At 43.8% G+C, this 57,671-nt stretch carries 55 protein-coding genes, 3 pseudogenes and 1 riboswitch (1 of these 59 only partly in view); of the genes and pseudogenes, 47 read left to right on the top strand and 11 right to left on the bottom strand.

Annotation, left to right across the window (positions count from 1 at the left end; genetic code table 11):
* The 3 genes from B4113_RS05545 to B4113_RS05535 form a co-directional block, all read left to right on the top strand.
* On the top strand, positions 1-47 hold the 3' end of the coding sequence (locus B4113_RS05545) for a transposase (RefSeq protein WP_011230080.1). The gene continues 535 nt to the left of window position 1, outside the view; 47 of the gene's 582 nt are visible here — the last part of the coding sequence; its start codon lies beyond the left edge, outside the window; the stop codon is at positions 45-47.
* Between the two features lie 317 nt (positions 48-364).
* Complete coding sequence (locus B4113_RS05540; protein WP_061912296.1) at positions 365-838, top strand: PCYCGC domain-containing protein; 474 nt, start codon at positions 365-367, stop codon at positions 836-838.
* Between the two features lie 136 nt (positions 839-974).
* Entirely contained in the window at positions 975-1,697 is a 723-nt protein-coding gene (locus B4113_RS05535; RefSeq protein WP_020754472.1) for a ZIP family metal transporter, read from the top strand.
* A gap of 163 nt (positions 1,698-1,860) precedes the next feature.
* Here B4113_RS05535 and B4113_RS05530 read toward each other — a convergent pair whose 3' ends face one another.
* Positions 1,861-3,225 (bottom strand): MATE family efflux transporter, encoded by a 1,365-nt coding sequence (locus B4113_RS05530; protein WP_061912295.1) that lies wholly within the window; start codon positions 3,223-3,225, stop codon positions 1,861-1,863.
* A 12-nt stretch (positions 3,226-3,237) separates the two neighbouring features.
* On the bottom strand, positions 3,238-3,543 hold the full coding sequence (locus B4113_RS05525) for a metal-sensing transcriptional repressor (RefSeq protein ID WP_020754474.1): 306 nt from the start codon (positions 3,541-3,543) through the stop codon (positions 3,238-3,240).
* A 420-nt stretch (positions 3,544-3,963) separates the two neighbouring features.
* Here B4113_RS05525 and B4113_RS20920 point away from each other — a divergent pair, with 420 nt between their 5' ends.
* A complete protein-coding gene (locus B4113_RS20920; RefSeq protein ID WP_020279753.1) occupies positions 3,964-4,089 on the top strand; it encodes a hypothetical protein in 126 nt (41 codons plus the stop codon).
* 23 nt (positions 4,090-4,112) lie between these two features.
* Here B4113_RS20920 and B4113_RS05520 read toward each other — a convergent pair whose 3' ends face one another.
* Positions 4,113-5,066, bottom strand: a complete 954-nt coding sequence (locus B4113_RS05520; RefSeq protein ID WP_020279752.1) for a cation diffusion facilitator family transporter — start codon at positions 5,064-5,066, stop codon at positions 4,113-4,115.
* Between the two features lie 148 nt (positions 5,067-5,214).
* Between B4113_RS05520 and B4113_RS18560 the strand changes: the two genes are divergently transcribed.
* The 14 genes and pseudogenes from B4113_RS18560 to B4113_RS05455 all read left to right on the top strand — a co-directional run bounded on the left by B4113_RS18560 (position 5,215) and on the right by B4113_RS05455 (position 18,229).
* Entirely contained in the window at positions 5,215-5,466 is a 252-nt protein-coding gene (locus B4113_RS18560; RefSeq protein WP_223810962.1) for a metalloregulator ArsR/SmtB family transcription factor, read from the top strand.
* Positions 5,467-5,478: 12 nt separating this feature from the next.
* Positions 5,479-6,429, top strand: coding sequence for a cation diffusion facilitator family transporter (locus B4113_RS05515; protein WP_025039323.1), 951 nt, complete (start codon positions 5,479-5,481; stop codon positions 6,427-6,429).
* A 25-nt stretch (positions 6,430-6,454) separates the two neighbouring features.
* Positions 6,455-7,501 (top strand): NAD(P)/FAD-dependent oxidoreductase, encoded by a 1,047-nt coding sequence (locus B4113_RS05510; protein WP_011230086.1) that lies wholly within the window; start codon positions 6,455-6,457, stop codon positions 7,499-7,501.
* A 325-nt stretch (positions 7,502-7,826) separates the two neighbouring features.
* Entirely contained in the window at positions 7,827-9,179 is a 1,353-nt protein-coding gene (locus B4113_RS05505) for an Nramp family divalent metal transporter (protein WP_082799299.1), read from the top strand.
* A gap of 223 nt (positions 9,180-9,402) precedes the next feature.
* Positions 9,403-9,771: a metalloregulator ArsR/SmtB family transcription factor gene (locus tag B4113_RS05500; protein ID WP_015863926.1), complete on the top strand. Its 369-nt coding sequence runs from the start codon at positions 9,403-9,405 to the stop codon at positions 9,769-9,771.
* Complete coding sequence (locus B4113_RS05495; protein WP_061912294.1) at positions 9,764-11,902, top strand: heavy metal translocating P-type ATPase; 2,139 nt, start codon at positions 9,764-9,766, stop codon at positions 11,900-11,902. The genes B4113_RS05500 and B4113_RS05495 overlap by 8 nt, the downstream gene beginning before the upstream one ends.
* A gap of 290 nt (positions 11,903-12,192) precedes the next feature.
* Positions 12,193-13,065, top strand: coding sequence for a DNA-binding protein (locus tag B4113_RS05490; protein WP_011230090.1), 873 nt, complete (start codon positions 12,193-12,195; stop codon positions 13,063-13,065).
* 420 nt (positions 13,066-13,485) lie between these two features.
* Complete coding sequence (locus B4113_RS05485) at positions 13,486-13,833, top strand: metalloregulator ArsR/SmtB family transcription factor (protein ID WP_011230091.1); 348 nt, start codon at positions 13,486-13,488, stop codon at positions 13,831-13,833.
* Between the two features lie 39 nt (positions 13,834-13,872).
* On the top strand, positions 13,873-14,934 hold the full coding sequence (gene arsB, locus B4113_RS05480) for an ACR3 family arsenite efflux transporter (protein ID WP_061912293.1): 1,062 nt from the start codon (positions 13,873-13,875) through the stop codon (positions 14,932-14,934).
* 20 nt (positions 14,935-14,954) lie between these two features.
* A complete protein-coding gene (gene arsC, locus B4113_RS05475) occupies positions 14,955-15,377 on the top strand; it encodes an arsenate reductase (thioredoxin) (protein ID WP_011230093.1) in 423 nt (140 codons plus the stop codon).
* A gap of 148 nt (positions 15,378-15,525) precedes the next feature.
* Entirely contained in the window at positions 15,526-15,972 is a 447-nt protein-coding gene (locus B4113_RS05470) for a MarR family winged helix-turn-helix transcriptional regulator (protein WP_061912292.1), read from the top strand.
* A 109-nt stretch (positions 15,973-16,081) separates the two neighbouring features.
* A pseudogene (locus B4113_RS05465) lies at positions 16,082-16,802 on the top strand (permease).
* Positions 16,803-16,815: 13 nt separating this feature from the next.
* A complete protein-coding gene (locus B4113_RS05460; RefSeq protein ID WP_011230096.1) occupies positions 16,816-17,610 on the top strand; it encodes an arsenite methyltransferase in 795 nt (264 codons plus the stop codon).
* 127 nt (positions 17,611-17,737) lie between these two features.
* Positions 17,738-18,229 (top strand): GNAT family N-acetyltransferase, encoded by a 492-nt coding sequence (locus B4113_RS05455; protein WP_061912291.1) that lies wholly within the window; start codon positions 17,738-17,740, stop codon positions 18,227-18,229.
* 229 nt (positions 18,230-18,458) lie between these two features.
* Here the strand turns inward: B4113_RS05455 and recJ are convergent, their stop codons facing one another.
* Genes recJ through B4113_RS05440 form a run of 3 tightly spaced genes read right to left on the bottom strand, consistent with a single transcriptional unit; the run spans position 18,459 to position 21,971 of the window.
* The gene (gene recJ, locus B4113_RS05450) at positions 18,459-20,120 is read right to left on the bottom strand and encodes a single-stranded-DNA-specific exonuclease RecJ (protein ID WP_011230098.1); all 1,662 of its coding nucleotides are present in this window, start codon (positions 20,118-20,120) and stop codon (positions 18,459-18,461) included.
* The gene (locus B4113_RS05445) at positions 20,101-20,502 is read right to left on the bottom strand and encodes a hypothetical protein (protein WP_021322496.1); all 402 of its coding nucleotides are present in this window, start codon (positions 20,500-20,502) and stop codon (positions 20,101-20,103) included. Before B4113_RS05445 ends, recJ begins: the two co-directional genes overlap by 20 nt.
* Before the next feature lie 14 nt (positions 20,503-20,516).
* Entirely contained in the window at positions 20,517-21,971 is a 1,455-nt protein-coding gene (locus B4113_RS05440; RefSeq protein WP_061912290.1) for a recombinase family protein, read from the bottom strand.
* 131 nt (positions 21,972-22,102) lie between these two features.
* On the opposite strand from B4113_RS05440, the gene B4113_RS05435 reads away from it, so the two are divergent.
* Positions 22,103-22,345 (top strand): hypothetical protein, encoded by a 243-nt coding sequence (locus tag B4113_RS05435; RefSeq protein ID WP_025038995.1) that lies wholly within the window; start codon positions 22,103-22,105, stop codon positions 22,343-22,345.
* A gap of 87 nt (positions 22,346-22,432) precedes the next feature.
* On the opposite strand, the gene B4113_RS05430 is transcribed toward B4113_RS05435, so the two are convergent.
* On the bottom strand, positions 22,433-22,780 hold the full coding sequence (locus B4113_RS05430) for a helix-turn-helix domain-containing protein (RefSeq protein WP_020753785.1): 348 nt from the start codon (positions 22,778-22,780) through the stop codon (positions 22,433-22,435).
* 164 nt (positions 22,781-22,944) lie between these two features.
* On the opposite strand from B4113_RS05430, the gene B4113_RS20065 reads away from it, so the two are divergent.
* The 6 genes from B4113_RS20065 to B4113_RS05405 all read left to right on the top strand — a co-directional run bounded on the left by B4113_RS20065 (position 22,945) and on the right by B4113_RS05405 (position 32,144).
* The gene (locus tag B4113_RS20065) at positions 22,945-23,109 is read left to right on the top strand and encodes a hypothetical protein (RefSeq protein WP_162924024.1); all 165 of its coding nucleotides are present in this window, start codon (positions 22,945-22,947) and stop codon (positions 23,107-23,109) included.
* Positions 23,106-24,617, top strand: coding sequence for a recombinase family protein (locus B4113_RS05425; RefSeq protein WP_061912289.1), 1,512 nt, complete (start codon positions 23,106-23,108; stop codon positions 24,615-24,617). The genes B4113_RS20065 and B4113_RS05425 overlap by 4 nt, the downstream gene beginning before the upstream one ends.
* The gene (locus B4113_RS05420; RefSeq protein WP_061912288.1) at positions 24,604-26,124 is read left to right on the top strand and encodes a recombinase family protein; all 1,521 of its coding nucleotides are present in this window, start codon (positions 24,604-24,606) and stop codon (positions 26,122-26,124) included. Before B4113_RS05425 ends, B4113_RS05420 begins: the two co-directional genes overlap by 14 nt.
* Before the next feature lie 937 nt (positions 26,125-27,061).
* Positions 27,062-29,035 carry an AAA family ATPase gene (locus B4113_RS05415; protein WP_061912287.1) on the top strand — a complete coding sequence of 658 codons (1,974 nt, stop codon included), beginning with the start codon at positions 27,062-27,064 and terminating at the stop codon, positions 29,033-29,035.
* Between the two features lie 2 nt (positions 29,036-29,037).
* A complete protein-coding gene (locus tag B4113_RS05410; protein WP_061912286.1) occupies positions 29,038-30,852 on the top strand; it encodes an ATP-dependent helicase in 1,815 nt (604 codons plus the stop codon).
* Between the two features lie 251 nt (positions 30,853-31,103).
* Positions 31,104-32,144, top strand: coding sequence for a type II toxin-antitoxin system PemK/MazF family toxin (locus tag B4113_RS05405; protein WP_061912285.1), 1,041 nt, complete (start codon positions 31,104-31,106; stop codon positions 32,142-32,144).
* Positions 32,145-32,285: 141 nt separating this feature from the next.
* Here the strand turns inward: B4113_RS05405 and B4113_RS05400 are convergent, their stop codons facing one another.
* Complete coding sequence (locus B4113_RS05400) at positions 32,286-32,510, bottom strand: hypothetical protein (protein ID WP_061912284.1); 225 nt, start codon at positions 32,508-32,510, stop codon at positions 32,286-32,288.
* A gap of 223 nt (positions 32,511-32,733) precedes the next feature.
* Here B4113_RS05400 and B4113_RS05395 point away from each other — a divergent pair.
* From B4113_RS05395 to B4113_RS05375, 5 genes and pseudogenes are all read left to right on the top strand, one after another.
* Positions 32,734-33,372, top strand: a pseudogene (locus B4113_RS05395) (SpoVR family protein); the annotation flags it as partial.
* Positions 33,373-33,659: 287 nt separating this feature from the next.
* On the top strand, positions 33,660-35,006 hold the full coding sequence (locus tag B4113_RS05390; RefSeq protein WP_061912283.1) for a cytochrome ubiquinol oxidase subunit I: 1,347 nt from the start codon (positions 33,660-33,662) through the stop codon (positions 35,004-35,006).
* Entirely contained in the window at positions 35,003-36,031 is a 1,029-nt protein-coding gene (locus B4113_RS05385) for a cytochrome d ubiquinol oxidase subunit II (protein WP_033018683.1), read from the top strand. Before B4113_RS05390 ends, B4113_RS05385 begins: the two co-directional genes overlap by 4 nt.
* 638 nt (positions 36,032-36,669) lie before the next feature.
* The gene (locus B4113_RS05380) at positions 36,670-36,942 is read left to right on the top strand and encodes a YkvA family protein (RefSeq protein WP_033018767.1); all 273 of its coding nucleotides are present in this window, start codon (positions 36,670-36,672) and stop codon (positions 36,940-36,942) included.
* Between the two features lie 16 nt (positions 36,943-36,958).
* Positions 36,959-37,651: a TerC family protein gene (locus tag B4113_RS05375; protein WP_033018681.1), complete on the top strand. Its 693-nt coding sequence runs from the start codon at positions 36,959-36,961 to the stop codon at positions 37,649-37,651.
* Positions 37,652-37,675: 24 nt separating this feature from the next.
* Here the strand turns inward: B4113_RS05375 and B4113_RS05370 are convergent, their stop codons facing one another.
* Complete coding sequence (locus tag B4113_RS05370) at positions 37,676-38,140, bottom strand: hypothetical protein (RefSeq protein WP_061912282.1); 465 nt, start codon at positions 38,138-38,140, stop codon at positions 37,676-37,678.
* A 288-nt stretch (positions 38,141-38,428) separates the two neighbouring features.
* On the opposite strand from B4113_RS05370, the gene B4113_RS05365 reads away from it, so the two are divergent.
* From B4113_RS05365 to B4113_RS05340, 6 genes and pseudogenes are all read left to right on the top strand, one after another.
* Positions 38,429-40,504, top strand: coding sequence for a carbon starvation CstA family protein (locus B4113_RS05365; RefSeq protein WP_061912281.1), 2,076 nt, complete (start codon positions 38,429-38,431; stop codon positions 40,502-40,504).
* A complete protein-coding gene (locus B4113_RS05360) occupies positions 40,497-40,700 on the top strand; it encodes a YbdD/YjiX family protein (RefSeq protein WP_033018677.1) in 204 nt (67 codons plus the stop codon). The genes B4113_RS05365 and B4113_RS05360 overlap by 8 nt, the downstream gene beginning before the upstream one ends.
* 125 nt (positions 40,701-40,825) lie before the next feature.
* Positions 40,826-41,203, top strand: a pseudogene (locus B4113_RS05355) (2-dehydropantoate 2-reductase N-terminal domain-containing protein); the annotation flags it as partial.
* Positions 41,204-41,368: 165 nt separating this feature from the next.
* The gene (locus B4113_RS05350) at positions 41,369-43,036 is read left to right on the top strand and encodes an alpha-glucosidase (RefSeq protein WP_033018675.1); all 1,668 of its coding nucleotides are present in this window, start codon (positions 41,369-41,371) and stop codon (positions 43,034-43,036) included.
* A 188-nt stretch (positions 43,037-43,224) separates the two neighbouring features.
* The gene (locus tag B4113_RS05345; protein ID WP_033018674.1) at positions 43,225-43,761 is read left to right on the top strand and encodes a YfiT family bacillithiol transferase; all 537 of its coding nucleotides are present in this window, start codon (positions 43,225-43,227) and stop codon (positions 43,759-43,761) included.
* Between the two features lie 602 nt (positions 43,762-44,363).
* Positions 44,364-45,569: an MFS transporter gene (locus B4113_RS05340; protein ID WP_033018672.1), complete on the top strand. Its 1,206-nt coding sequence runs from the start codon at positions 44,364-44,366 to the stop codon at positions 45,567-45,569.
* 493 nt (positions 45,570-46,062) lie between these two features.
* On the opposite strand, the gene B4113_RS05335 is transcribed toward B4113_RS05340, so the two are convergent.
* A complete protein-coding gene (locus B4113_RS05335) occupies positions 46,063-47,247 on the bottom strand; it encodes a class I SAM-dependent rRNA methyltransferase (RefSeq protein ID WP_033018671.1) in 1,185 nt (394 codons plus the stop codon).
* A gap of 142 nt (positions 47,248-47,389) precedes the next feature.
* Positions 47,390-47,497, top strand: a riboswitch (TPP riboswitch).
* Between the two features lie 112 nt (positions 47,498-47,609).
* Between B4113_RS05335 and tenA the strand changes: the two genes are divergently transcribed.
* The 10 genes from tenA (at position 47,610) to B4113_RS05285 (ending at position 56,412) form a co-directional block, all read left to right on the top strand.
* Positions 47,610-48,293, top strand: a complete 684-nt coding sequence (tenA, locus tag B4113_RS05330; RefSeq protein WP_033018670.1) for a thiaminase II — start codon at positions 47,610-47,612, stop codon at positions 48,291-48,293.
* A 33-nt stretch (positions 48,294-48,326) separates the two neighbouring features.
* A complete protein-coding gene (locus B4113_RS05325) occupies positions 48,327-48,917 on the top strand; it encodes an ECF transporter S component (RefSeq protein ID WP_033018668.1) in 591 nt (196 codons plus the stop codon).
* Positions 48,918-48,931: 14 nt separating this feature from the next.
* Entirely contained in the window at positions 48,932-50,386 is a 1,455-nt protein-coding gene (locus tag B4113_RS05320) for an ABC transporter ATP-binding protein (RefSeq protein WP_033018667.1), read from the top strand.
* Positions 50,383-51,165, top strand: coding sequence for an energy-coupling factor transporter transmembrane protein EcfT (locus tag B4113_RS05315; protein ID WP_033018665.1), 783 nt, complete (start codon positions 50,383-50,385; stop codon positions 51,163-51,165). Before B4113_RS05320 ends, B4113_RS05315 begins: the two co-directional genes overlap by 4 nt.
* Positions 51,166-51,181: 16 nt before the next feature.
* Positions 51,182-51,793 (top strand): thiazole tautomerase TenI, encoded by a 612-nt coding sequence (gene tenI, locus B4113_RS05310; protein WP_033018664.1) that lies wholly within the window; start codon positions 51,182-51,184, stop codon positions 51,791-51,793.
* Positions 51,790-52,929 carry a glycine oxidase ThiO gene (gene thiO / locus B4113_RS05305; RefSeq protein ID WP_033018663.1) on the top strand — a complete coding sequence of 380 codons (1,140 nt, stop codon included), beginning with the start codon at positions 51,790-51,792 and terminating at the stop codon, positions 52,927-52,929. Before tenI ends, thiO begins: the two co-directional genes overlap by 4 nt.
* The gene (gene thiS, locus B4113_RS05300; protein WP_033018662.1) at positions 52,926-53,129 is read left to right on the top strand and encodes a sulfur carrier protein ThiS; all 204 of its coding nucleotides are present in this window, start codon (positions 52,926-52,928) and stop codon (positions 53,127-53,129) included. Before thiO ends, thiS begins: the two co-directional genes overlap by 4 nt.
* A 1-nt stretch (position 53,130) precedes the next feature.
* Positions 53,131-53,898: a thiazole synthase gene (locus B4113_RS05295; RefSeq protein ID WP_033018661.1), complete on the top strand. Its 768-nt coding sequence runs from the start codon at positions 53,131-53,133 to the stop codon at positions 53,896-53,898.
* The gene (locus tag B4113_RS05290; RefSeq protein WP_033018659.1) at positions 53,895-54,923 is read left to right on the top strand and encodes a thiazole biosynthesis adenylyltransferase ThiF; all 1,029 of its coding nucleotides are present in this window, start codon (positions 53,895-53,897) and stop codon (positions 54,921-54,923) included. Before B4113_RS05295 ends, B4113_RS05290 begins: the two co-directional genes overlap by 4 nt.
* A 217-nt stretch (positions 54,924-55,140) precedes the next feature.
* Positions 55,141-56,412, top strand: a complete 1,272-nt coding sequence (locus B4113_RS05285) for a hemolysin family protein (RefSeq protein ID WP_033018658.1) — start codon at positions 55,141-55,143, stop codon at positions 56,410-56,412.
* Positions 56,413-56,576: 164 nt separating this feature from the next.
* On the opposite strand, the gene B4113_RS05280 is transcribed toward B4113_RS05285, so the two are convergent.
* Positions 56,577-56,789 carry an alpha/beta-type small acid-soluble spore protein gene (locus tag B4113_RS05280; protein WP_033018657.1) on the bottom strand — a complete coding sequence of 71 codons (213 nt, stop codon included), beginning with the start codon at positions 56,787-56,789 and terminating at the stop codon, positions 56,577-56,579.
* Between the two features lie 614 nt (positions 56,790-57,403).
* On the opposite strand from B4113_RS05280, the gene B4113_RS05275 reads away from it, so the two are divergent.
* The gene (locus B4113_RS05275; RefSeq protein ID WP_033018655.1) at positions 57,404-57,646 is read left to right on the top strand and encodes a hypothetical protein; all 243 of its coding nucleotides are present in this window, start codon (positions 57,404-57,406) and stop codon (positions 57,644-57,646) included.
* Positions 57,647-57,671 lie beyond the last annotated feature (25 nt).

Genomic DNA, 57,671 nt, shown 5'->3' with positions numbered 1-57,671 from the left:
AAGCACAGGAAGCCCTCGAGCGAATGTTTGAAGAACGTTACAATTAACCAAATAATGTAAATATCAAACCAATACGATAAGGGGATTCTCCCTTTCTGCGCAATAGACTGAATATTCAGTCCCTCGTGTGGAGGAAACTAGTCCCCTATCCATTCCAAATCCATTTCAGAGATACCCTATCTATCTTGCATTACACAAAATTCTTGACGGTACCTATTATAACTGATCATATTATAGTTGACTAATATAATATGTTGATTTAGCTTTATAAATTGACAATATTTTGAACAATTTATTATTACGCTGAATATGTCCGCCCCTTATGATATATTAGTCATGTCTAATGTTATAAGAGGTGACAAGGATGAAATATAAGGGAATGATTGTTTTACTTCTGCTCACTTTGATCATTTCGGCTTGCAGTTCCAATAAAGAACAATCACATCAAGAGTATTCTTCCAATGGGGATTTGCAAGAAAAAACTGCTTCTGCTGACGTTTTACCGACCTTTTTGAAAGGTCAAAGTGAAGAGGTCCGCTTGGTATATCAAGCTGCTGGCAAATCAATAGAGTTGTTACAATGGATTCCTTGTTATTGCGGTTGTGCCGAGAGTGCGGGACATAAAAGTAGTATGAATTGCTTTGTCAAAAAAATCAATAAAGATGGTTCTGTTGTCTGGGATGACCACGGTACTCGTTGTGGTGTTTGCTTACAAATCGCAGCGGAATCCATTAAAATGAAACAAGAAGGTAAGTCTATAAAGGAAATTCGCCATTACATTGATGAAAAGTACAAAGAAGGTTACGCAAAACCAACTAAAACTCCAATGCCTTTATAATAAACAAACCTCACTTTTCCGAAAACGAAGGCTTTACAATCCTCCCACGGTGGAGGATTTTTTGTTTTCTTAAGGCATATTTTATAAGTTTGGCAGATATAAAAGTAAAGACAACTTAGTACAAGGGGGATGATGGATGAACTCACTTTGGCTTTTAGGGTTTTCTGCTTCTGCTATTGGAATGTTATCTGGCGGAGTGATTGCTTGGTTGTTTAAAGGCTGGCAAAAAGGAACGCCAACCATTTTTTCAGTATGTAGTGGTATGATATTTGGACTGGTCACGATGGAAATTTTGCCTGAAAGCATAGAAATTGGAGGTTGGTTTATTGCTATTGTCGGATTGATTTTTGGTTATTTTATTTATAAGCATCTAGAAAAGGTTTCTCATCATGTGATCATTATTACCAATGACGCTAAAAAAGACTTATTTGTACATTCTGGTCTATTTTTAACATTCAGTATTGCCCTACACAATTTTCCAACAGGCATCGCACTTGGAGCCAATACTCACGATTCATTGACTAAACCAATGATGACTGCGATTATGCTTCACAATATTCCAGAAGGTATTGCTGTTTTTACTCCCTTGCTGATGGCTGGGTTTGGAATTCTCAGCATCATACTTGGGGCAACCATAGCCTCCGCCCCCGTAGGAGTTGGAGCCTTCATAGGAAGCAATTATGGAATGGGGGTCCCTTGGCTAGTAGCAATGATTATCGCGTTGGCGATGGGGGTCATGCTTTCCGTGACGGGAAAAGAGATTTTCGGAACAGCTTTACGCACATCTACAAAAATATACTGCGTTATCATAGCTATAATCGGTTTTGTATTGGTTTCATTTTACTTATTTTTTCTGTAGGCTCTGTTAAAAGCATGGTTGTTTTCCATGGAAAGACGAATGAACTCCCATCATCTGTGGTGAAGCTCGCTCTAAGGATGACTAACTGGCAATAATGTTCCATTATAGGTATAGTTTTTTTGGGGTAAAGATTTTCGATAGAACCTTTCCCCCATTTATTTGATTAGTGCTGATATTCTCCTTGATTAGATAGATAAAACATTCGCTTTTTAAACATAAAGAACAAAAAGATGGCACGAACAAATAAATCTATAGCTATCGATAACCAAACACCAACTATACCCATTCCTAATTGAATTCCCAATATATAAACACCTACAACACGAATGATCCACATTCCTATAGCTGTACTGTACATTGGACTTTTGGTATCTCCTGCCCCCTGTAAAGCACCTGCTAAAACTAAGCCAACAGCCAACGCTGGTTGAGCAAATGCATCAATTCTTAATGCCGTAGTCACCATATCGATTGCGTTTTTATCTGTGGTAAACCAAGCTGCGAACCAAGGTGAAAAGAAAAACAATATAATTCCGACGAAGGACATAAACCCTACGGCAATTCCTGTGGTTAGCATTCCGTATTTATAAGCTTCTTTTTCAAGTTTAGCCCCAATGCTTTGCCCTACCAATGTCGTAGCAGCTACAGCTAAGCCATAACCCGGCATATAAGAAAAGGTTTCAATATTTCCTGCAATTGTATGAGCGGCATAGGTTTCGGTACCGATTCGGACAATCAATCCAAAATAGAGTACCTGACCCAAACGCATAATAAGCCTTTCTGCTGCTGCCGGTCCAGATAACTTTAAAATTGGAGAAGTAAATGATTTACTTGACGTACCGCCAAAAATCGAGAAAGAAACTTTGGACTTTTTAATGTAATAATAAAGAGCGATTGCACCTAGAATACGAACAATTACCGTTGCCCAAGCTGCACCGGCAACCCCAAACCCATTAAACCATAGTCCGAATATGAGGATGTAATCTAATGCAATATGAATAAAATTAATCCACCAACTAACTTTCATTGGTGTTTTTGTATCCCCAGCAGCTCTTAAAATACTTCCAAAAATAAACATAAGGGAAATGAAAATGGATGGTCCCGCAACAATACGAAAATAAACGGTTCCATCAGCCAAAACATTGGGTTCCGCACCCATTATTCGAAGTAGTGGTTCAGCAAACAATAAAGTAATAATACCCAATAATAAGCCTGCTATAGAAGAAATCCAAGTTGATTGTTTTGCTACAGCCTTTGCCTTTTCAAAATCCCCGGCTCCTATATAACGAGCAACAAGCGAGGACGTACCTACTCCGATTGCCATAAAAACCGCGATATATACAGCTAAGACAGCATTAGCCACACCAACTGCGGTGACTTCATTTAATCCGAGTTTAGAAACAAAAAGAGTATCGACAAAACCAACCACAGTTTGGAGAATATTTTCAATCATGGCTGGAACAGCCAAGGAAATGATCATGGAAATCTTTTGTTTGGTTGTTTGCTCCTGAATAATGCGTTCTGAAAGCATACCAATCACTTCCTAACGTATGAAATTATCTAAAGCTTTTTTTAAATCGTTTAATACTTGATCTTCATTGCCTTGGTGTACGGCATCAACAAGACAACTTTCCATATGGTCTGCAAAGATCACTTTTGCCGTGCTATCCAAAGCTTTTCTAACTGCTGCAATTTGCAAAAGAATATCTGGACAATCACGCCCTTCAGCAGCCATTTCCTTAATAGCTCTAACGTGTCCTTCGATTCTTGCTAATCGGTTAATAACTTGTTTTCGGTATTTATGTTCATGATTGTGTCGATGACTATGTTCACGATTTTTTTCACTCATACTAATCCCTCCTTAAATAATAATATCCCCCCATGGGGGATATGTCATTATAAAAAATCCCACCTAAAAAAGATGAATCTTTACATCATGAAGTCACCTATTGCACTAACGGGAATCGATAGTTCAAGATGGAAAAGAAAAAAGACCGACATAAAATAACGGGTTCAGTTAAGAGGTGGAAAGATTAAAATGACAAGCAAATTGGCGTTCAAACTTAAAACAGTTTTGGAACGTCTTTTTTCTTGTCATATCACAAGACATCGCTAAAAATATGAAAGCGGATGTGACACAACTAAAATGTGGGGATGATATGGTATACAGAACGTAACAAGGAGGATGCTAAAAATGAAACCCAAAACGAACAATAAAAAGCGGTCATTTTGAATCGATCGATAAACTGCATTCATACGGAGGTTTCTAATGAACAGGGATAAAGACAAGAAAGAAACAGAAAAAAAAGAGGAACAAATACAACAAACAAGTAATGAGGATAACGTCATACGGGAACTTGAAGAAGAATTTACAAAAGATGTGCTGATATTTTAAAGGACAGCTCACTGCTGTCCTTTTTATACCCTTAAATCGGCATGTTGCAAGTCCGATTTTTCCACTTGAATGGTCGTATGCAAGATGTGAAATTCTTCTTCAATCCGTTGGATAGACTGTTTCAAAATGTCCTGACTATCCTTGGTATCATCGATGAGCAAATGGCAACTGAGCGAATCCAACCCAGAGGTGATTGTCCAGACGTGTAAATCGTGAACATCTTTTACCCCCTCAATGGACTGAAGCGTTTGCTTTACTTTCTCCATATCAATGGTAATCGGCGTTCCTTCCATCAGGATGTGGAAGGAGCTGCTTACTACACCCCAAGCGCTTTTTAGGATTAATAGCGACACGACAACACTGATGATGGGGTCAGCCACATACCAGCCGAAGAAGTACATTACAATCCCTGCCACGATTGCCCCAACTGCACCTAATGCATCAGAGATAATATGCAAATAGGCACTTCGCACATTTACATTTTCTTTGGTATCACTCTTTTTTGTTAAAATAAATGCGCTAGTCATGTTTGCCAACAATCCAATGGTAGCAATGAGCATCATTGTACCACTTGAGACTGTTGGAGGTTCAAAAAAACGTTTATAAGCTTCGTAAGAAATAAATCCCGCAATGACGAATAAGAGCAGTCCATTCAACAGAGCTGCCAGTATTTCAAATCGGTAAAAACCGTATGTTTTTCGTGGAGAAGGTGGTCTTGCGGCGAACCACATAGCGACTAAGCTCAAAGCTAGAGAGCCAATATCGCTTAACATATGCCCTGCGTCTGATAATAATGCTAGGCTATTCGTCAATAGTCCGCCAAAGAACTCCAAAACCGTTATCCCCGAAGTAATAAGAAGAGCGATCATTAATCCCTTTTTGTTATCCGGTACGTGGGAATGATTATGATTGTGTCCCATATCATCAGCCTCCTTCCATTCATTATGAGCTAAATCATACATTTTCATTAAAAACATTTCCTAAACTTGACAAAAAAATGAATGTAAAATATGATACATACATATGAACATATGCTCATATATAATAAATAAGGTGAGGGAAATCATCATGAAGACAGAAGACCATTCTTTCTTAAAATCTGAAACCATTGAAAATGTATCGTAAATATTTAAGGTATTATCTGATCCAACAAGAATCAAAATTCTTTATTTGTTATCGCAAGAAGAGTGCAATGTCAATCACATTGCAGAAGTGTTGGAAATGTCTCAATCAGCCGTTTCCCATCAGCTTAGTATGTTACGAAATCTGAGACTGGTTAAGTATCGCCGTGAAGGAAAAACACTGTTTTACTCCTGCGATGACGAACACGTTATTTCATTATTAAAACAAGCCATTGACCATGCTGAACATCATTAAGGAGGCAATTTTATCGTGCATCATCACCACCATCATTCTCACGACCACCATGGTCATCACCATCACCACGGACACCATCACCACGACCACGGCAGAGAAGGTAATAAAAAAGGGCTTACGATTGCCCTTCTCATTACCGCTGGAATTATGTTATTAGAGTTTTTTGGAGGTTTAATCACAAACAGCCTAGCCCTTCTTTCTGACTCTGGTCATATGCTTAGTGATGCCAGTTCACTTGTTCTTAGCTTAGTTGCAATTTGGTTTGCCACCAAACCAGCTTCCCCAAATAAAACGTATGGCTTTTATCGTTTTGAAATTTTAGCCGCTTTATTTAATGGAGTTACCTTGTTTGTTATCGCTGGGTTTATCGTATGGGAGGCTATTCAGCGTTTTTACAACCCACCAACCGTAGCTAGCGGCTCTATGATGCTGATTGCGTCCATTGGACTTTTTGCCAATCTTTTAAGTGCCTGGGCGTTAATGAAAAAAGGGGATGTAAAAAATAATGTCAATCTGCGTAGTGCCTATCTTCATGTGATCGGTGACGCTTTGGGTTCCGTAGGTGCTATCATCGCTGGGCTTGTCATGTGGCTCTTTAGTTGGTATGTCGCTGACCCCATTATTTCCATTTTGGTTGCCTTATTAATCTTGAAAGGCGCTTGGGGAGTGATTAAACATACGGTTCACATTTTGATGGAAGGAACGCCAATTACCATTGACCAAAATGAAGTGAAAAAAGCCTTAGAAAGTATTGAAGGAGTGATTAACGTTCACGACCTTCATATTTGGACAATTACTTCAGGGTTAGACTCATTAAGTTGCCATATTTTGATTGAAGATCATCAAGACAGCCAAAAGGTTTTACAAGAAGCGATCCATTTTATTGAGGACCACTTTAAAATTCAGCATGCAACCATTCAAATTGAAACCTCTCAAATCCATCACGGGGAAATGAAAGTTTAATCCTTTTCAGAAGAAAGGTGATAAAATGCAACACATCGTTGATGTTCTGGTTATCGGTGCTAGTCAGGCAGGACTAGCGATGGGATATTATCTGAAACAAAATAATATATTGTTTGCCATTGTTGGCAAGGAAAATCGAATCGGAGATGTTTGGAGAAACCGATATGATTCCTTAGTTCTTTTTACTCCTCGCTGGTTCAGTTCTTTGCCAGGAATGGCTTTAAAGGGTGACCCGAACGGATATCCAACCAAGGATGAAATTGCCGATTATTTAGAGGATTATGCTCAAAAATTTGAATTACCTATTCATCTGAACACAGAAGTCATTTCCCTTCAAAAAGAAGATGAGATTTTTAAAGTTACAACCAATAATGGTAATTATGTGGCAGAGAAAGTGGTTGTAGCAACGGGTCCTTTCCAAAAGCCATACATTCCACCATTTGCAGAAAGCTTATCCGATAAAGTGTATCAAGTGCATACATCCCGTTATTTGAATCCATCTCAATTACAAGAAGGCTCTGTTTTGGTAGTCGGTGCGGGAAATTCAGGGGCACAAATTGCTGTTGAATTGTCCGAAGACAGAGAAGTTTATTTATCTGTAGGTCATAAAATGAAGTTCTTTCCACTTGAAATAATGGGTAAAAGTATTTTCTGGTGGTTTAAAAAATTAGGTTTATTAAATGTCCATATCAACAGCTCGTTAGGTCAGTTTATCAGTAAGCAAAGTGACCCTATTTTCGGTAAAGAACTGAAACATTTAATACAAGAAGGCAAAATTAAAATTAAACCCAGAACAGAAAGTATTTTAGGAGATGTTATTTCTTTTGCAGATAACAGTCAAATTCAAGTTCAAAATGTCATTTGGGCAACTGGATTTTATTCTGATTACAGTTGGATTCAAATTCCGAATGTTTTAGACCATAGAGGAAAGCCCATTCACCAAAGAGGGGTAACTTCTGTGAAAGGATTGTACTTCTTGGGATTGCCGTGGCAGTATCGAAGGGGATCTGCTCTTATTGGAGGAGTGGGTGCCGATGCAGAGTATTTGATAAATGATATTTTAAACCATTGAAGGTGCTTGCAATGTTGTGGTTAGAACTTTTTATAGCCCTTCTAAGCTTAGCGTAAGTGGGAGAGTATTCATTCAAACATAAGCTTCAAATATCATTAAATGGTTTGAACAAGGTCAGTACCTTGTTCAATATTTTAGCGATCTTAAACTAACAAACGATAAAAGTTTCCATTGACTAAAAAAGTTTCTGATGTACAATTTATTTAGGCAACATTTTCTTTGCTCTTACATATATCTAATTCTAAGTTGTAGGAGCAAATTTTTTTACCCCAAAAGTTTCCTTAATGCAAAATATTTAGCGAAAACCAATCATGAGGTGATCATCATGAGTGAAAATAGAAAAAAACTGCCGTTAGTCGTTGAGGAAGGTTGGAGAAAGAAACGGACACAACCAACATTGCCCGAAGTATATAGAAGTTTGCGTATACCAAAAACGGGTTCTTGGATGAAAAAGTTTCTTGCGTTTGCTGGACCAGGATACTTAGTTGCCGTGGGGTATATGGACCCGGGAAACTGGGCGACTGATATCGCAGGAGGTTCCCAGTTCGGATACACGTTGCTTTCCGTTATTTTGCTTTCCAATTTAATGGCAATATTGCTTCAAGCATTGGCTGGCAAGTTGGGAATTGTAACGGGAAGGGATTTAGCCCAAGCTTGTCGCGACCATTACAGCAAGCCTGTAGCAATGATCTTATGGGTTTTATGCGAGTTGGCAATCGCAGCTTGTGATCTAGCCGAAGTGATCGGTTCGGCAATCGCTTTGAAATTGTTGTTTGGCATTCCGTTAATATATGGAGTGATTATTACAGCTCTGGATGTACTGGTCGTATTGCTATTACAGAATAAAGGGTTTCGTTATATTGAAACGTTGGTAATTGTTTTAATTCTAACCATTGGTGCTTGCTTTGTGACTGAAATCTTTCTTTCTAAGCCAGATGTAGGTGGCATATTGAAGGGATTTGTTCCAAGCCCAGAGATTATTAACAATCCATCCATGCTCTATATTGCAATCGGTATTTTAGGTGCAACCGTAATGCCTCATAATCTTTATCTGCATTCTTCCATTGTGCAGACACGTCAATACGAACAAACCAGCTCGGGTAAACGACAAGTGATCAAATATGCCACTTGGGATTCAACCATTGCACTCTTTTTCGCTTTATTTATTAATGCATCTATCCTTATTGTTTCTGCTGCTACATTCCATAAAGCAGGAATGAAAGATGTTGCGGAGATTGAAGATGCTTATCACTTGCTTGCTCCACTGCTTGGAACAACACTTGGAAGTATTTTATTTGGAGTTGCTTTGTTGGCTTCTGGTCAAAACTCCACATTAACAGGAACCTTAGCTGGTCAAATTGTGATGGAAGGTTTTCTAAACATTCGCCTTCCTGCTTGGTTAAGAAGGCTGATCACTCGATTGATTGCCATTGTCCCAGCCGTTGTTGTAACTGCTCTTTATGGCGAAAGCGGAACGGCTCAATTACTTATTTTGAGCCAAGTTATTCTTTCTTTACAGCTCTCTTTCGCGGTAGTGCCTCTCGTTCAATTCACTAGCGATAAAAAGAAAATGGGCGAGTTCGCAAATCCATTATGGTTGAAAGTTCTTGCTTGGATGGTAGCGATGGTGATTATCAGCTTAAACGCATATTTATTGTTCCAAACATTCTTTGGTTAAGAAATAGTAAACCTCATTATCTTTTTGCGGATAATGAGGTTTATTGTTTTTAGCTAATAGAATTTTTTGATGTAGCTAATTAAATGAAATGCCTGGTAAATATTAGGTTGATTTTTTACATCCAATTCTTTTTTGTTTTTCATTCAAATAAATGTTTGAATAATAAAAGAAATGAGGTATAATATATTCAAACGGAAATTTGAATATGAAAGGGGGATAATGAATGAGTAAGAAAGATACATGTGAAATTTATTGTTATGACGAAGAAAAAGTCAATCGAATACAAGGGGAATTGCAAAAAGAAGATATATCCAGTGTTGTCCTGTTGTTTAAAGCACTGGCAGATGAAAATAGGGCAAAAATTGCCTATTCACTTTGCCAAGATGAAGAGTTATGTGTATGTGATATTGCCAATATCATTGGGGCTTCTGTTGCAACCACTTCCCATCATTTACGGACTCTTTATAAACAAGGGATTGTAAAGTATCGAAAAGAAGGAAAGCTAGCATTTTATTCGCTGGATGATGACCATATTAAGCAGTTAATCATGATTGCGTTAGCACATGAGAAAGAGGTGAAAGTCCATGTCTGAACAACAAGCAAAATTATCTAAATCAGAAGTGAAAACCTACCGTGTTCAAGGATTTACTTGTGCAAACTGTGCAGCAAAGTTTGAAAATAACGTAAAAGCATTGCCAGGTGTTCAAGATGCTAAAGTAAACTTTGGAGCATCTAAAATTACCGTTTGGGGTACAACAACCATCGAAGAATTAGAAAAAGCAGGAGCTTTTGAAAACTTAAAGGTTCGGGAAGATAAAGAAAAATCAGTCAAGCGTGAACCTTTTTGGAAGCAAAAAGAGAACATTAAAGTGTATATTTCCGCCGTTTTGCTTGTGATCAGTTGGTTTTTAGGGAAGCAATACGGAGAAGAGCATATCTTTGCGACAATTGGATATGCTGCAGCAATTTTAATCGGTGGATATTCGTTATTTATAAAAGGTTTCAAAAACCTAGTTCGATTGAATTTTGATATGAATACGCTGATGACAGTGGCGATTTTAGGAGCTGCAGCGATTGGTGAATGGGGAGAAGGTGCAACGGTTGTTATTCTATTCGCCATTAGCGAAGCCTTAGAGCGTTATTCCATGGATAAAGCTCGTCAATCCATTGAATCGTTGATGGATATTGCTCCAAAAGAAGCATTAATTCGTCGCGGAAATGAAGAAATGATGGTCCCTGTTGACGATATTCAAGTCGGGGATATTATGATCGTAAAGCCTGGTCAGAAATTAGCGATGGATGGAATCGTCATCAAGGGTACATCTACGCTAAATCAGGCTGCCATTACGGGAGAAAGTGTTCCAGTAACCAAAACAGTCGGTGATGAAGTCTTTGCAGGAACATTGAATGAAGAAGGGTTATTGGAAGTAAAAGTGACAAAACGAGTGGAAGATACAACTCTTTCGAAAATCATCCATTTAGTGGAAGAAGCTCAAGCAGAACGAGCACCTTCTCAAGCGTTTGTAGATCGTTTTGCCAAATACTATACACCAGCCATTATCATTTTTGCTCTTTTACTAGCCGTTATTCCTCCATTATTTATGGGTGCTGATTGGAGCGAATGGATTTATCGAGGTCTAGCTGTATTAGTGGTTGGTTGTCCGTGTGCGTTGGTTATTTCCACGCCTGTTTCGATTGTAACTGCCATTGGAAATGCAGCGAAAAACGGTGTGTTAATTAAAGGTGGTATTTATTTAGAGGAAGCAGGAAACTTAAAAGTGATTGCTTTTGATAAAACAGGAACATTAACAAAAGGTATTCCTTCCGTCACCGATGTAGTCACTTATAATGGCGATGAAAATGAACTAATGACCATTACAGCAGCCATTGAAAAAGGCTCACAACATCCACTTGCTTCCGCCATTATAAGAAAAGCAGAAGAAGATGGATTGAATTTTAATGATGTATCGGTTGAAGAATTCCAATCCATTACAGGTAAAGGGGTCAAAGCCAAAGTAAATAACGCAATGTATTATGTCGGAAGTCCAGGTCTTTTTGAAGAACTTCTTCCAAATGGCATCCAATCAGAAATAAAAGAACAAATTACAACCCTTCAAATACAAGGGAAAACGGTCATGGCATTAGGAACGGAAAAAGAAATTCTGGCGTTAATTGCCGTGGCAGACGAAATAAGAGAATCATCCAAAGAGGTTATTCGAAAACTTCATCAAGTGGGTATTGAAAAAACGGTGATGCTGACGGGAGATAACCAAAGAACAGCCGAAGCCATCGGAAAACAAGTCGGTGTTTCCGATATTAAAGCCGATTTACTTCCAGAAGATAAACTGAATTTCATCAAAGAGCTTCGCGACAAGTATCGAAGTGTTGCGATGGTTGGAGATGGTGTGAACGATGCACCAGCTCTTGCAGCTTCAACCGTTGGTGTGGCAATGGGTGGTGCTGGAACCGATACAGCCCTTGAAACAGCCGATATTGCTTTAATGTCTGATGATTTAAGTAAATTGCCATATACGATTAAATTGAGCCGCAAGGCTTTAGCAATTATTAAGCAAAACATTACCTTCTCTTTGGGCATTAAGGTGCTGGCGTTATTGTTAATTGTACCTGGTTGGTTAACGTTATGGTTAGCGATATTTGCGGATATGGGAGCAACATTAATCGTAACATTAAACAGCATGCGATTGCTAAATGTGAAAGAATAATGCAATAGTTGAAGAAGACACACAAAAAGACCGAATTTATTTCGGTCTTTTTGTGTGGTTTAAAAATCAACATTGAAATTTAACAAAGCCCTGATTAAAAACAGTCAAAACTAACAAAACAAATGACCTAAATTTTAGAGATCTTAATTAATTAAATGGGATTTTAATAAAAATGCTTGGCGCTTAAAGCCAAGCATTTCTTATTTTCCTAAAATTACTTAGGTAATGTCATAGGTATAACATTACCAACATATTTTTATTTTAAATAATTTTGAGCGGGGGAGAAGGAGATGGAAGTATATAATGTTCACCAAGCACTAAAAATACTTCAGGAATATTACATTACTGACTCAATTCAAATGGTTACTCGTTGGATCAGAGAAGGAAAGATTAAAGCAGAACGTTCGGCAAATCGAAAGGAGGGTTGGCGAATTTATCACGATGATTTATTCGAGTTTATTGAAGAACAGAGACCAGGTTTGCCTGAAGTAATGGGAGTTTATGAATGGTATGTAGAAAACTCTTTTTCAATGTTGGCGAATGACCATCGTGAAAAGCATAATAAATTGGATTCTGAAGAAGTTAAAGGTGATAGCACTCACTCGGAAGAATTAATGAAACAGCTCATGGAGGAGAAGAATCAATTAGAAAATCAACTCATTAATATGCAGGATGAGTTGAACTTGGTTTACGAGCAAATCACTGAATTAACGGTTAAAGTTCAAAAACTGGAAGAAGAAAATGCTTTTTTAATCGGTTTATATGAGCAAATGGATGAGATGTATCAAGAATTAGAAAAGAAAAATCAACAAGAAAGTAGTAATGAAACACCAAAAACAATGGAACGCAAATTAAAGAAAGAGATGTCTATTGAAGATTTTAAAATGATTTTCGAAAAAGTGATCAAGGGATACAAAAGTGAAACAATAAACTACATACAGCAAGAAAATAAACTAATCAACGAAATATATACGTTGTTTTTCAATGAAGATGGAGAGTTAAAAAACGAGGTTATTGATGATGGAGAATATATTTGTCCATTGACTAAGAAGAAGTATAAAAAAAATTTAAGATCCATGCTTAAAAACGCGATCCGAACCAAATTAGAACAAATCCTGAATTCAGTTGACGAAACAGTGTTAGCTAACGACTCGAGTCGTTAGTCTTTTTTACTTATCAAATAAATAAGGATTTGAAATGGAGTTAACAAACGAACCGAAACAAATAAAAGAAATTTATGACGAGGAGGAGAATCTCTCGTTCTGAAGAATAACAACAAATGGAGACAAGATAAGGCAAGTTTACTTCCGAATTTCACACTTTCGTTTGAATTTGTAAAGATTATGTTAAAGTCGTTTTTTTCTCTTGTTTTATATAAGTATGTAGTTATATACTTATTAAAGGGAAGAGTAAGTATGGTTATACTACCATATCCATTTCGTGGATATGAAAGATGTGACATCATTATTTAGTGTGAGAGGAACAAAATTGCAAATAAAGGGATTTAGGAGTATCATATTTCATTTTCGCTCATATATATAAGTAAATAACTATATAATCATAAAAGAATAGGAGGTGTTTCCATGCAAAAGACAGTAGTGGAAATAGAAAAAGCATCACACGTTTTAAAGTTGCTTGGTGATAAAACACGTTTAACGATCATGGCAATTTTAAAACAACGTGAGTGTTGTGTATGCGAGCTTCTTGAGGTGTTTGACATGAGTCAGCCGGCTATTAGTCAGCATCTTCGCAAGTTAAAAGATGCAGGATTAGTAAAAGAAGATAAGAGGGGACAGTGGATTTATTATTCCCTCAATTCACAAAATGAGTTATATGATTTCATCCAAGATATTCTGCAACATATTCCAGATCAAACAGAGAATATTCGTAAGATTGAGGAAACCAACCCTACGCTCCGTTGCGGTTGTTAACCTACTAATCTACTAATTTAAATTATTAGGGGGGAAAAAATGAATAATACGGGGAAAAAACGTCTATCGTTTTTGGATCGATACCTCACGCTTTGGATTTTCCTTGCTATGGCAGCAGGAATTGGCTTAGGATTTGTCTTTCCAGGCTTTGTAGACGGAATGAACAGTTTGCAGGTAGGGACCACATCAATTCCAATTGCGATTGGCTTAATTTTAATGATGTATCCTCCGTTAGCAAAAGTTCGTTATGAGGAGATTGGGCGCGTCTTTAAAGATGTGAAAGTATTAGTGTTATCGCTCGTACAAAACTGGATTATTGGACCGATTCTTATGTTTTTGTTGGCGATCATATTCTTACCGGATAAACCGGAATACATGGTCGGACTCATCATGATCGGTCTGGCACGTTGTATTGCGATGGTGATTGTCTGGAATGATTTAGCGAAAGGAGACAGGGAGTACGCAGCTGGATTGGTGGCGTTTAACTCTGTATTCCAAATGCTATTTTACTCTGTTTATGCGTATGTGTTTGTGACGATCATTCCAGAATGGTTAGGACTAGAAGGTGCTGTCGTTAATATTACAATGATGGAAGTCGCTAAGTCGGTGTTCATTTACTTAGGAATTCCGTTTCTTGGCGGAATGTTGACGCGCTTTTTGTTGGTAAAAGCAAAGGGCAGACAATGGTATGAAAAAGTATTTATTCCAAAAATCAGCCCGATTACATTGATTTCTTTGTTGTTTACGATTATCGTCATGTTCTCTTTAAAAGGAGACGTCATTGTAAGCTTGCCGTTGGATGTAGTGAGAGTTGCCATTCCATTGTTGATTTACTTTGTGTTGATGTTCTTCGTTTCCTTCTTCTTAGGGAGGAAATTTGGAGCGAGCTACCCTGTAACCACAACACTTGCCTTTACAGCCGGCAGTAATAACTTTGAGTTAGCGATTGCCGTAGCTGTTGGCGTGTTTGGGATCCATTCTGGTGCAGCATTTGCAGCTGTTATTGGACCACTGGTGGAAGTGCCTGTCATGATTGCGTTAGTCAACGTGGCACTATGGTTTCAACGAAAATACTTTAAAACAGAATCAGTATCATACTAACAACAGAGGTGGAAGGAAACATGAAAAACAAAAAGATCATTTACTTCTTATGCACAGGTAACTCTTGCCGCAGCCAAATGGCAGAAGGATGGGCAAAAAAATATCTTGGCGACGAGTGGGAAGTGTACAGCGCCGGTATTGAAGCGCATGGACTAAATCCAAACGCGGTAAAAGTCATGAAAGAAGTAGGAATTGATATTTCGAACCAGACATCGGATATCATTGATCCGGAAATTTTAAATAAAGCGGATTTGGTAGTAACATTATGTGGTCATGCAGCGGACCATTGTCCAGTAACCCCACCAAATGTGAAACGTGTTCATTGGGGATTTGATGATCCGGCAAAGGCGGAAGGAACGGAGGAGGAAAAATTAGCTGTATTCCGTCGTGTTCGCGATGAAATCGGCGCGCGCATCAAAAAATTTGCTGAAACAGGCGAATAAGACTAAATGACAGCCGAGAAGAATCTTCTCGGCTGATTTTACAGGAGGGGAAATCATGATAAAAATTGGTGAAATTTTATTCTATTTTCTAAATTAAAAAGTTGCAATATGCAAATAATGTGATATAAATAATTATAGAGGTGAAAAAATGGAAAACATTAGAGAGTTGTTTCAAGTGATGACACGTCGTTTTGGATTGCTAAATAAAAATTGCTGTTCGATTGATGATGTAGATATTTCTCTCGTTCAAAGCCATATTCTTTATGAAATTGACAAAAGAGAACATCCCTCCATGCAACAAGTGGCTGAAGCATTAGGAATGGATATTACCACGTTCAGCAGACAGATTCAAAATTTAGTGAAAAAGGGATTAGTAAAAAAAACGCCGCTTCCTGAAGATCGAAGAGTATACACGTTATCGTTAACCACCGAAGGAAAGTTTATCGCAACAACCATTGATCGAGAAATAAATCGATATCTAGAAGAAGTGTTTTCACATATGACGGAATTTGAGAAAGAAACCGTGATTCGTTCGATTAAATTGTTGAATGAGTGTATGGCAAAATCAAGTGTATGTTATAAACCGTTATTTTGAGGCAAGTATATCTAGGCTTGCCTGTTTGTTAAACATATAGTTGTAATTTGCAAATAAAATAAGGAGAGATAATCAATGAGCATAGCGATTTTTCAAGACTTTCTCTTATATTGCGTTAGAATTAACTCTTTTGTTTTTGGCTATTTCGTTCGTCATTCACTTTTCAGTAAGGATATATTCCTTATGATAAAATGCAAAGTTTGTTAACAAAGCGCCATCCGTTATTCGGAGCATTGGTTGCTGTCGCGTTTGCGTTTTGCTCATGTTCTACGATCCCAGTTGTCGTATCGCTTTTAAACCAGAAGGTCCGTTTCGGTATTGTGATGATTTTTCTCTTTGATTCTCCTGTGCTCGATCCAATCATATTGACACTCATGGCTGCGACACTCGGAGTAAAAAAAGGAGAAGTAGAGATCGGAAAGAAACGAAACATGAGAGAAGCTTTACAGGAGACCTTTCACTTAATAAAAACGGTTTATCCATATTTGCTTTTGGGTGCAGGCATTGAAGCCATTATTCATGGTGCTGTACTGACAGAATGGATTTCAACCTATATGGGGGGTGATAAGTGGTGGCTTGTTCCACTTGCAGCAATCATCGGAATTCCTTTGTATATCCGCCTTTTCACGATGATTCCCATTTCACAAATGTTGATTGCAAAAGGCATGGCATTAGGACCTGTTATGGCGCCGATGGTTAGCTCAGCAGGGGCAAGCTTACCGGAGATCACATGATTACACAGTATCTTTAGAAAGAAGCTGGTCTTTGCGTTTGTAGGTTCTGTCATGACGATGGCAACGTTATCAGGATTTTTATTCTATATCATTTAAGGAGTGATAACTTATGAATCACGTTAATAACGATCAAATCCGGCAAAATGTCCGCAGCCGCTATAAGCAAATTGCGCTGCAGGAAGTAAATTCTAGAAGCTGTTGTTCAGACTCTTCCGGATGTTGTGGTACACCTAATGAGGTATCAGCAAAACTAGGATACTCGGATGAGGAATTATCTGCCGTGCCAGAAGGAGCTAATCTTGGACTTGGTTGCGGCAACCCGCTAGCAATTGCGGAATTGAACCCCGGAGATGTGGTGTTGGATCTTGGTTGTGGTGCCGGTTTCGATTGCTTTTTAGCTGCTCGTCAGGTCGGAGAAACCGGGCGCGTCATTGGTGTGGATATGACACCAGAAATGATCAGCAAAGCACGCAACAATGCTGCCAAGGGTGGCTTTACCAATACTGAATTTCGGTTAGGAGAAATCGAATATTTACCGGTGGCAGATGGTTCGGTGGATGTCATTATTTCCAATTGCGTCATTAATCTTTCTCCAGATAAGCCCCAGGTGTTCAAGGAAGCCTATCGTGTGCTGAAACCAGGAGGGCGCCTTGTCATTTCCGACGTTGTGGCGACGGCAGAACTTCCATCGGAAATCAAAAACAATATGGATGTCTTGTATTCGGGCTGCGTATCAGGAGCAGCATCGATTGGTGAACTGGAATCCATGTTACAACAGAGTGGATTCACACAGATCACCATTGAACCAAAAGATGAATCGAAGGAGTTTATCAAAGATTGGGTGCCTGGAGCGAACATCGAGGATTACATTGTTTCTGCGATCATTAAAGCAATGAAACCTTAAAAAATGTGGTGTAACAGATCGGAACTCGTTGGGGAAGAAAAGCGTGAGTGTTGCTAATGTTACATGGAAAAGGCATTAGGCGATTCCTAGTGCCTTTTCTGTATGAAAATAAGGAGGGATTTTTCATATGAACATTCGTAGCTTTCGCAAAGAGGATTGGATGCAAGTGAGGGAAATTTACGAGCAAGGAATTGCGACAGGACAAGCAACGTTTGAAACGACAGCACCATCGTTTGAAAAATGGGAATCGACCATTGCCGCAAATTTATGTTTGGTCGCTGAAAACGAAGAAGGCATTCAAGGCTGGTGTAAGATAAGTAAAGTATCGGATCGCTGCGTGTATGAAGGGGTGGGAGAGGTGAGTGTGTATGTTCGAGATGTGAGTCGGGGAAAAGGAGTGGGAAAAAAACTTCTACAAGCTATGATCAAAGAATCCGAGGCAAAAGGATTTTGGACATTAACAGCAGGGATTTTCCCTGAAAACATACCAAGTTTACGTTTACATCAAAGTGTTGGATTTCGTGAAGTTGGTATCCGACAACGTATAGGAAAGTTAAATGGGGTATGGCGTGATGTGGTATTGCTTGAGCGTCGCAGTCCAGTTGTAGGTATAGACTGATTATGAATTTTATATTATGTAATCACTTTGTATATATAAAAGTGGCAGATTATTCTCGGATTCATAGCGAACCAAAATAAATCTGCCACTAGAGTTAGATCCAAATACAATTGTGTTATTTCCATATACCATTCTGTCAATGTACAGCCCCTCGTTGTGGGTTATGTCCTCCTCTGCAAAAAACAGTATATTTTGTTAATTGTATTTAACTTTTTCCAAGGCTCTTTTGTTATTGGATGAAACGAAGATCATGAATTAAAAAATCTTTTTTTATCGGACAGCTAGGAGTGTAAAGACATTCAGCTAACGATTGTTGTTGGAGTTTGTTTGCCATTGCTCCTTTAAAGAAGGCAATGGCTTTTTTATCATTTGTTATTAATTTTAAATGTTCATTGTTTTTTCCGAATACTTGGAATTGCTTGATTACCAGCGGTGAGCAATAAAACAACGGCTTTGGAAATGACATTCCGAATGGTTCTAAAACGCCTAAGTCATCAAAAATATGCATAGGGAACTGATGTAAGGGAATTGTACTAATATATTTTAATTTTGGAGTTAGTGGCGGTTCGTCTAAGGCTGCTAGTTGAATCGCTTCTCTAAAAGCATGAATATGATCAAAATCGGGTTTAATCGAAAAACCAGCAGCGGCTCGATGACCACCGTATTTGGTTAAGAAATGGGAGCATTTCTTAATCACATTAATCATGGAAAAATCCGTCGCATTTACACTTCTGGCAGAACCGGCTCCTGTCAAGGAAATCACAATCGCTGGCTTTTTGAATTTATTGGCTATTTTTGCAGCAATGAGACCGATAATTCCGCTGTGAAAATCATCGCAAACAACAATAACATTTTGTTTGTACCATTGATTTTGAATAATTTGTTCCTCAATACGTTGGAATTGTTCTTTTGTCATTTGTTGCCGCTTTTTATTTAAAGTAATTAATGAATAAAGATCGGCTTTTGCACATAAAGGGTTGACTAGGATATCCACAGCTTGGTTTGGATCACCAATTCGTCCCGACGAGTTAAAAATCGGTCCAATTTGAAAGCTAATGGTGGAACTATCGACATATTTAATTCGTAACATCTCAAAGAGTTTTTTTAATACAGGGGTTGGTGTATAGTTCATTTTTTGCAATCCAAGTTTACAAATAATACGATTTTCTCCTTTGAGAGGCATTAGATCCGCAATCGTACCTAACGTGGCAAACTCAATAAATTCGTAAACATGTTTATCCCAAGGAATTTTTCCTGCCATAAATAGTGCCTGTACGACTTTTAAAGCGACTCCCGCACCTGCCAGATGCGGGAAAGGATAAGTGTTGTCATGACGCTTTGGATTAATAAACGCATAACAGTCGGGATGCGGACCTAAAACTTCGTGATGATCCGTAACAATGACATCCATGCCTCTTCTTTTTGCCACTTCCATGGCAGGGTGGGCACTTGATCCATTGTCTACTGTAATAATTAAAGTGGTGTCTTCCGGAACTTTTTCCATTGCTTTCGGGGACAAACCGTACCCTTCACTGCGAAGTGGCAATCGATAATGGACATCTGCTTTAAATTTCTTTAAAGCTTTGTACAGGATAGCCGTTGCTGTCATTCCATCTACATCATAATCACCATAAATGAAAATCTTTTCTTTTTGCGTCAAGGCTTTAATAATGCGTATAATCGCTTTTTTCATGTCATTCATCAGAAATGGATCATGAAAATCATCTATGGTCGGAAATATGAATCGTGATACTTTTTCGCAATTGTCGATGCCGTGAATAAACAAGTGGTGCATCAGTACCGGTTCGATATCAAACTGTCTTGCCATATAGGTGATCAAAGCTTTATTGGGATGTTTTTCTAGTGATGTATCAAACGGTACCCAATCCATACTTACCGTCCTCTCGTGAGTTGTAAAACCAAACATATTTTTTGGCTTGAAAAACGTTTAATGTTTGAAAAAATCGGTCGGATGGGATGTTTTTTGTTCCGTAGTATTCTTGATAAAAAAACGCAAGGTACTCTAGAGGACGGTTATATGTTAAATACTCTCTGTAAAAATTAATTGGCATCGGGAATGCGTTCTCGTATTCAATTCCTCCTTTTGACAACACAAAATACAACTCGAATGGCGTGTCGATTTCAAGCGAACTCATCACTTCTTTATAAAAAATGACACCCGAATTTTTGTAAGAGATCAGTTCTTTTTTTAGATGAAGCAGATTCTGAAATTGATTAGTATCGAGCAATTGGCGTAAGGTGATCGGTTTCATGCTGTCAACTCCATTTACTGAATGTTTAATACGATTTCAATATCCTTTTCATCAAGTAAAATCACTTTTTCAACAATCGTTTTAATTAATGATTTTGCTTCCGGGACTGGTAAAACATCGATTGCATCGATCACATTGTTCATTTTTTCTTTCACCATTGCCTCAAGCTTTTTTACATCCACCGAAGAAGCATTTTCCGTTTTTTGAACTTCTGCAATGATTTGTTCCATCCGCTTTTTTTCTTCATTTAAATCTTCTAATTCAATGAGTCCTGCAGTGTACGCTTCCACTTTTCGTTTATAACGGTTTTTAGCGGTTCGAATTTTTTGCTCGATTGTGCTCTCTTCGTTTTCAGCAGCCTTTTGAATAAGATGAGGAATCATTTGGGAGTTAATCGAATCGGCTAACTTTAATAACCCATGTTTAAACCATGATTCCACATCGTCAGCGCGGTACTGTTTGCTTGTACACGTTCCTTTGTTTTTGTTAGCGGAACAACGGTAAACGCGATAGCGATTTTTCGCTGAACCTGACCAACCAATGCTCATTCCTGAACCACATCTGCCGCATTTTAATAGTCCACCAAGCAAATGCGGACTTGTCTGTGCTCGAGGTGCCATTTGTTTTTTATTTACTCTTTTTTGTACTTGTTCCCATGTAGCTTGATCAATAATAGCTGGACAAGCGTCTTCAAGGACAACCCAATCAGCGTCATCTTTTTTTACCCGCTTCGATTTACTGGAATCCATGCGGTTCCAAACCAGGGTTCCTTTATATACGGGATTCGTAAGCATTAGTTTAATAGCCCGAATCGACCATTCTTTTTTCTGACGAGAAGGTATTCCTTCTTCATTTAGCTTTTTAGCAATCGCATAGTAGCCGAGCCCTTTATTAAGGTACCAATCATAAACGTTTCGAACGATTTGTGCTTCCGGTTCATAAATAACCAACTCTTTATTCTGTAACCGATAACCGTAAGGGCTTTGTGTTAACCATTTTCCTTGTCTGGCTGCGTGCAGCATGTTTTCAAAAACACGTTCCCGAATTCGTTCTCGTTCAAACTCAGCAACCGCACCTAAAACCTGTAAGGTGAGACGACCGGATGGAGTATTGGTGTCAAACGATTCACTAATCGAAATAAATGAAACGTTATGCTCCTGGAACATATCAATTAATTTCAAAAGATCCAATAGTCGTCGGCTCAAACGGTCCAATTTCGTGACTAATATTTTTGAAATCGTACCTTTTTTTACTTCCTGTAATAAACGGTTTAACTCCGGACGATCAAGATTTTTAGCAGAATAACCGTCATCTATAAAAAGTAGTGGTTCCTCATTCCAACCCATTGCCCGGCAGTAAGCTTTTAACCGTTCTTGTTGTTCATCGAGCGAAACCCCTTCCCGAGCTTGTTCGTCCGTAGAAACGCGGCAATATAAAGCAATCGATCTTTCTTGAAAAGTGTCTTTCATACAGATTGCCTCCAACTCTGTTTGTCCATATCCCATATATATGTTTGGATGAAGCAAACAATGAGTTTGAACGATTAACAGGGTTGTCCTATCCCATTCTTCGCATATGTATGAGCAAAGGGGGAATACCGATGGAAGATGTGAAAGTCCGCTTCTCCGTAAATAGCAGTTTAGGAAAATTTTCATTTGACGACATCCACGATCTTCATAGCCACCCTGTTGCTCAAATGATCCAAGAAAAAATGGTTGCATGGGAACAGAAGTTTAAGGGAAGCGCAATTCATCACTTATTGCATAAAGAAATCGGTCAGGAACAAGCAAAACAGATTCAAGTTGCCTTCCAACAAAAAGAGAGCCAACCGGTCGATGGTTAGGCTCTCCTTTTTTGTTAATTTTATTCATTATTATGAACAGATGTTTATTATTATGAATAAAATTACCAAAATTTGTTCATCATAAAATTAGCGAGTGGAGTTTTCATTCAAAAACAAATGAACTCCTCGCTCCAGTGTGGAAAGGAGGTAATCAGCAATTTCTGGGTGCTTTTGTTCCAATTCCTTTAGTTGTCGCATGACATGTTGGATCCGAATATCGAATTCGCTATCAGTGGAATGTGTTGTTTCAACAGGAAGGAGTGAGAGTTCTTCTTGAAGTTTTTCGAGAAGTGAAAGCTGAATGGTGTCTGTTTTACCCGTTTCTAAATTGCTGAGATAAGCGGGAGAAACATTTAAACGTTCAGCGAAAGCATTTAAACTGATTCCTTTTTGTTTTCTTAGCACACGAATTCGTTCTCCTATATGTTGCAACATATTCGAATTCCTCCGTAAAAATGGCTAGACGCATGTATTTTCAAAGAAATACAAGTTTGGTTAGAAACAAAGGCTTTATTGTATTTCAACATTCATCCAAAAAAATCCTGTTTGTAAGCTTAAGTTTTAGGAAAACATCATAAATTTTTTGAGGAGAGATAGGAATGAAAGGAAAAATCCCAAAAGTAACTTGCCAAGTCGTTTCTATTCAATATGTTCATGATCCAGAGGCAGCGGAAAAGTGGTTTGACTTGTACACAGATATTATTTTGAAGCAAATACAGAACAGACAAGAAACGAAAAGGGAGTTGGAGGTGTTGGATGATTGAAAACGGTTGCTTATTACCGCAACTCGATTAGCAAAGAAAAGCAGAAGTTATCCATTGAAATGCAAATGCAGCATGTGCGTGAGGTAGCAGCAAAAAACCGTTTATTGATCGATGATGAGTTTATGGATCGAGAAACGTCCGCCAGAAAAAAGAAAATGGAAGAGAGAAAGGGCATGGCGCAGCTAATCGAAGAAATAAAAAAGGGGCGCGTAAAAAATTTAATTGTGTACAGCCGTTGCCGTTTGGCACGGAATGTACAACAGTATATGAGTTTATATGATTTACTAAGGCAGCATAAGATAAATGTCATTTTCGCAGCGGACTTTGAATTTCCTATGATGTATACGGCGGAGGCTGAATTAATTGAACGGATTGTCGCCGCCATGAACCAGGAAGATGCTGAAAAATTGGTTCAAAAATTGCAAGATTCTAAAGTAACTGTAGCAAGAGAAGGAAAACATGCTGGGGGACGTATTCCATTTGGGTATCGATCACCCCGAGAGGATCCTGAAGAGGATAAGGAGGAGTCTGATTGGATTTTAGTTGGAGAGGAAGTAAAGACAATCCAAAAAGTTTATGATTTATTTTTGCAAGAAGATTTTAGTTCCCTCACAAAATTTGTAAAGATAGTAAACGAATTGGGACTGCGCTTTAAAGATAATAAGGAATGGAACTATTCTAATATGCAAAACGTTCTTACAAACCCTATTTACAAAGGAAAAAGAATATCTCACATAAAGGGAGAAGAAATTGAAAAAGATGTGCCGCATCTTAAGATTGTCGATGAAACAGTATGGGAAAACGTTCAAAAGAAAATGAGTAAGGTTGTAAAGAGACGCAAAAAATCAAAAGAAAATCAAATAGAAAACCATGTATTTTTATTAAAAGAACTTGTTTATTGTGATGAATGTAATCAAGTAATGCATGGCAAGCCACATCAATTAAAGGGTGAAACGTTTTTAGTGTATAAATGTAAAAACCATTCCAAAGTGCGAGCATCAAAAGATTGGTTAGAAAACACAGTTATTGAACATGCGAATGAGTTCTTTAACCAAATTATTCATACGCAATTTGCGGAGGTTATTGAGAAAATATACAAGGGAGAAACGAAGGGATATATCGAAGCCATTAAGCAAATTGATCGTGAACTTAAACAGTTAGAGGAAAGAATGGTGCAGAGAGTGGAGCACGCTCTGGCAAAGGAAGAAGAACTTCAATTAGACAAGTCGATATTACAGATGTTAAAGAAATATGAACAAAGCTTGTTTGTTAAATCCGAATTAGAATACAGGATTTTCGAAATGAACGAAAAGTTTAAGACGATACATGATTGGAAACAGGAATCATCGTTGAAAATGATTGATCCGGACATGGAAGACGATCAAAAAATAGAATTGCTGCAGGACATTATCTCTCGTGTTCGGGTCAGTAAAGAGAAAATTGAAATTATTTTCCGTCATCCATTATTTACAGGATTGGAGGGAAGGGAAGAAATTGGACTTATCTAAGATTTTGACACCAGGCATGAAAGGGGTTTTTTATGGTCGGCATTCCACGCATAAGCAGACAATGGAAACACAGCGTCGTAGCGCCTATGATTTAGCCGAAAAATATCAGTGTACAATTGTGGAGGAAATTCTGGACGAGGGAGTGTCTTCACGAAAAAAAGATCGTGAAGGATATAAGAGATTGATTGCTGCAGCTTATGAAAAGAAATTTGACTTCGTTATTATCTACTCACATTCCCGCATTGCACGCATACCTGAAGAACATGATCTGATACGCGCAACGATGCATATATTAGATATCCCAATCATCGAAAGTGAAACAGAAAGTTTATATGATTTTGGCGACACCATTTTTAGAGCGATTAAAGATGGAGTAGCCAAATATGAGCTGGATAAAATCCGGATCAATACAAAAAATGCAATTGAAACGTTGGCGAAAAATGGACGATGGACAGGTGGCAGAGCTCCGTTTGGGTATCAGTATACTTCCAAAAAGGAAGGAGGAACCGAAAAGTTTGATATAGTGGAAGCTGAAATAGAATTGGTGAAAAAAGTGTTTGAGTTATATAAAAATCATCATGGTTTTTCATCTATTGCCAAACAGCTTCCTGAAAACAGTTATCGTGGAAAAGCATGGACTAAAGACCACGTGAAAAACATCATTACGAATCCCTTTTATGCAGGTTATATCGCAATCAGAAGAAAACACGAAAAGAAACACAATGCGTTAAAAGACAGAAGTGAGTGGATAATGAAAAAAAGTCCACTTATTCCGGCGGTTTTAACGATTGAAGAATGGGAATATTGCTGGAATCTATACAAAACAAAGAACGAGAGAAAAATTCCACCGAAACACTTTAAAACATCTTTTCTGTTAACAGGTTTGTTAAAGTGCCAAAATTGTAATGGGGGGTTAATTGGAAAAGATCAGCGAACGACGAGCAACCAGGGAAAAGTATATGGAAAGAAAGTGTATTTATGCAAATCATGCAATTATAAAATAGATGCAGATGATGCACATCAAACGGTATTAAAAGTATTCAAAAGTTATCAAGGTATAGATACGGAGAAACTGATCTCGGCTGTTCAGGAAAAAGTGGAAACAGAAATTAGCAGCATCATGAAAAGTATTGAGGATTTAAAAGTGTCATGGCAAACAGAAAAACGAAAACTCCAGCTTTGCGATATTGAAATTGAAAAAGCCTTTAAAAGGGAGGAAGAAAAGGAACCTCACATCAAAATATTGATCATTACAAAAGATCGAATCCTAAACAAAGTTCATCAAATTGAACGTTGGATTGAGGAAAAAGAGGCAAAAATGAAATTCTTAGAAGGGGTTCAAAAAAATGAAAATTTAATTAAAGATCATTTAAAACAATTTCAGGCGCCTGTCTCTAGTTGCAATGAAGATATGCGAGCATTGTTCCTGTATTTATTTGAAGAAATCATGGTTAATAAAAAAGGACATTTGCAATGTAAACTACGCTTCAATTTAGATGATAAATGATACAAAAATCTCCTCATTTGCAGGAGATTTTTTATTTATGTAATAACATATCTCGGTGATTAGGTGCATATATTGGTAGGTAAAGCAATTTTTCTCGGTAATTAAGGGTAGGACCCGATCGGAATTAACCCCAAATTACCGATATTGATACGACTGAAATTCAAGAAAAACCTTTGATTTCAAGGGACAAGCTGGGGTTTGTCCTAATTTTATTATGGACAAGAAAGTCCTTTTTTAAAAGTTCTCGGTTATTTGGATAGAGGAGATTTGTAAACTCGGTAATTAGGTTGGTTAAGTATTACTGTTACATCTTATCGATCCAATGTCAAAGATGATTAGACCAACTGCGTTGAAGAATATGTTAGTGCAATACCGTGTCAATGCTTAAAACTGAATAATGAGAATTAGAAAAAGAAATCGAAACTAAACAACAAGATCCAATTCTATTCTCATTACAACTTTAAACAAGGAGGAGAGAACTTCCTTGTTTTTTAGCGACTAAAATAAAGTTACATCACTAATGTTATGATCATAAATTTACCTTGATTCAAAATTAGATTAGGCGAACAAGCAAAATTGTTCGGTTTTGGAGTAGTAACAAGGAAAATCTAAGAATTTGCAGTTCGGTAAGGAGATAGTTCAGTGATCCCTCAACTATCCCTTTGCCGAACTAAGTGGGACAAAAAGAAGGCTTGTCCCCTTTGGTATCAAGGAGTTTCGAACTCTTTGTAATTTCGTGAATTCACGTTCGTGATCGGAAGTTCGGTGTCGGGGTAGTAATGGAAGTAAAGGAGTTCGGTAATGTAGTGTTTACTCTAGTAAATTTATGTATGTAATCTTGGCTTATTTTATTAGTCTAGGTAAATATTACTTTTTTTTCTAAATGAGTTTATAATTACTGTTAGTTAGAGGTTGAATTTTTGAGGAGGGAAAGACGATGAATTCTCCATACATTTCGAGGGTAAAAATAAAGAATTTTAGAAATTTCCAAAGTGTAGATATTTCTTTAAGTCATAAACAAGTCATTATTGGTGAAAATAATGTAGGGAAAACCAATTTTTTAAAAGCAATTCAGCTAATATTAGACCCAACACTATCCGATGAAGATCGTTATTTGACTGAATCAGATTTTTATGAGGGTATCGAAAATCCTATGGAAAAAGGTGAAGAAATTGAAATAGTTATAGAAATTCGCGGGTTCGAACATAACAAAAATATTTTGTCAGTTTTATCAGATGCTACTGTTTCTGACGCTCCACCAACGTTAAGATTAACTTACCGCTATTATCCTGTTGAAAAAGAGGATGGAACTAAAGATTATGAATACATCATTTTTCAAGGAGATAAACCTGATAAAATTTTCAAACATAGCCATCGAAAATATCTTAATATGAGGATTATTAATGCAATTCGTGATGTGGAGAGCGAATTGAGAAATTCACGAAAATCTCCTATTAACCAGCTACTTAAACAATATGAAATTGACAAAACAGAACTTAAAGAGCTTGCTGAGAAGCTTAAACAGAAAAGTGATGAAGTTTTAACATTAGATGAAATAAAAGATTTAACTAATAAAATTAATACACGGTTCAAAAAAATTATTGGTGTTCAACCAGATTCAATTGTATCGTTGGAAACGATTGATATCGATCCAAATCGCATTTTAAATACCCTTAAACTAATGATGGGAGATAAAAAAAGACCTACAAGCGAGACTAGTTTAGGAATAAACAATATATTGTATATTGCATTAATTCTTTTGCAATTAGAGGATAGAACAATACCAACGTTTTTAAAAAAAGAAAAATTTGAAGAACTATCCAAAAAAGAGGGAAGAGAAATCCTTATTTCTTCTTACGAAGAAAATGGGAACGGCAATTATTTTTTAAAAAGTGACTTATCGAATGATGAGATAAAACAACTATATTCTTTTATGGATACATATAACCCGGTTAATCAAGGATTTACCATTTTAGCTATTGAAGAGCCAGAAGCACATCTTCACCCTACATTACAGAGAATTATCTACAAGGACGTTATGCATGGAAATTCTTCGGTTCTTATGACGACACATTCACCACATATTACTTCAGTTGCTCCGATTGACTCAATTGTACATATGCGCTGGACAAGTAGTGGAACAAAAGTTTATACCAGTTCAAATATTAACCTTACTTCCTTAGAAAAAAGGGATCTTGAGAGATATCTTGATGTTAAACGTGGCGAAATATATTTTGGTAAAGGTGTTATATTAGTTGAGGGGATTGCGGAAGAGTATTTAATACCGAGATTTGCTGAATTAATGGGAAAACCTTTAGATCAAAAAGGAATTGTAGTATGTAACATTAACTGTACTAATTTTAAACCTTATGTGAAATTTTTGGATGTATTAGGAATCCCTTATGTTGTAATTACAGACGGTGATTATTATGTAATGAAGGAAGATGCAAAAAAAGAATATCATGTTTTACATGATGGAAGTCATAAGTCCTATGGATTTTTAGGGCTTGAGAAAATTGCTGAATTAATCATAGATTTACAAAAGATTGAACAAAGTCAACTCCCTTCTTGCTTAAAAAAACAAAGGGATGCATTTAGCGAGAAAGGATTTTTTGTTGGAAACTACACTTTAGAAGTAGATATTATGGAGAAAAGTCAAAGTAATCAAGATGCTAAGAAAATAATCTGTGAAGTATTTAATGAGTTGACTACTGGTGGCGATAAACAAAAAAGAAACTTTGCAGAAGAGTTAGATCAAGGAGAGTATTTTAAATGCTTAAGAAAAATTGAAGATAATATTGGAAAAGGGCGTTTTGCACAACGGTTATCTAGTATATGTATAAAGGAACAAATTCCAGATTATATAAAGAACGCAATTGATGAAATTTATAAAAGAGTGAGTGAGATTTAACAATGGATTTATTTAAGGAAAAACTGAATCAAATTAAAAAAGATAAAGATCAATACGAAGCTTTTTTATCAGAAAATAATACTGTCGTTATTGCAGGACCAGGTAGTGGCAAGACAACAGTATTGACTTTAAAAATAATGAAATTATTAATGGAAGAAATTAAACCTCCGCGAGGATTAGCTTGCGTTACATTCAGTAGGGCAGCTGCAAAAGAATTCAAAGATCGCTTAAATGACTTAGGATATCAGAAACGAGAGAATGTTTTTTTGGGTACAGTCCATTCGTTCTGTATTTCGGAAATTATTTCTCCGTTCGCTCACTTATACAATTACGATATACCATTACCTATAAAGATTGTAGCTGAAAAAAAGAAGAAATCTCTTTTTAAAAAAATAATTCAGGACTTTCAATTAGAAAACACAAATATAAGAATTGAAGATATGGACAAGGAAAGAACACTTAACATAAAAGGGATTAGTGAGGTGGAAATTCCTACATATGATCTCGCTTTAAAAGTGGCTATTGAGTATGAAAAACGTCTTCATGCTGAAGGTTTTGTTGATTTTGTTGACATTGTAAAATATGCCACCTTACTAATTCAAAATCATGAATATGTAAGAAGGTGTTTGGAAGCAAAATTTCCTTGGATACTAATTGATGAGTATCAAGATCTTGGAAAACCACTTCATGAGATGGTACTTTCCCTGTTGAAGAATACAAATATAAAATTCTTTGCGGTAGGGGATCCTGATCAATCTATACATAGTTATAATGGAGCAATTCCTGATTACTTAAATGAATTATATGGTTTACCAAATATCAATAAAGTGAGATTGAAAACTAATTATAGAAGTAATCAAGATATTATTGATGCTTCAGAATTAGCACTTGGAGATAAGCGAGAGTATAAGGCTGGAGCAAGGTTAAACGAAAATGCCGAATTTCATTTTATTACATGTGAAGAAGAAATGTATGATCAATATGTTAAAGTTGCAAAAGAAATAATCCCTTCCTGCATGAAAGCTGGAATACCTTTAGAGGAAATAGCGATTATGGTTGGTTATAATAACCAAGCAAAAGAGCTTGGAGCTATTCTGAGTCGCGAGGGAATTCCGTATTATATAACAAAGTTTGAATTTCAACGGACTGATGTAGTTATGTGGCTAGAACGTTGCGCTTTATGGTGTATAGATAAAAGCAAAGAATCATTCGATGATTTAGTTGAATTTTGGATTCATCTTAATAGACAGCATCAGAAATTTATCATTACAAATGAATTGATTTTTTTTAGAAGAAAATTATTTGATGTTTTAACTTCAAGCATAAAGCACAACCATTGCTTAAGCAAATGGTTAACATTTGTGATTCATAACCTTGAACTGTTATCGCTCTTAAAAGATTCTCATATTTATCCTGATGAAGTTGATAATCTAAAGCAATTAATCAAAACATCTACTAAAGGTGAATTCTCTAATTACAATTTGGATAAATTTAGTAAATTAGGAAAGCCGGAAGATCAGGTGACTATTACTACAAGGCATGGCTCAAAAGGATTGGAATTTGAGGTGGTTATTTTGTTGGGGATGGAGGATGATCACTTTCCGTCATATAAAAATAAACGAGATCCAAGGAAATTAAGCGAAGACCGCAGAGTGTTTTTTGTTTGTATCAGTCGAGCAAAACGAGTTTGTTATCTTTTAAGATCTAAAAAATATACAAAGGAAACTCAATACGGAATAAAGACATTTAATTATAAGCCTTCTGAATTTTGGGAGATATTGTATTCCAAATATGGTGAAAAAGTTCCTAGTTCGTAGGTTTATCTTAATTTTTTTTGTACGCTGAATAGATATTTTGTCATCTAAGTATTTTACTTTTATTTGTTATAGTTAAAAAAACAGCAAACGTTGTCTTTGGTCATTGGCTCACTTGTCTTCCAAATTAATGTTTGTAATGGGGAGTTTGGTGATAACGGATTTATTTTTAATAAATTTATGCTTGTAAAATTAATTAAATCTAATTATTATGTTAAAATTTATACCGTCTTAATTTAGGGGGGGGTAAATGTATGATTAAAAATATATTGAAGGAAGTAGAAAGTTCTAGATGTTCTACATATTTATCAACAGAGAATCAAGAAAGTTTAAAAAAAATTGTTTCGGATACAACAATGTTAAATGTGCTAGAAAAAATTTCAGTAGATAATGACTTGACTAGGATAGTTGATAAGATTATAAATGACAGAAATTTTAATGAAATAGTAAAACAAGCAGATTTAGTAAAAGATGAATATAGACCAATTCATAAACAAACCCTTACTAAAGATATGATTCTAGAAAGAATTATTCGTTTTATTAACTGTTCTTTACAAACAGATGAAGTTAATGACCCAATGGTACCTACTGAATATAAGCATCCATTAGTTTCTGGACAGGTTGTCAAAGTATTATTTTCTGGGGTTGGAAGTGAAATCGATAATGAGCATTTTGCTATAGTGTGGGAGACTAAGTCCAATCGAGATCAAGTTGTAGTTATTCCTACTACGAGTCTCAAACCAACGACAAGGGAAACTAAAAACTTTTTTAATATCGGTAAGATTCCTCCATTTAGTAAACAGACAGTAGTGAGTCTTGAACAGTTAACCTGTGTAAGCCGGAAAAGAATAGTGGAATACCTTTTTAATGACGGAAGGGGTAATATGGTACAGGCAATAATAAACCAAGATCAAAGGCGCAGAATTGAAGATGGATTCAGGGTAACCCTGTTAAGACAAAAAACACTTTTAGACGAGTTAATTAATCAGAGAAAAGATTATGTACCTGAATTTATCAATTACAGTGTACAAGTAAAACATTTACATCGACCAATAAGAAATGTGAGTTTTGACAGTTCTAAACTTATTACAAAATATCAATTATTTAATGACCTTAATCAATATGAAATAAAATGGCATAGAACAAAGTTAAATAGGAGTGACAGAAAAAAAATGTTGAAGTCTTGGGCATATTCAATAGCAGAGATTGATCCAATTAGTAAATCGGTTATTAAGGATCGAGATACAAAACAACAAGAGCTCTACAGACAACTTTTGGGTACAAAAATAATTTAAAAAATGTTGACATTCAGTAATTAATGTTATAAGATTTAAGTAGAAATAACTCTGCTGGTGGATCCGGCATAAAATATTACATAATTTTAGCCTGTGGATCGGGTAACTAAAAACTAAAAGGGACTCATTTTTGAGTCCTTTTTAGTTTATTATTATGTCTTCATCAAAAAAATCCTTGTCTGAAACTTCATTTATATAGAAATTTAAGGTGTTTCCACAATGTGAACATCTGTTTTTGTATCGGTTATTCAATAATTGGATAGTTTTTTGAGCTGCATCTAAAGAAAGTGCCTGAACAACAAATTTATACTTATTATTAGCACAGTTGATATTTCCACAGCCAACAACGATGTTATATCTTGACATCTTGAATACCCCTCTTTTATTTATTATTTACTTTACCTCTTATTTAGAAATATATTCTTCGGTTACATGTATATGAAAACTGATTTTTTGATTAGTTAAAGGTTAGGGGTTTTTGGTATATGGTTTTAAAGAATTTAATTGAGCATACACTAGACGTAATGTATTGTTTAGGTAATTATGAGAAAACAAAAACTATTAAGGTTTTATCGTCTAAGCACCTTAGCTAAACGAAGGTTGGGCGACGTATTGGCATCAGCGCATTTTGCGCGAGATGGACTTGACGAGCGATGAGGCGATTGAATTTGCGAAACTGAACGCCAACGTCGTGCAGCCGTCGCGCACCGGCATTAACCCGTACTATTTAGGGTTGAAAATTTTCGAAGACATTGAAGAGCGTTGGAACAACCCGACCGAAGAGATGAAAAAATACGGCGTCAAGCCGGGGTCGGGGCGGGCGAAAATTTTTGAAGTGCGCGAACTGGAGTCGGACATTTCGTTTCTGCGCAACTATTTGACGAAAGAGCTCGTCATGCGCGAAGATATGTATTTGTTCCAGAAACAAGGAAAAGAATATAAAATCGTCGACAAAAACTGGGAGCCTATCCGCGATCAACTCGTCAGCATGCGAGTCAACGGCGGATTCCCGTATATCACGGTCAATGACGGCGATTATATGCGCAACGGCGAGTTGTATTTAAAACATTGGTATGAAGGGATCGAACTCGATCTGAAGTATTTGGAAAAGGTGCTCCCGTACCTTTATCAGTTGTGGGGCCGTCCGGTCCATATGGAGACGGTTGTGGAGGAAAAGCCGATGTTGTTTACGTATGACGGGAAAACGGTGCATCGAAAATATTTGTGATGACGAAAGGCAGGGACATCCTGCTTTTTTGTTTGTCACGATGAATATGTGAAAAACGACACAAATTATTCGAAATTAGTTCATACAGTGCCCATCATTTTATGAAATAATAAGAAGTAGATATTTTTGTGAAACTTATCACAAAGTCTTTATTCATTGATGGTTTGTCGGGAGGATGGATATGTGGAAGCGACACGAAAAAACGCTTGCGTTCGTTAGCTTTGCTGTTGCAGCTGTTGTCTTGCTTTCCTTGATTGGCCGTTTGTTTTCGTAAGGGGGGATAAATCGTGAACGGCTACGATCCGGTGCTGCTTAGCCGTATTTTGACGGAATTGACGCTGACGATTCATATCATTTATGCCACGATCGGTGTTGGAGTTCCGCTGATGATCGCGATTGCCCAATGGATTGGGATTCGCAAAAACGATATGCATTACATTTTGCTCGCTCGCCGCTGGACGCGCGGCTTTGTCATCACCGTAGCGGTCGGCGTGGTGACAGGAACCGCGATCGGTTTGCAGCTGTCGCTTTTATGGCCGAACTTTATGCAGCTGGCTGGCCAAGTGATCAGCTTGCCGCTGTTTATGGAGACGTTCGCCTTCTTTTTTGAAGCGATTTTCCTCGGTATTTATTTGTATACATGGGATCGGTTTGAAAATCAGAAAAAACATTTGCTTTTGCTTATCCCGGTGGCGATCGGCTCTTCGGCATCAGCGATGTTTATTACGATGGTGAATGCCTTTATGAATACGCCGCAAGGGTTTGAGGTGAAAAACGGCGAGCTTGTCAACATCGATCCGATCGCGGCGATGTTCAACCCAGCGATGCCGACGAAAGTCGCCCATGTGCTGGCGACGGCGTATATGACGTCAGCATTCGTGCTTGCTTCGCTCGCCGCTTGGCATTTATGGAAAGGCAATCGTCACATTTATCATCGCAAGGCGCTTCATTTAACGATGAAAACGGCGTTTATTTTTTCGGTAGCCAGTGCATTGGTTGGTGACTTATCGGGCAAATTTTTAGCCGAATACCAGCCGGAAAAGCTGGCGGCCGCCGAATGGCATTTTGAAACGGGCTCCCATGCGCCGTTGATCCTGTTCGGTGCGCTTGGAGAAGACGGGGAAGTGAAATATGCCTTGAAAATTCCATACGCCCTTAGCATTTTGGCTCATAACCATCCCGCGGCGGTTGTGACTGGGTTGAATGATATTCCGGAAGATGAGCGTCCGCCGCTATCCATTCATTATTTATTCGATGTGATGGTCACGATCGGGGTGTTTTTAATGGTGGTCGCAGCCGCTTATTGGCTCGGATCGATGTTTCGCTGGAAATGGACAGTGAAAAAATGGTTTTTTGGACTGCTGGTGGCGGGAGGGCCACTGGCGATGGTCGCGATTGAGGCGGGATGGTACTTAGCGGAAGTCGGGCGGCAGCCGTGGATTTTGCGCGGCTATATGAAAACGGCGGAAGGAGCGACATCGTCTGCGCATGTTGATACGATGCTTGTGTTGTTTTGCCTTTTGTATACCGTGTTGGTGATTGCAAGCGCAACAGTGCTCGTCCGTATGTTCCGCCGCAACCCGGTTGAGCGGGAGCTGGCAGAGCGGGCCAATAACGGGGAGGTGGCGCCATGACGCTCGAAGTCATTGGCATCTCGGTGTTATGGCTGTTTTTGTTCGGGTACATTCTCGTTGCTTCGATTGATTTCGGGGCTGGGTTTTTTAGCGCCTATAGTCATTGGGCAAACAAACAGCATCTTTTGCACCGCATCATTCAGCGCTATCTTTCCCCTGTCTGGGAAGTGACGAACGTCTTTCTTGTCTTTTTCTTTGTCGGCATGGTCGGCTTTTTTCCGAAAACGGCGTATTATTACGGTTCTATTTTGCTTGTCCCGGCGAGCATCTCGATCATTTTGTTAGCTATTCGCGGCTCGTACTACGCGTTTCATACGTATGGGGGGACGGAACGGAACTGGTATTTAATCGCTTATGGATTGACAGGGCTGTTGATCCCGGCCTCGCTGTCTATCGTGTTGACGATTTCCGAAGGCGGGTTTGTAGAGGCAGGCGCTTCAGGTGTTGCGCTTAATTATGGGAAGCTGTTTGCAAGCCCGTTGTCATGGAGCATTGTGCTGTTAAGCGTGACGAGCGTTCTTTACATTTCTGCCGTTTTCTTAACGTATTATGCGGACGCGGCCAAGGATGAACGAGCGCGAGCGCTGTTGCGCCGCTACGCTCTTCTTTGGAGCGGGCCGACAATGTTGTCAGCGCTGCTCATTATTTATCAGCTCCGCTACCATAATCCCGAACATTACGCCAACCTATGGAACGTGGCGTGGATGCTGGTCATTTCCTTTTTGTTTTTTGTCATGACCGTTTGGCTCCTTTGGCGGCAACGGCGATTCGGCTGGGCGTTTATTGCGTTGTTGTTTCAATACGCGTTCGCCTTTTACGCCTATGGCATTTCACATTATCCGTATTTGCTATACCCGTATTTGACCATTTATGACGGGTTTACGAATGAGACGATGGCTATGGCGTTGATCGTTGCGTTTCTTGCCGGTCTATTGTTGTTAATTCCGTCACTTTATTTGCTTATGCGTCTCTTTTTGTTTAACAAGGCATACGTGAAAGGAAAATGGGAAGGAGGGAAAGGATGATGGAGACATTTTTGCTCATGTATGCGCCGATGATCATCGTCGCCCTGTCGATCGTTGCTGCGTTTTGGGCTGGTTTGAAAGATGGGCACGTAAACGAGTAAATACCATTTTTTCGTTCATGCATAGTTTGCCGCCGATCGCCCACACTAGCGGATGAACCTGTCAACGCGCCGCGGATCCTCTTTTTATTATTGATTCTCATCGGGATGATAGGGCTGAAATTCACCGCTGGGCAGTAAGGCGACAAACGGGGGCGGCAAACGCACATCGCCATGTTGGCGCTTGATCGGTGCGGAAACATCGCCTTTTTGTGTGATGTTTCGGCACAAATGGATTGACAGGTCGTATCAATATTGATTATGATAAAATTAGACAACGCGATATCGTTTTGTTAAAGGGGAGTAGCTTTAACAGCGAAGTCGTCAGTTCAGGGCGCAGTTCCCGCCCTCGGCTTTGTTGGCAACGGTGACGTTGTTAGCGAGACCTTTACCTGCGGCGGTAAAGGTCTGTTTTTGTTTAAGACCTTTACCAGCCATGGTAAAGGTCTTTTTTCATGGACGGAAACGAAAGGGGGAAGATAATCGTAAACGAAAATGGACGGGGAGTTGCTCCGAAAAGAAAGAGATGGAGGGGATGGAATGCGCAACGTTTGGAAGCGGCTTCGCTTAATGGTTCGAATCCGTCGGTTTCTTCCGTTTTTGGTGGAGTTTTTTACGTCGCGCGAAGTGCCGAGACGAAAAAAAGTGTTTTCCATCGGCCTGCTGCTGTTGTATGTGGCGCTGCCGTTTGACCTCATTCCCGATTGGCTAGCAGTAGTGGGTTGGATCGATGATTTCACTGTTTTGCTGTTCGTTTTGCAGCGCATCATCGCGATCGCTCCTGCTTCCTTAAGAGAAAAATATCAATTGTAGGGGAGGAAGGATACAGATGGAATGGGTTTCACCTGAGTTTTGGGCCGCGTTGCTGTCGATTATCATCATTGACCTTTTGCTGGCAGGAGATAATGCGATTGTCATCGGACTCGCGGCCCGCAATTTGCCGAAGCACCAACAGAAGAAGGCGGTGGTGTGGGGGACGGCCGGCGCCGTCGTCATTCGGGCGTTGGCGACGATGTTTGTCCTCTGGCTGTTGAAAATTCCGGGCCTTTTGCTAGTCGGTGGTGTGCTGCTTGTCTGGATCGCGTATAAGCTGCTGATCGAGGGAAAAAGCCACGACGATGTCGAAGCCGGGGGAAGTTTATGGGGGGCGATCCGCACGATCATTATCGCCGATGCGTTGATGGGGCTTGATAACGTGTTGGCGGTCGCCGGTGCCGCTCATGGAAGTTTTCTCCTTGTTGTCCTTGGGCTGCTCATTTCTGTTCCGATCATGGTGTGGGGCAGTACGCTCATTTTAAAATGGATTGAGCGCTTCCCGATCATCATTACGATCGGCGCTGGTGTCCTTGCTTGGACGGCGGCGAAAATGATCGTTGGCGAGCCGTTTTTGAAAGAGTACTTTGCCAACCCTGTGATCAAATACGGGTTTGAGTTGCTCGTCGTTGTCGCTGTCATTGCCTTTGGAACGTGGAAAAAACAAAAAACTGCCAAAGAACCGCAGCCCAAAGCCGCCAACGAATGATTGGCGGCTTTTCTGATGGAGCGATTATCGAGTAGACGGCCGCCACCATTTCAACAGAACGACTTGCAGCAATCGTCCAACGGCCCATCCAGGAATGACTGATAAAATGGGCAGCCAAATCGGCCCGAAAAAGATGCCCGCAACTTTGACATCGAACGAATACATTAAACCGACGGTCACAAAGTAAGCGGAGAAAACAAACGGCAAAAACGAATACGGTGTTTGGCCGCCGCCGGCATCCTTAAACGCGTCCCACATCGCAAAAAAGTACAAGCAAGGATAAAACATGAGCCAGCCGATGTCAACCATGGCCGCCGCTTCATTGGTGCGCCCTAAAAAGCTGAGCCGAATGGCTTCGTTAAACCGCGATTGCGTGTTAATGAGCAGCTCTAAAAAAATCATGGCGATTCCTTTGACATACTTTTTGTTTAACAGTTGCCCGAAACCGGGCAAGGCGATGCTCCATAACAATGCTTCGATGGCTTTCACTTTCTCGACCCTTTGCTAAAATAATGTTTTGTGACCGCTGCGTTGGTTGTTTCGCGATGAAGCAGAACAAGGAAGAGCGAGCGAAAGCAGAAGGATCAGTCCAGAGGCGCGCAATTACATTTTTCGCTTTCCTTTTCTATTTTATGCTTTTTTGCAATAGTGGAATGAAGATCCTTGCCTATTAGGCCAAATAGGTCATGTGTACGGGAAAAACTTCTTCCAATTTTTCAGAATAATGAATATAATGAGAATGGGGAGAATTTTAATTGCATCAAAGGGGGAAAACGTGTGAAGGGGCTGAAATCGATTTTGTTATGGGGCCTGACTTCGGTTCTAGGGGCCGTAGGGTTCGCCATTTTGGCTTTAAGCCGCGGCGAATCGGTCAACGCCATGTGGCTGATTGTCGCTGCCGTTTGTACGTATGCGGTCGCCTATCGCTTTTACAGCCGGTTTATCGCCCGCAACGTGTTTGGTCTCGATGATAGCCGGAAAACGCCGGCGGAAGTGTTCAATGACGGAAAAGACTATGTTCCGACCAACAAATGGGTGTTGTTCGGGCATCACTTCGCCGCCATCGCCGGCGCCGGGCCGCTTGTCGGGCCGATTTTGGCCGCGCAGATGGGGTATTTGCCGGGAACGCTTTGGATTGTCATTGGCGTCGTTCTTGGCGGAGCGGTGCAAGACTTTGTCATTTTGTTTGCTTCGATGCGCCGCAACGGGAAGTCGCTCGGCGAAATGATTAAGGAAGAAATGGGGCCGGTCACGGGGCTTATCGCTGCGTTTGGCATTTTGGGCATTATGATTATTTTATTGGCGGTGTTGGCGCTCGTGGTTGTGAAAGCGCTTGTCGGAAGCCCGTGGGGGATGTTTACGATCGCTGCGACGATTCCGATTGCGATTTTGATGGGCATTTACATGCGCTTCATCCGTCCGGGACGCGTCGCGGAGGCATCGCTTGGTGGATTTGTGCTGCTCATTGTATCGATTGTAGCGGGGCAATATGTCGCGGAGCATCCGACGCTTTCCGCCATGTTCACGTTAAAAGGGGAAACGATCGCCATCTTAATGATCATTTATGGCTTTGTTGCCTCGGCTTTGCCGGTGTGGCTCTTGTTGGCGCCGCGCGACTATTTGAGCACGTTTTTGAAAATTGGCACGATCATTGGTCTGGCGCTCGGCATTTTCGTTGTGATGCCGGATTTGCAAATGCCGGCAGTGACGAAATTTATCGATGGCACCGGACCGGTGTTTGCCGGCAATCTGTTCCCGTTCTTGTTCATTACGATCGCTTGCGGCGCGGTGTCTGGATTCCACGCGCTCGTGTCGTCCGGCACAACGCCGAAGATGATTGAGCGGGAAAGCCATGCGCGCCCGATCGGCTACGGCGCGATGCTGATGGAGTCGTTCGTGGCGGTGATGGCGATGGTGGCAGCTTGCGTCTTGACGCCGGGAGCCTATTTTGCCATCAACAGCCCGGCGGCTGTGATCGGAACCGATGTGGCGCAGGCGGCAAAAGTGGTATCGTCATGGGGATTCACCGTCACGCCGGATATGCTTGCGCAGCTGGCGAAAGACGTCGGCGAGCAAACGGTGTTGTCGCGCACGGGCGGGGCGCCGACGTTGGCGATCGGGATGGCGCACATTTTATCAAGCGTCATCGGCGGCAAGACGCTCATGGCGTTCTGGTACCACTTTGCGATTTTGTTCGAAGCGCTGTTCATCTTGACGACCATTGACGCTGGCACGCGCGTCGGCCGTTTCATGATCCAAGACATTATGGGGACGTTCTACAAACCGCTCGGCAAAACGGATTCGCTCGTCTCGAACTTGATCGCCACGACCCTTTGCGTACTGGCGTGGGGTTACTTCCTGTACCAAGGCGTCGTCGACCCACTCGGCGGCATCAACACGCTCTGGCCGCTGTTTGGCATCGCCAACCAAATGTTGGCCGGCATCGCTTTGCTGTTTGCTACGACGGTGCTGTTTAAAATGGGGAAAAAAGCGTATGTCTGGGTGACGCTCGTGCCGACGACGTGGCTGCTTGTCGTCACGCTGACGGCCGGGTATCAAAAACTGTTCCATGAAAATGTCAAAATTGGTTTCTTGTCGCATGCGAAACTGTTCCAAGACAGCTTGAGCCAAGGCAAAATGTTAGCGCCGGCAACGAATGAGGCGCAAATGCGGCAAATTATTATGAACGACTACATTGATGCGACATTGTGCGCGATTTTCATGCTCGTTGTCATTGCTATGCTGATTTCCGCGCTCAATGTTTGGATCAAGGTGCTGCAAAACAAACACGTGCCGCTCAAAGAAGCGCCGTACGTGCCGCGCGACGGAGAGGGAGCGAAGCACTATGCCTAAATGGCTGAAAAACGTTTTGGCTTATCGCCGCCAGTTTCTAGATTTGCTTGTCGGCGTGCCGAGCTATGAAAAATATGTCGAACATATGAAAACCCATCATCCTGGCGAGCCGATCAAGTCGCGAAAAGAGTTTTTCTGCGAGGCGCAAGAGGCGCGCTACAATGCCAAAGGCGGCAAAGTGTCGCGCTGCTGCTAGCGGCCTCGAAGGAAGAAGAGGCACGTCCCCTTCTTCCTTTTTTCTTCTTGACAACGGTCATGGCGTTTCCATGGACGTGCGGCAGGCTACGAGATCGCTTGGGGAAGGAAGGAGTGAGGGATACGATGCGCGTTCTCGTTGTTGGAGCGGGGGCTGTCGGCGGCTATTTCGGCGGACGGCTGCTGGAAAAAGGGGTGGATGTTGCCTTTCTTGTTCGCGAGAGGAGAAAACGAGAGTTGGAAGAACGGGGGCTTGTCATCCGTAGCGTGCACGGTGACGCCGTGTTGAGGCCCAAACTGATCGTTGCGGGGGAGGACGATGGACCGTTTGACGTTGTCGTGTTTGCAAGCAAAGCCTATCATTTGACCGGCGCGATCGCTGATGCCAAACCGTATGTCGGAGAGGGGACGATGGTGTTGCCGCTCCTAAATGGCATCGCTCATATGGAGTCGTTATGGGCGGTCTTCGGGCGTGAGAACGTCCTTGGCGGGCTTTGCTTTATGAGGAACGCTTGGCTGCTCGGCGATGAAATGGGAAAACGCCGTCCGCTTGGCGCGAGTCGGTCTGCTCTCGGCCAAGCGGCTGTTTTTTTGGAAAAGAGAGTTGTGCACGGCGGAGATGTGTTGTACAGTTAATAGTGAAAACGTGTGCACAAAGGAGGAGCAGCCTTGAAGAAAACGTGGTGGAAAGAGGGTGTCGCCTATCAAATTTATCCGCGCAGTTTTATGGATTCCAACGGCGACGGCATTGGCGATCTTCGCGGCATCATTGAGAAGCTCGATTATCTTGTCGAGCTTGGGGTCGACATTATTTGGATTTGCCCGATTTACCGCTCGCCGAATGCCGATAATGGATATGATATTAGCGATTATCAAGCGATTATGGATGAATTCGGAACGATGGCCGACTTTGATGAGCTGCTCGCCGAAGCCCATCGGCGCGGGTTGAAAATCATTTTGGATTTGGTCATCAACCATACGAGCGATGAGCACCCGTGGTTCATCGAATCGCGCTCATCGCGGAACAGTCCGAAGCGCGATTGGTATATTTGGCGCGACGGCAAAGACGGGCGCGAGCCGAATAATTGGGAGAGCATCTTCGGCGGCTCGGCATGGCAATACGATGAACAAACGGGACAGTATTATTTGCACATTTTCGATGTCAAGCAGCCGGATTTGAATTGGGAAAACGATGAGGTGCGCCGGGCGCTGTATGATATGGTCAACTGGTGGTTGGAGAAAGGGATCGATGGCTTCCGCGTCGATGCCATTTCCCATATTAAGAAAAAACCAGGGCTTCCCGATTTGCCGAATCCGAAAGGGCTGAAATACGTGCCGTCGTTTGCCGGCCATATGAATCAGCCGGGAATTATGGACTATTTGCGAGAGCTCACGGAGCAAACGTTTGCACGTTACGATGTAATGACCGTCGGGGAGGCGAACGGCGTGACGGTCGAGGAAGCCGAACAATGGGTCGGAGAAGAGCATGGTGTGTTCAATATGATTTTTCAGTTCGAACATTTAGGGTTATGGCAACGCCAGGATGATGGATCGATCGATGTTCGGCGGTTGAAGCGAACATTGACGAAGTGGCAAAAAGGGCTGGAAAACCGGGGCTGGAATGCGCTCTTTTTGGAAAATCACGATGTGCCCCGCTCCGTGTCGACATGGGGGAATGACCGCGAGTATTGGGCGGAAAGCGCGAAGGCGCTCGGCGCGCTGTACTTTTTCATGCAAGGAACGCCGTTCATTTATCAAGGCCAAGAAATTGGCATGACCAATGTTCAGTTTCCTCATATTCACGATTATCGTGATGTCGCGATTTTGCGGATGTATGAACTGGAGCGGGCCAAGGGGCGCGCGCATGACGAGATCATGCGCACGATTTGGAAAACAGGTCGCGACAATTCACGCACACCGATGCAATGGTCTGCCGAGCCGAACGCTGGATTCACCACGGGAACCCCGTGGATTCAGGTGAATGATAATTATCGGACGATCAATGTCGAAGCCGAACGGCGCGATCCCCATTCGGTCTGGTCGTTTTACCGGCGAATGATCGAGCTTCGTAAACAACATGAACTGCTTGTTTACGGAACGTACGATTTGCTGCTGGAACATCACCGTTCGATTTATGCATATACAAGGACGCTTGGGAGCGAGCGAGCGCTTGTCATTGTCAACTTGTCGGAGCGGCCGGCTCTGTATCGTTATGACCCGATTCGCCTCCAATCGGACCATTTGGCGCTGAGCAATTATCCGGTTCGGCCGCATAAAAACGCCACTCGTTTTATGATGAAGCCGTATGAAGCGCGGGTTTATCTCTGGAAAGAATGAGAAGGAATTGGTTCGGTCGGCGTCGAATGGATGTCTATAAGGCTGGTGAAAAACGGTTGTTTCTCTTGAACATGGGGGAGCGTGTGAAAGGCGATCCGGATGCGACAGGGCTTTTCTATTTGAGAAACGAGGCTGGTAAGCGGCCTGTTTCCTTAAATCACCGGCCTCATAGAAAGGAGAGGAGAAAGATGACGACCATCGACCCGATCCGTTATCCTATCGGAACGTTTCAACCGCCGGCGGCATTTTGCGGCCAAGAGGTAGAAGAGTGGATCAAAGCGATCCGTGAACACCCCGGTGCTTTGCGGGAGGCGGTGAGCGGATTGAATGAAGAGCAGTTGAACACTCCCTACCGCGACGGCGGGTGGACGATCGCCCAAGTCGTTCACCATTTGGCCGACGCGAGCATGAACGCGTTTTTGCGCACGAAATGGGGGCTGACGGAGGAACACCCGCTGGTAAAACCATTTGCCGAAAGCGAATGGGCTAAAACGGCGGAGGCGCGCTCGCTGGCTATCGAACCTTCGCTCGTATTGCTTGACGGTCTTCACGCTCGGTGGGCAGCGCTGCTGGAAGCGATGACCGAAGCCGATTTTCACCGCACCGTTCGGCCGGAAGGAGCGGCGAAGGAGATGCCGCTTTACGTATTGACGGCGTTGTATGCATGGCATGGCAAGCATCATACGGCGCAAATTTTGGCGTTGCGCCAACGGAAAGGATGGTAAAACGCCGCTGCGGTCGAAGGAACGGAGGCCTCATTTTGGTTCGTTGGATTCAAAGCGTTGCGAGGCGTTTGCGGCCGGCACCTGCAGTGGCAAGCAAGGAAACGTAATGGGTTCGGATCAACGGTTTAGCCGTTGTTTAGGATCTGTTTTTAGGCACCTTTCGTCCTAGGATGGAGCGGCCTTTATACGTTTAGCCGTTGTTTAGGATCTGGTTTTCCACAGATCCTTTTTGTTTTTCGGAGAACGGGGATGTTAAGGAACGGGGCGCTTGGCAATATCGTTTCGCCAATCGAAAAGATTGGTCACATCGGTTCTACTTTTCCTATGTTCCTCCTTGATCAAGCAGGGAAGCTTTTTTTCGCCTTTTTAGAAGGCTGTGATCTTCGAGCGCATACACGTTCCCCGCATCGTTTTTCAAGCGGAAATCCCTTATGGCATCGGCTTCATTTTTCACACGCTTCCCGATGGCGATCAGGGGAAGTGCGGTTTTTCTCCGCCTTTTTTGAAAACAGAAAGGAATCGATCATTTCGCTTACACAAACGCATCCAGTATGTTATACTGACAAATATTGAGGGATACGAAAGATAGGAAGGGGAGAGATATGGGTGCGCAACAACAACCGGTGGTGACGGAGCAGAAAGAGAAAATTTGGACGCGCAATTTCCTGTTCATTTGCCTCGCCAACTTTTTTGTTTTCCTCGGATTTCAAATGACGCTGCCGACCATCCCGCTTTTTGTCGAGCATTTAGGTGGCAATGATCAGCTCATTGGCCTCGTTGTTGGGATTTTTACTTTTTCGGCGCTCGTCGTTCGGCCTTTCGCTGGCCATGCACTGGAGACGAAAGGACGACGGTTTGTGTTTTTGCTCGGATTGCTCATTTTTGTCATTTCTGTCGGATCCTACAGTCTGATCTCGAGCATTTTCTTTCTCTTTTTCATGCGGGTGATCCAAGGAATTGGCTGGGGGTTTTCGACAACGGCATCCGGCACGGTAGCGACCGATATCATTCCGGCGAGCCGCCGCGGGGAAGGGATGGGGTATTACGGGCTGTCGGGAAATATTGCCCTCGCCTTTGGCCCGTCGCTTGGACTTGCGTTGGCGGCCTCTATTCCGTTCAACCGCTTATTTCTGATTTGTGCGGCGCTTGGTGTGGCTTCTTTGGCGTTTGCCGCGGCGATTACATATAAAAAAGCGGAGGCCAAGCATGGCCAAAAGGAAAGCAAATGGGATCTTTACGAAAAGACGGCTTTGATTCCATCCGTGCTGCTTTTCTTTTTAACGGTGACCTTTGGCGGCATCGCTTCCTTTTTGCCTTTGTATACGGCGCAAAAAGACATCGGCGGCTTGCAGCTATATTTTTTGCTTTACGCGCTCGCTTTAATGGTGACGCGGACGTTCGCCGGTCAGTGGTATGACCGGAAAGGGCATCGGGCTGTCTTTCTCCCCGGTGCCGGGCTCATTTTGTTGGCGATGCTGCTGCTCGCTTGGCTGCCGGGGGAATGGGCGTTATTGGCTGCGGCGGTGCTGTACGGTTTTGGGTTTGGCATGGTGCAGCCGGGGCTGCAGGCGTGGTCGGTGGAGCGGGCGCCTGTTCATCGGAAAGGGATGGCGAACGCGACGTTTTTCTCGTTTTTTGATTTAGGAGTTGGCATTGGGGCGATGGTGTTCGGCCAGATCAGCCATTGGTTTGGTTATCCGGCCATTTACTTATCAGCGGCTTGTTCCGTGCTCGTTTCGATGTTCGTTTATTTAGCCGTGCTGCGCAAAGAGCAGCCGTTTCCGCCGCGCCAAGGAAACAAGGCGTAGGGAAGGGGCGCCGAGGGGAGCAACGGCTTCTAGGAGGCTGGTGAAAAACGGTTGTTTCTCTTGAGCATGAAAGGCGCTCCTGATGCGACTAGGCTGATCCATTTGAGAAACGGGTTTGATCAGCGGCTTGCCCCCTTAAATCATCAGCCTTCTAGAAGGCCGGTGAAAAATTGCTGTCACACACGAATCGGCGGCATGTTCATTCAGAAAAGAAACTTGATTTTGCAAGGCTTCTCTAATTGAGAAACGGATGGAATCAGTAGTATTTTGCACTAAATCACCAGTCTTCTAGGTGCTGCCTCGTTTCCCCTAAACCCCTGTGCTCAGCCTGTGAGCTGGGCTATGAGCAGGAAGCTCGTTTCGGAGAAGGCCATGGTTATTGTTCGTAATAAAGAAATTCCGCTCTCCATGTCCCGTCTTGATCACCTGACAAGCAGGCACGGTGACAAGAAGAGCGAACGATGCTGCGAAAAACAAAATGGCACTGATATCGTTATCGCCGGGAGCGGACTTCGTAAATAGCGAATTTTAAATAATCTCCTTCTTCAGCGGCGAGCAGTTTTGGATGATCGTAGCCGGCGCCGCCCCAATAGACTTGGCGGAGCACTTTTTTGGCGTCAAACGCCGCAGCGGCGACCATCTCTTGAAACAGGTGCGGGCGGACGTGGTATGAGCAGCTCGAAGTGACAAAAAAGCCGCCGTCTTTGACGAGTTTGAGCCCGTTTAAATTAATATCCTTATAGCCGCGCAGCGCCTTTGGAACGGCATAGGCCGATTTGGCGAACGCGGGCGGGTCGATGATGACGACATCCCACTGTCGGCCGGCGCGCACGGATTCGCGCAAATAGTCGAAGGCGTTGGCGACGACAAAGTCGATGTTTGTAAAGCCGTTTAAGGCGGCGTTGCGTTTCGCCGTCTCGATGGCGTGTTCGGAAATATCGACAGCGGTGGCATGTTTCGCGCCGTACAGGCAGGCGTTCAACATGAACGACCCGGTATGGGTGAAGCAATCGAGCACGGTCGTCTCCGGGCCGATCAGCGGGCGGAGCGCGGCGCGGTTTTGCCGCTGATCGAAGAAAAAGCCGGTTTTTTGGCCGTTTTCAATATCGACGATGTATTGAACGCCGTTTTCTTCGATCACGACCTCGGTTTCCGCTTGTTGATACCAAAAGCCTTTTTCTTGTTTGAGCCCTTCAAGCTCGCGAACGGACACATCGTTGCGCAAATAGACGGCTTTGGGGGAAAACACTTCCAGCAAGCCGCGTAAAATCCAGTCTTTGCGCCGCTCCATTCCAAGCGTCAATATTTGCACGACAAGGATTTCTTCGTATTTGTCGACGATCAGCCCCGGCAGAAAATCGGCTTCGCCGTAGATGGCGCGGCAGGAGCGAACGCCGGGGATCATCCGCTCACGATACGCCCACGCTTGGCGAATGCGCTCGACAAAAAAGCGCTCATTCAATTCGTCATCGGGGTTTTGCGTCAGCACACGGACGATGATTTGCGAGGCGGGGTTGATGTACCCTTTCGCCAGCCAATAGCCTTGGTGGTTATAAACGTCCACGAAGTCGCCCGGCGTGATGTCGCCTTCGATGCGGTCGACTTCGCTTTGGAAAATCCATGGATGGCCTTGTTCAAGCCGTTTTTTTCGCTGCCGTTTCAAAATGACGTTTGCCACTCTGTTCACTCCTATCCGGTAGTCAATCGTTGCGCTTTTATCATAGCGAATGGCGGTGGCCGACGCAACGTTGGCCGGAAAAAACGGTTGACAACGGGAACGGCCGTGATATGATAAATGTAAACAAGGAAATAGCATCATTGCGATCCACTAGGGGGGCCTTTAGAAAGGCTGAGATCAAAGTGTGCCTTTGAGACCCTTAGCACCTGATCTGGGTAATGCCAGCGTAGGGAAGTGGAGGAGCTGCACGAAGGCGGGCTATGTCCTTTTTGCCTAGCCAAACGGTGAGCCCACGCCGCTTTCTTTACGCCGATCCGTAAAGGAAGCGGCGTTTTTATTTCGATGAAAAAGGGGGAGAAACCATGTCTTTTGCCAAGCGAGTGCGCGCAGCGGCCGACCCGATCTGGCAGGCGAGCTTTTGCCATCCGTTCGTTCAGGAGCTCGGCCAAGGAACGCTTGAGCGTGAAAAATTCCGTTATTATGTGATGCAAGATGCGTATTACTTGCGCCATTTTGCCCGTGTGCAGGCGCTCGGAGCTGCCAAGGCGCCGGATCTGGCCGCGACCGCCCGGCTCGCCCATCACGCGCAGAGCACCTGCGAGGCGGAGTTGTCGCTGCATGAAACGTTCGCCGAGCTGCTTAACATTACGGAAGCGGAGCGGGCGGCATTCGTTCCCGCGCCGACGGCGTACGCGTATACTTCGCATATGTACCGGGCGGCGTACGAAGGGCACTTAGGCGATGTCATCGCCGCCATTTTGCCTTGCTATTGGCTGTACTATGAAATCGGTGAACGCTTAAAAACGTGCCAGCCGAACGATCCGATTTATGAAAAATGGATTGGCACATACAGTTCCGACTGGTTCCGTTCGCTTGTCGAAGAACAGATCGCGCGCTTGGATGCCATCGCTGAGGCGGTCACCGAGGAGGAGCGCTCCCGGATGGAGCAGCATTTCTTAATCAGCAGCGAATATGAGTATGAATTTTGGGACATGGCGTACCGGCTCGAACGCTGGCCGTCCGCGCGGCTGGCGGCAAGCCGTTGACGTGGGCAAAACGAACAAAGGAGGGACATTGAGATGGAACGGAAGGCAAAAGGGTTGAAGCTGGCCGACATTTTAACAACGATTGTGATTGCGATTGTGTTCGGGGTGATTTACAAAGTATGGGGGCCGCTGTACGATATGGTGAAAGTGTTTGGCTTCCATGCCGATCAATTGATGTATGGGATGTGGTTTATCGCCTCATCGCTCGCCTATTTGCTCATCCGCAAGCCCGGGGTGGCGCTGCTTGCCGAAACGGCGGCTTCGTCCGGTGAGCTGATCATGGGGTCGCAGTGGGGGCTTGAAGTGCTCATTTATGGATTTGTTCAAGGGTTGTTTGCCGAGCTTGTGTTTGCGGCGTTCCGCTATCGGCGGTTTGACGTGTTCGTCGTCTCGCTAAGCGCGGTCGGCGCGACGGCCGGTTCGCTCATCATGGACTTTTACAAAGGCTACATTGACGCGCTCGCCCCATGGAACATGGCGCTCTTTTTGCTGGCGCGCTTTATCGGTGCCATCGTGATTGCCGGCGCGTTCGCTGTCTCGTTGGCCAAGGCGCTTGAGAAAACCGGGGTGACGCAAATGTGGCGGCCGGCTTCCCAAGACGACTATGACGCATTGAATCGATAAGGCGGCGAAGAAAGATGAAAGAAGCGGTATCGATCGAGCGGCTGCGCCTGAAATTTCCCGGGCGCGCCGGGCTGTTGTTTTGCGATTTGTCGCTTTCGATCGCTCAAGGGGAGAAAGTGCTCCTCCTTGGCCCGTCGGGATGCGGCAAATCCACGCTATTGCAAGTGATGGCCGGCCTTATTCCCAATTCGATTGACGTGCCGATGAAAGCCGAGCGTCTCGAGCGGCCGGAACGCTGGGGGTACGTGTTTCAAGACCCAGATGCTCAGTTTTGTATGCCGTATGCGGATGAGGAGATCGCGTTTGCCTTGGAAAATCGAAACGTGCCGCGCGAGCAGATGCCGGAGCGCATTCACGCGCTGTTGGATCAAGTCGGCTTGGCCATTGCGCCGCACACCGACATTCATACGCTTTCGGGAGGAATGAAACAGCGTCTTGCTTTGGCGTCTGTATTGGCGCTGGAGCCGGATGTGCTGTTTTTGGACGAACCGACGGCTTTGCTTGACGACGAAGGAACGAAAGCGGTGTGGCAAACGGTCAAACAAGTCGGTCGGGAGAAGACGGTCATCATCGTCGAACATAAAATTGACCATGTGCTCGATTTTATTGACCGTATCATTTTGCTGGGGCGCGATGGTCAAATTATCGCCGATGGTGAGGCGAAAACGGTGTTTTCCCGCTATAAGCACGCCATTGGCGCCCACGGCATTTGGTATCCAGGCATCTGGGACGACTACGGATGGCCGGAGCGGCGCGCGGTCAGCGAAGAGGGCGAGGAGCTGCTTCGCCTTTCTCAGTTTCGCGGCTTTAGGAGGAAAGAGGCAAAAATTGAGGTTTCCGAGGCGGCGGTGAGAGGCGGCGAGTGGATCGCTGTCACGGGAAAAAACGGCGCCGGCAAAAGCACGTTGCTGCATGCTTTGATGCAACTCATTCGCACCGAAGGACGCTATCAGCTGTTTGGAGACGACATCAGCGAGCGGCAGCCGCTGCATCGCGATATCGCGTTTGTGTTTCAAAATCCCGAATGGCAGTTTGTCACCCATTCTGTCCGCGATGAACTCGCTTATTCCCTCAAGCTCCAAGGGCGCCCGGCGGCGGAAATCGAAGCGTTGGTTCACCGCTTTTTGGTCGAGTTTGACCTGATCGAGCAACAGGATACGCACCCGTACCAATTGTCGGTCGGGCAAAAGCGGCGGCTGAGCGTAGCGTCTTCCGTCATCGCCGGCCAGCGCCTTCTTTTGCTCGACGAGCCGACCTTCGGACAGGATGCGAAAAATACGTTCGCTTTGCTCGAACGGCTCGAATCGCAGCGCCAGCAAGGAGCGGCGGTCATCATGGTGACGCACGATGAGCACATTGTCCGCCGTTTTGCCACAAGGCGCTGGGTGATTGAAGACGGTGCGCTTGTCCGCGACGAGCCGTTGGACGTTTGCCGGTTGGCGATTGCCAAGAGGGGGATGGGACGATGAAGTGGGAAATCTCGCATCGGGAAACATGGCTTTATGAGGCGAATCCGACGCTGAAGCTCGCGGTGCTTGTCGTGCTCTTTTTGGCCGTGCTGTTGATTCACAATCCGAATGTGCTCATTAACTTGTCGCTAGCTCTTTTCCTTTTGTTTTGTTTTGGCACGGGGTATCCGGCGAACGTTTTATTCTGGATGTTTTTGCCGTTTTTCCTGATCTTTTTTTCCAGCGCCTCATCGATGATGATGTTCGGAGAAGGAACGACCACATGGTTCCGCTGGGGGCTGATCCATATTACAGCGGAGAGTTTTTGGCGCGGGCTGCATCTAGGATTTCGCGCCTTGGCGCTCGGGCTGCTTGGACTCATCTTTGCGTTGACCACCCGGCCCGTGCCGTTGTTTTACTCCTTGATGCAGCAGCTGAAACTGAAACCAAAGTATGCCTACAGCTTTTTGGCGGCGGTGCGGCTGTTGCCGATCATGCTCGAGGAGCTGCAAACGATTCGCCATGCGTTAAAGGTGCGAGGGGTGCCGCGCCAGGGCGGACTTGGCAAAGTGAAGCGCTACGCCATTCCGCTGTTGTCGCAAAGCATCCGCCGCGCCCAACGCATCGCGGTGGCGATGGAAGCGAAACAGTTTTCCGGAAGCGGTCCGCGCACGTTTTATTATGAGATCGGATTTAGCAAATACGATGGTTGGTTTGTCGCGCTGTTCGCTGCGTTCCTGTTTGCCGCTTATTACGTCGGGATCCACTATCCGTATATTCCTATCCGCGATGTGCGGTAGAAAGTCAGGGATGAAGATGGGTGTCCTTCATTTGGTTTCCACGGGCCGGCAGACAGCAGCGCAATTGGCTGCTATTTGTGCACGCGTTCATCCGTATGCCGATGCCATTCACGTCCGCGAAAAGGGAAAAACGGCGCGCGAGGTGGCAGAGTTTGTGGTCGCGCTGTTGCGGGCAGGGGTGCCGGCGCAAAAAATTATCGTCAATGACCGGGTTGATGTGGCCGCGGTCTACGGCGTCAAAGGGGTGCAACTCGCCTATCACAGCCTGCCGGTGCGCGCCGTTCGCCGCACGTTCCCGGATTTGGCGATCGGCTGTTCAGTGCATGGACCGATCGAGGCGAAACAAGCCCAACAGGCTGGTGCTCTTTTTTGCTTGTACGGCCATGTGTTTCCGACGGACAGCAAGCCGGGTCTAGTGCCGCGCGGGTTGGATGGGGTGGCGGACGTCGTTCGGGCTGTGCAAATTCCGATTATTGCGATCGGCGGCATTCATGCCGGCAACGCGCGTTCCGTTCTGAAAGCCGGCGCGGCGGGAGTGGCGGTATTGTCGGCGGTTTTTTTGGCGGAAGATCCTGTGCGGGAAGCGAAACAGCTCGCTGAGATCGTAAAGGGGGAGAGGATCGAGTGACAGCGTCTTCGTATGATGTCATTGTGATCGGCGGGGGAGTGATTGGGGCCGCTGTCGGATGGGAGCTCGCTAAGCGGCGGCATCGCGTTGCCATATTTGACATAGGGAAGGCGGGCAAAGAGGCATCAAGCGCCGCTGCTGGCATGCTCGGAGCGCAATCGGAATTTTCCGCGCCAAGCCCGCTCGTCCCGCTCGCTTTACAAAGCCGGGCGCTCATGCCGTCATTGGCTGCCGAGCTGAAAGAGCGGACCGGGATGGACATTGAATTGGTGGAAAAAGGGTTGATCAAAGCGGCGACAACGGAGGAAGAGGCGGACGATTTGCGCCGTCACTACGCGTTTTGGCGCGAGAGGGGCGAACCGGTGCACTGGCTTACCAACGAGGAAGTGCGGGAGATCGAGCCGCAGCTTCATGCCGAGGCGCTGACAGGGGCGATGTGGATTCCGGGCGATGGGCAGGTGAGCGCTCCCAACCTAGCCGCCGCCCTTGTGTCGGCGGCCGTTTCCGCTGGCGTTCATCTATATGAATATGCGGAAGTGCTGGATATTCGCTCCGGAGGCGGCGGTCATCTCGTCGATACGGCCGTCGGCACATTCGCCGCTGAGGCGGTCGTCATTGCTTCTGGAGCGTGGGCGGCTCGGCTCGGCGCCAAGGCGGGGCTTTCGCTCTCCATGTTCCCTGTTAAGGGGGAGTGTCTCATGGTGCGGGCGCACGTCCCTTTGTTGCGAACGACAGTGTTTGCGAAAAACGGCTGTTATATCGTCCCGAAGGCGGGGAACCGCTTGCTGATCGGGGCCACATCCACCCCCGGCACGTATGATCGCCGCATCTTGGCTGGCGGTCTGGCTCGCTTGTTGTTTCAAGCCGCTCATTTGCTTCCGGCCGTTGAACAAGCGGAATGGGTCGACGCATGGAGCGGAATTCGGCCGCAGACGAAAGATGGATTGCCGTATATTGGAGAACATCCTGAGCGGCCAGGAGTATTCGTGGCTGCCGGTCATTACCGCAACGGCATTTTGCTTAGCGCCGTCACCGGAGCGATTGTGGCTGACTTGGTCGAGCGAAAGAAGCCGGCGTTTGATTTGTCGCCGTTCGCGCTGACGCGTCATGCCGAAGAAACGGAGGGGGTCAAATGACGTTAACGATCAACGGGGAAACGGTCACGGTGCCCGATGAAGTCAAAACGGTGAGCGATTTGCTCTCCTATTTCCAGCTTACCAATAAGCTGGCGATTGTCGAAGTCAATGTGCGCATCATTGAAAAACATGAGTACGGTACAACCGCGCTCGCCGATGGCGATCGCATCGAAATTGTTCATTTTGTAGGAGGCGGTTGAGATGCTGAACATTGGCCCATATTCGTTTTCTTCGCGGCTATTGCTTGGCACTGGCAAGTATCCGAGTTGGGAAGTGCAAAAAGCGGCGGTGGAAGCGTCAGGAGCGGAAATTTTGACGTTCGCCGTTCGGCGGATGAACATTTTTTCTCCGGAGCAGCCGAATGTATTGGAACAGCTCGATGTCACCCGCTACAAGCTGCTCCCGAATACCGCTGGGGCAAAAACGGCGGAAGAGGCGGTGCGCATCGCGCGACTGGCCAAAGCATCGGGGTTATGTGATATGATTAAGGTGGAAGTGATCGGCTGCGACAAAACGTTGCTTCCTGATCCGGTCGAAACGTTGAAGGCGGCAGAGAAGCTGTTGGAAGAAGGGTTTATCGTGCTGCCGTACACATCAGATGACGTCGTGCTGGCTAGGCGGCTCGAGGAGCTCGGCTGCCATGCGATTATGCCGGGAGCGTCGCCGATCGGGTCAGGGCAAGGCATCGTCAATCCGCTCAACTTGAGTTTCATTATCGAACATGCGACGGTGCCGGTGATCGTTGACGCCGGGATCGGCAGCCCGGCGGATGCGGCGCTGGCAATGGAGCTTGGTGCGGATGGGGTGTTGCTCAATACGGCCGTTTCTGGCGCGGCGGATCCTGTGAAAATGGCGAGGGCCATGAAGCTGGCGGTGGAGGCGGGACGGCTCGGCTATGAAGCCGGACGCATCCCGAAAAAGCGATACGCGTCAGCAAGCAGCCCGATGGAAGGAATGAGCATTGTTTGAATGGACGCTATTCCCGACAACAGTTGTTTGCGCCCATCGGCGAGGAAGGGCAAACCAACATTCGGAGGAAGCATGTGGTAATAGTCGGCGCCGGCGCGCTCGGGGCAGGCAACGCCGAGGCGCTCGTGCGCGCCGGCATCGGCAAATTGACGATCATTGACCGCGATTATGTGGAATGGAGCAATTTGCAGCGCCAGCAGCTCTACAGTGAAGCCGATGCGATCGCACGGCTGCCGAAGGCGATCGCCGCGAAGCGGAGGCTTGAACAGATCAACAGCGAGGTCGAGATCGAGGCGATCGTTGGCGACGCCGGGCCGGAAGAGCTCGAAGCGATCGCGGCTGAACAGCGCCCGGATGTATGGATTGACGCGACCGACAATTTTGATACGCGCCTTGTGCTCAACGATGTGGCTTATAAATATCGCATCCCGTGGATTTACGGCGCTTGCGTCGGCAGCTATGGCCTCAGTTGCGCGTTCATCCCGGGCCGCACCCCTTGTCTGTACTGTTTGCTTGAAACGGTGCCGCAAGGAGGATTGACGTGCGACACGGCGGGGATCATCGGTCCAGCAGTGCAAATGGTGGTCAGCTATCAAGTGGCGGAAGCGTTGAAAATGTTGGTGGAGGATTGGGCGGCGCTTCGCGGCAAACTTGTTTCCTTTGACCTTTGGACGAATGAATACGCCGCCGTTCGCATTGACGCGGTGAAAAAGGAGGATTGTCCGACATGCGGACGCCACCCATCGTACCCGTTTCTTTCCTACGACCAGCGGACAAAGGCGGCAGTGTTGTGCGGACGCGATTCGGTACAAATCCGCCCACCTGTCCAGCGCGAGTACGAGATCGATGAGCTGGCGGAGATGTTTCGCCGCCAAGGGCTGCAGACGGAAGCGAATCCGTATCTTGTGGCCGTGTCGCTTGGCGGCGGCAAACGGCTTGTCGTGTTCGCCGACGGCCGCGCGCTCGTGCATGGCACGAAAGACGTGCACGAGGCGAAAACGATCTATTATCGCTACTTAGGATGAACAGGGGCGGCAACTGGTCAGCCGCCCCGTTAGTTTTGGATGGACATGGAAGTTTCGTACCCTCTCTATAGTCAGTTGGCAAAAAATTTGTTATATTTAAAGGGAAGCGTCTTTTGATTGCTTCAGCGCTGCGAATGGTGTTTGCGCAAGCATGTTTCGGCCAAAAAATGGGTATGAATGAACATAGTCATGTTTCCGTTAGGAGTGTGAAGATTCATTGGAAGAGTGGCCGTTAAGGTTATTCGGATGGTTTTTCCTGTTCTTGTTCGCAAACGTCCTGTTTGCCTCAGCGGAAGCTGCGTTTTCTCAAGCAAGCAAAGCCCGATTGCGCCAGTACGTGGAAGACAATCCGCAAAATAAGCGCTTGCAAGCGGTGTTTGGCCAACTTGACCGCGTGTTGTTGGCGCTGGCCGTTGCCAACCGGTTGACGGGTGTAGTAGCCATCGCGTTGTTTCTTGATATCGCCGTTTCCCTTTTTGGGGAACGGATCGGTTTGCTTAGTGGAATTGCGATAATGACGGTGTTATCGGTGGTCTTCGGTGAAATTTTGCCAAAATCGATGGCGAAAGAGCAGGCAGAATCGCTGGCGGTTCGGTACGCGAGCCTCGCTTACGGGTTGATGAAATGGATGACGCCGGTTACCGCTTCCTTTCACGTTTTAAAAGAGCGGATCGCTCGGCGCTTTGCCAACGGGGTCGCCGTGCCAGCGGTCACGGAGGAAGATATTAAAGTGATGGTTGAGTTGAGCGAAGAGGAAGGGGTTATTGACAATAAAGAAAAAGAGCTCATTCAACGTTCGCTCGATTTTGATGAAATTTTAGTCGAAGAAATTTTTACGCCGCGCGCCGATATGGTCGCGGTGGAAGTGAACCAGTCGATTGAAGAAATTCGCGACGTGTTTTTGGAGGAAAAATATTCGCGCATCCCGGTGTACGAGGGCGACATTGACAATGTGATCGGGATTTTGTCGGAAAGCGACTTTTTCGGCGAACTGGTGCGGAAGCGGGAAGTGCGCATCCGCGATTTGCTCCGTCAACCGTTGTTTGTCGTTGAGTCGATGAAAGTGTCCGACTTGTTGCCGGAGCTGCAAAAAAGCAAGGTGCATATGGCCATCGTCGTTGATGAGTTTGGCGGCACGGCTGGCCTGATCACGCTTGAAGATATCATCGAGCAAATCGTCGGCGAAATATGGGATGAACATGATGAAGCGGTGAAAACGGTGCGCCAAATCGATGAGCACAGCTTTGAGTTCAACGCTGAGCTGCCGTTGGATGAATTTTGCGAGGTAATGAACATCGAGGTGCCTGAAAGCGAATCCCATACGTTGGGCGGTTGGATTTTCGAGATGTTTGAGCGCATTCCGTCCGTTGGCGAAACGCTGCAGTACGGGCCGTTGACGTTCACCGTTCGTCAGGTGGACAATCGGCGCATCCGCAAAGTGCTCGTCTCCATGAGCCCACCGCTCGCCGAACAAGCGGGAGGCGTTTAATCCGCCGTTTTTCGCAAGGTTCTTTTCGTCGAGCGAGATAAGGCCAACGAACCGCGCCAGCCGGAACGGAATCGGTTGCAATAAAGGAACATAGCAACGAAAGAGGGTGTCCCGATCTTGGGACACCCTCGTTTGCCATCTATATCAAGTTGTTGGCCGTGCTGTTATTGAATGTGGCCGAATTGGCCGCCAAGATGTTGTTGAGCCATGGCAACAAGGCGTTTCGTAATTTCGCCGCCGACCGAACCGTTCGCGCGAGAAGTCGTGTCAGCCCCAAGGTTTACGCCGAATTCTTGGGCGATTTCATACTTCATTTGATCGATCGCTTGTTGAGCACCAGCGACTAACAGTTGGTTGTTGGTATTGTTGCGTGCCATAGTTAGATCATCTCCTCGTGAAAGAATTTTGATGGCTGGGTTGGCTGGATTTGCACCAGCGTTGCACGCCGTAAAGCGCGCTGCCAAGCTTGGCTGAACCCACCGCCCATCTGTTGTTTCGCCAGCTGTCCCGTTGCAACGGATTTGGCTGTTCCGCTGGCGGTACTCATAGTTTGGGACGTTTTTGTCTCGTTATTCGTTCAAAAGATATGGGAATTTTTTACGTTTTATCATCGCTGCGATTAGGGAATAGATAGGTTGTAATCAACCATTTCCGATCTCCATGTCCCGTCTTGATTACCTGACAAGCTGGTGCGGTGACAGAAGAGCGAACCATGCCATGGAAAACAAAATGGCAGCTTATTAAAGGAACAGCTGGTAGCGTCAAACGGGTGATCGAAATTTCGCACCGATCATCCCATTAGGCAGGGGGAAAGCGGGATGGCCCCTTGACCAAGAACAGCTTAGAAGTTTGGGAAAAAACGGCTGCCACGAGCCAATCAGCGGCATGTCGCCAAAAAGAAGGCTGATTTCGCTAGGCTTCTTTCATCGAGAAACAAATGGAACAGCATTATTTCGTACGAAATCACCGACCCTTTAGAGGAGGAAGCAGCATGAACGTTTGTCCGCTTTGCAACGGGCTGCGCCGAGTAACGGTGTATTGCAGCAGCTGCCGGCAGCCAATGGAGGATCAAGGAAAGGTGACCGATTATTTTGATGATTACAGCCCGTATATGGATGCGGATATGATGAAACAATTCGACGGTTACGCACGTACATACACGAATCATGAATGTGTCCATCTGTTTTATTGTCCGCGCTGCCAGGCGGAGGAAGTGCGATTTATTCAAGAATAAGCGGTCGAGTGATGTCATAGCGCCG

This window comes from Geobacillus sp. B4113_201601 (genome assembly GCF_001587475.1).
Classification (GTDB): domain Bacteria; phylum Bacillota; class Bacilli; order Bacillales; family Anoxybacillaceae; genus Geobacillus; species Geobacillus icigianus.
The sequence above is the reverse complement of the archived record's forward strand: the minus strand, read 5'-3'. Positions and strand labels throughout refer to the sequence as shown.

What these genes read in the sequence shown, in the direction of transcription:
- B4113_RS05540 (WP_061912296.1), top strand. Translation starts at nt 365, where the DNA reads ATGAAATATAAGGGAATGATTGTTTTACTTCTGCTCACTTTGATCATT.
- B4113_RS05535 (WP_020754472.1), top strand. Translation starts at nt 975, where the DNA reads ATGAACTCACTTTGGCTTTTAGGGTTTTCTGCTTCTGCTATTGGAATG.
- B4113_RS05530 (WP_061912295.1), bottom strand. Translation starts at nt 3,225, where the DNA reads ATGCTTTCAGAACGCATTATTCAGGAGCAAACAACCAAACAAAAGATT.
- B4113_RS05525 (WP_020754474.1), bottom strand. Translation starts at nt 3,543, where the DNA reads ATGAGTGAAAAAAATCGTGAACATAGTCATCGACACAATCATGAACAT.
- B4113_RS20920 (WP_020279753.1), top strand. Translation starts at nt 3,964, where the DNA reads ATGAACAGGGATAAAGACAAGAAAGAAACAGAAAAAAAAGAGGAACAA.
- B4113_RS05520 (WP_020279752.1), bottom strand. Translation starts at nt 5,066, where the DNA reads ATGTTTTTAATGAAAATGTATGATTTAGCTCATAATGAATGGAAGGAG.
- B4113_RS05510 (WP_011230086.1), top strand. Translation starts at nt 6,455, where the DNA reads ATGCAACACATCGTTGATGTTCTGGTTATCGGTGCTAGTCAGGCAGGA.
- B4113_RS05505 (WP_082799299.1), top strand. Translation starts at nt 7,827, where the DNA reads ATGAGTGAAAATAGAAAAAAACTGCCGTTAGTCGTTGAGGAAGGTTGG.
- B4113_RS05500 (WP_015863926.1), top strand. Translation starts at nt 9,403, where the DNA reads ATGAGTAAGAAAGATACATGTGAAATTTATTGTTATGACGAAGAAAAA.
- B4113_RS05495 (WP_061912294.1), top strand. Translation starts at nt 9,764, where the DNA reads ATGTCTGAACAACAAGCAAAATTATCTAAATCAGAAGTGAAAACCTAC.
- B4113_RS05490 (WP_011230090.1), top strand. Translation starts at nt 12,193, where the DNA reads ATGGAAGTATATAATGTTCACCAAGCACTAAAAATACTTCAGGAATAT.
- B4113_RS05485 (WP_011230091.1), top strand. Translation starts at nt 13,486, where the DNA reads ATGCAAAAGACAGTAGTGGAAATAGAAAAAGCATCACACGTTTTAAAG.
- arsB (WP_061912293.1), top strand. Translation starts at nt 13,873, where the DNA reads ATGAATAATACGGGGAAAAAACGTCTATCGTTTTTGGATCGATACCTC.
- arsC (WP_011230093.1), top strand. Translation starts at nt 14,955, where the DNA reads ATGAAAAACAAAAAGATCATTTACTTCTTATGCACAGGTAACTCTTGC.
- B4113_RS05470 (WP_061912292.1), top strand. Translation starts at nt 15,526, where the DNA reads ATGGAAAACATTAGAGAGTTGTTTCAAGTGATGACACGTCGTTTTGGA.
- B4113_RS05460 (WP_011230096.1), top strand. Translation starts at nt 16,816, where the DNA reads ATGAATCACGTTAATAACGATCAAATCCGGCAAAATGTCCGCAGCCGC.
- B4113_RS05455 (WP_061912291.1), top strand. Translation starts at nt 17,738, where the DNA reads ATGAACATTCGTAGCTTTCGCAAAGAGGATTGGATGCAAGTGAGGGAA.
- recJ (WP_011230098.1), bottom strand. Translation starts at nt 20,120, where the DNA reads ATGGATTGGGTACCGTTTGATACATCACTAGAAAAACATCCCAATAAA.
- B4113_RS05445 (WP_021322496.1), bottom strand. Translation starts at nt 20,502, where the DNA reads ATGAAACCGATCACCTTACGCCAATTGCTCGATACTAATCAATTTCAG.
- B4113_RS05440 (WP_061912290.1), bottom strand. Translation starts at nt 21,971, where the DNA reads ATGAAAGACACTTTTCAAGAAAGATCGATTGCTTTATATTGCCGCGTT.
- B4113_RS05435 (WP_025038995.1), top strand. Translation starts at nt 22,103, where the DNA reads ATGGAAGATGTGAAAGTCCGCTTCTCCGTAAATAGCAGTTTAGGAAAA.
- B4113_RS05430 (WP_020753785.1), bottom strand. Translation starts at nt 22,780, where the DNA reads ATGTTGCAACATATAGGAGAACGAATTCGTGTGCTAAGAAAACAAAAA.
- B4113_RS20065 (WP_162924024.1), top strand. Translation starts at nt 22,945, where the DNA reads ATGAAAGGAAAAATCCCAAAAGTAACTTGCCAAGTCGTTTCTATTCAA.
- B4113_RS05415 (WP_061912287.1), top strand. Translation starts at nt 27,062, where the DNA reads ATGAATTCTCCATACATTTCGAGGGTAAAAATAAAGAATTTTAGAAAT.
- B4113_RS05410 (WP_061912286.1), top strand. Translation starts at nt 29,038, where the DNA reads ATGGATTTATTTAAGGAAAAACTGAATCAAATTAAAAAAGATAAAGAT.
- B4113_RS05405 (WP_061912285.1), top strand. Translation starts at nt 31,104, where the DNA reads ATGATTAAAAATATATTGAAGGAAGTAGAAAGTTCTAGATGTTCTACA.
- B4113_RS05400 (WP_061912284.1), bottom strand. Translation starts at nt 32,510, where the DNA reads ATGTCAAGATATAACATCGTTGTTGGCTGTGGAAATATCAACTGTGCT.
- B4113_RS05385 (WP_033018683.1), top strand. Translation starts at nt 35,003, where the DNA reads ATGACGCTCGAAGTCATTGGCATCTCGGTGTTATGGCTGTTTTTGTTC.
- B4113_RS05380 (WP_033018767.1), top strand. Translation starts at nt 36,670, where the DNA reads ATGCGCAACGTTTGGAAGCGGCTTCGCTTAATGGTTCGAATCCGTCGG.
- B4113_RS05375 (WP_033018681.1), top strand. Translation starts at nt 36,959, where the DNA reads ATGGAATGGGTTTCACCTGAGTTTTGGGCCGCGTTGCTGTCGATTATC.
- B4113_RS05360 (WP_033018677.1), top strand. Translation starts at nt 40,497, where the DNA reads ATGCCTAAATGGCTGAAAAACGTTTTGGCTTATCGCCGCCAGTTTCTA.
- B4113_RS05345 (WP_033018674.1), top strand. Translation starts at nt 43,225, where the DNA reads ATGACGACCATCGACCCGATCCGTTATCCTATCGGAACGTTTCAACCG.
- B4113_RS05340 (WP_033018672.1), top strand. Translation starts at nt 44,364, where the DNA reads ATGGGTGCGCAACAACAACCGGTGGTGACGGAGCAGAAAGAGAAAATT.
- tenA (WP_033018670.1), top strand. Translation starts at nt 47,610, where the DNA reads ATGTCTTTTGCCAAGCGAGTGCGCGCAGCGGCCGACCCGATCTGGCAG.
- B4113_RS05325 (WP_033018668.1), top strand. Translation starts at nt 48,327, where the DNA reads ATGGAACGGAAGGCAAAAGGGTTGAAGCTGGCCGACATTTTAACAACG.
- B4113_RS05320 (WP_033018667.1), top strand. Translation starts at nt 48,932, where the DNA reads ATGAAAGAAGCGGTATCGATCGAGCGGCTGCGCCTGAAATTTCCCGGG.
- B4113_RS05315 (WP_033018665.1), top strand. Translation starts at nt 50,383, where the DNA reads ATGAAGTGGGAAATCTCGCATCGGGAAACATGGCTTTATGAGGCGAAT.
- tenI (WP_033018664.1), top strand. Translation starts at nt 51,182, where the DNA reads ATGGGTGTCCTTCATTTGGTTTCCACGGGCCGGCAGACAGCAGCGCAA.
- thiS (WP_033018662.1), top strand. Translation starts at nt 52,926, where the DNA reads ATGACGTTAACGATCAACGGGGAAACGGTCACGGTGCCCGATGAAGTC.
- B4113_RS05295 (WP_033018661.1), top strand. Translation starts at nt 53,131, where the DNA reads ATGCTGAACATTGGCCCATATTCGTTTTCTTCGCGGCTATTGCTTGGC.
- B4113_RS05280 (WP_033018657.1), bottom strand. Translation starts at nt 56,789, where the DNA reads ATGGCACGCAACAATACCAACAACCAACTGTTAGTCGCTGGTGCTCAA.
- B4113_RS05275 (WP_033018655.1), top strand. Translation starts at nt 57,404, where the DNA reads ATGAACGTTTGTCCGCTTTGCAACGGGCTGCGCCGAGTAACGGTGTAT.